72 protein-coding genes and 1 pseudogene (1 of these 73 only partly in view) are annotated in these 54549 nt (G+C 66.6%); 44 read left to right on the plus strand and 29 right to left on the minus strand.

Translation table 11 applies throughout. The features are described from left to right. The 10 genes from QQK48_RS18070 to QQK48_RS18115 all read left to right on the plus strand — a co-directional run. Positions 1-217, plus strand: a 217-nt coding sequence (locus QQK48_RS18070; protein ID WP_284329570.1) for a hypothetical protein, incomplete at its 5' end; no start/stop codon positions are given. Between the two features lie 339 nt (positions 218-556). Beyond that, positions 557-949 carry a hypothetical protein gene (locus QQK48_RS18075; protein WP_284329571.1) on the plus strand — a complete coding sequence of 131 codons (393 nt, stop codon included), beginning with the start codon at positions 557-559 and terminating at the stop codon, positions 947-949. A gap of 209 nt (positions 950-1158) precedes the next feature. Continuing rightward, positions 1159-1935: an HTH domain-containing protein gene (locus tag QQK48_RS18080; protein WP_284329572.1), complete on the plus strand. Its 777-nt coding sequence runs from the start codon at positions 1159-1161 to the stop codon at positions 1933-1935. 202 nt (positions 1936-2137) lie between these two features. Beyond that, positions 2138-2587, plus strand: coding sequence for a hypothetical protein (locus QQK48_RS18085; protein ID WP_284329573.1), 450 nt, complete (start codon positions 2138-2140; stop codon positions 2585-2587). Between the two features lie 134 nt (positions 2588-2721). Beyond that, the gene (locus QQK48_RS18090) at positions 2722-3123 is read left to right on the plus strand and encodes a single-stranded DNA-binding protein (RefSeq protein ID WP_284329516.1); all 402 of its coding nucleotides are present in this window, start codon (positions 2722-2724) and stop codon (positions 3121-3123) included. 209 nt (positions 3124-3332) lie between these two features. Then, on the plus strand, positions 3333-3938 hold the full coding sequence (locus QQK48_RS18095) for a ParA family protein (RefSeq protein ID WP_284329574.1): 606 nt from the start codon (positions 3333-3335) through the stop codon (positions 3936-3938). Further along, positions 3898-4227, plus strand: a complete 330-nt coding sequence (locus QQK48_RS18100) for a hypothetical protein (RefSeq protein WP_284329575.1) — start codon at positions 3898-3900, stop codon at positions 4225-4227. Before QQK48_RS18095 ends, QQK48_RS18100 begins: the two co-directional genes overlap by 41 nt. Further along, positions 4224-4811, plus strand: coding sequence for a hypothetical protein (locus QQK48_RS18105; RefSeq protein WP_284329576.1), 588 nt, complete (start codon positions 4224-4226; stop codon positions 4809-4811). Before QQK48_RS18100 ends, QQK48_RS18105 begins: the two co-directional genes overlap by 4 nt. Before the next feature lie 11 nt (positions 4812-4822). Further along, positions 4823-5227: a hypothetical protein gene (locus QQK48_RS18110; protein ID WP_284329513.1), complete on the plus strand. Its 405-nt coding sequence runs from the start codon at positions 4823-4825 to the stop codon at positions 5225-5227. Then, the gene (locus tag QQK48_RS18115) at positions 5217-5345 is read left to right on the plus strand and encodes a hypothetical protein (protein WP_284329512.1); all 129 of its coding nucleotides are present in this window, start codon (positions 5217-5219) and stop codon (positions 5343-5345) included. The genes QQK48_RS18110 and QQK48_RS18115 overlap by 11 nt, the downstream gene beginning before the upstream one ends. Positions 5346-5720: 375 nt before the next feature. Here the strand turns inward: QQK48_RS18115 and QQK48_RS18120 are convergent, their stop codons facing one another. Next, complete coding sequence (locus tag QQK48_RS18120; RefSeq protein WP_284329552.1) at positions 5721-6452, minus strand: homing endonuclease associated repeat-containing protein; 732 nt, start codon at positions 6450-6452, stop codon at positions 5721-5723. A gap of 653 nt (positions 6453-7105) precedes the next feature. On the opposite strand from QQK48_RS18120, the gene QQK48_RS18125 reads away from it, so the two are divergent. From QQK48_RS18125 to QQK48_RS18195, 15 genes are all read left to right on the plus strand, one after another. After that, positions 7106-7522: a hypothetical protein gene (locus tag QQK48_RS18125; protein ID WP_284329509.1), complete on the plus strand. Its 417-nt coding sequence runs from the start codon at positions 7106-7108 to the stop codon at positions 7520-7522. Between the two features lie 886 nt (positions 7523-8408). Next, positions 8409-9734, plus strand: a complete 1326-nt coding sequence (locus QQK48_RS18130; RefSeq protein ID WP_284329508.1) for a ParB/RepB/Spo0J family partition protein — start codon at positions 8409-8411, stop codon at positions 9732-9734. 255 nt (positions 9735-9989) lie between these two features. Next, complete coding sequence (locus QQK48_RS18135; protein WP_284329507.1) at positions 9990-10238, plus strand: hypothetical protein; 249 nt, start codon at positions 9990-9992, stop codon at positions 10236-10238. Positions 10239-10243: 5 nt separating this feature from the next. Further along, entirely contained in the window at positions 10244-10438 is a 195-nt protein-coding gene (locus QQK48_RS18140) for a hypothetical protein (RefSeq protein ID WP_284329577.1), read from the plus strand. 18 nt (positions 10439-10456) lie between these two features. Continuing rightward, the gene (locus tag QQK48_RS18145; protein ID WP_284329578.1) at positions 10457-11389 is read left to right on the plus strand and encodes a hypothetical protein; all 933 of its coding nucleotides are present in this window, start codon (positions 10457-10459) and stop codon (positions 11387-11389) included. Positions 11390-11625: 236 nt separating this feature from the next. Further along, positions 11626-12090 (plus strand): hypothetical protein, encoded by a 465-nt coding sequence (locus QQK48_RS18150; RefSeq protein ID WP_284329505.1) that lies wholly within the window; start codon positions 11626-11628, stop codon positions 12088-12090. 51 nt (positions 12091-12141) lie between these two features. Next, entirely contained in the window at positions 12142-12558 is a 417-nt protein-coding gene (locus QQK48_RS18155; protein WP_284329504.1) for a hypothetical protein, read from the plus strand. A gap of 712 nt (positions 12559-13270) precedes the next feature. Then, positions 13271-13618, plus strand: coding sequence for a hypothetical protein (locus tag QQK48_RS18160; protein ID WP_284329503.1), 348 nt, complete (start codon positions 13271-13273; stop codon positions 13616-13618). A gap of 104 nt (positions 13619-13722) precedes the next feature. After that, entirely contained in the window at positions 13723-13992 is a 270-nt protein-coding gene (locus QQK48_RS18165; protein ID WP_284329502.1) for a hypothetical protein, read from the plus strand. Positions 13993-14011: 19 nt separating this feature from the next. Further along, positions 14012-14350 (plus strand): hypothetical protein, encoded by a 339-nt coding sequence (locus QQK48_RS18170; RefSeq protein WP_284329501.1) that lies wholly within the window; start codon positions 14012-14014, stop codon positions 14348-14350. Further along, positions 14350-14691, plus strand: coding sequence for a hypothetical protein (locus tag QQK48_RS18175; protein ID WP_284329500.1), 342 nt, complete (start codon positions 14350-14352; stop codon positions 14689-14691). The genes QQK48_RS18170 and QQK48_RS18175 overlap by 1 nt, the downstream gene beginning before the upstream one ends. A 676-nt stretch (positions 14692-15367) precedes the next feature. After that, positions 15368-15556, plus strand: coding sequence for a glutaredoxin family protein (locus QQK48_RS18180; RefSeq protein WP_348523824.1), 189 nt, complete (start codon positions 15368-15370; stop codon positions 15554-15556). Between the two features lie 69 nt (positions 15557-15625). After that, positions 15626-16162, plus strand: a complete 537-nt coding sequence (locus tag QQK48_RS18185) for a hypothetical protein (protein WP_284329499.1) — start codon at positions 15626-15628, stop codon at positions 16160-16162. A 27-nt stretch (positions 16163-16189) separates the two neighbouring features. Further along, entirely contained in the window at positions 16190-16447 is a 258-nt protein-coding gene (locus tag QQK48_RS18190) for a hypothetical protein (RefSeq protein ID WP_284329579.1), read from the plus strand. Positions 16448-17440: 993 nt separating this feature from the next. After that, positions 17441-17581 carry a hypothetical protein gene (locus tag QQK48_RS18195; RefSeq protein ID WP_284329497.1) on the plus strand — a complete coding sequence of 47 codons (141 nt, stop codon included), beginning with the start codon at positions 17441-17443 and terminating at the stop codon, positions 17579-17581. A gap of 37 nt (positions 17582-17618) precedes the next feature. Here QQK48_RS18195 and QQK48_RS18200 read toward each other — a convergent pair whose 3' ends face one another. From QQK48_RS18200 to QQK48_RS18230, 7 genes are read right to left on the minus strand one after another with little or no spacing between them, the layout of a single operon-like run. Further along, positions 17619-18272 carry a DUF5979 domain-containing protein gene (locus tag QQK48_RS18200; RefSeq protein ID WP_284329580.1) on the minus strand — a complete coding sequence of 218 codons (654 nt, stop codon included), beginning with the start codon at positions 18270-18272 and terminating at the stop codon, positions 17619-17621. Beyond that, entirely contained in the window at positions 18238-18984 is a 747-nt protein-coding gene (locus QQK48_RS18205) for a DUF5979 domain-containing protein (RefSeq protein ID WP_284329581.1), read from the minus strand. The genes QQK48_RS18200 and QQK48_RS18205 overlap by 35 nt, the downstream gene beginning before the upstream one ends. Then, entirely contained in the window at positions 18981-20804 is a 1824-nt protein-coding gene (locus QQK48_RS18210; protein ID WP_284329582.1) for a DUF5979 domain-containing protein, read from the minus strand. The genes QQK48_RS18205 and QQK48_RS18210 overlap by 4 nt, the downstream gene beginning before the upstream one ends. Beyond that, the gene (locus tag QQK48_RS18215; protein WP_284329491.1) at positions 20801-22204 is read right to left on the minus strand and encodes a DUF6923 family protein; all 1404 of its coding nucleotides are present in this window, start codon (positions 22202-22204) and stop codon (positions 20801-20803) included. Before QQK48_RS18215 ends, QQK48_RS18210 begins: the two co-directional genes overlap by 4 nt. Positions 22205-22257: 53 nt before the next feature. After that, positions 22258-23301 (minus strand): hypothetical protein, encoded by a 1044-nt coding sequence (locus QQK48_RS18220; RefSeq protein ID WP_284329583.1) that lies wholly within the window; start codon positions 23299-23301, stop codon positions 22258-22260. Between the two features lie 38 nt (positions 23302-23339). Continuing rightward, positions 23340-23471, minus strand: coding sequence for a hypothetical protein (locus QQK48_RS18225; RefSeq protein ID WP_284329489.1), 132 nt, complete (start codon positions 23469-23471; stop codon positions 23340-23342). Then, a complete protein-coding gene (locus tag QQK48_RS18230; protein ID WP_284329488.1) occupies positions 23464-23832 on the minus strand; it encodes a hypothetical protein in 369 nt (122 codons plus the stop codon). Before QQK48_RS18230 ends, QQK48_RS18225 begins: the two co-directional genes overlap by 8 nt. A gap of 281 nt (positions 23833-24113) precedes the next feature. Between QQK48_RS18230 and mobF the strand changes: the two are divergent. The 4 genes and pseudogenes from mobF to QQK48_RS18250 all read left to right on the plus strand — a co-directional run. Next, a pseudogene (gene mobF, locus QQK48_RS18235) lies at positions 24114-25286 on the plus strand (MobF family relaxase); the annotation flags it as partial. A gap of 537 nt (positions 25287-25823) precedes the next feature. Then, positions 25824-26111 (plus strand): AAA family ATPase, encoded by a 288-nt coding sequence (locus QQK48_RS18240; RefSeq protein ID WP_284329606.1) that lies wholly within the window; start codon positions 25824-25826, stop codon positions 26109-26111. Beyond that, the gene (locus QQK48_RS18245; protein ID WP_284329584.1) at positions 26053-26913 is read left to right on the plus strand and encodes an AAA family ATPase; all 861 of its coding nucleotides are present in this window, start codon (positions 26053-26055) and stop codon (positions 26911-26913) included. Before QQK48_RS18240 ends, QQK48_RS18245 begins: the two co-directional genes overlap by 59 nt. Continuing rightward, a complete protein-coding gene (locus QQK48_RS18250; protein WP_284329585.1) occupies positions 26873-27721 on the plus strand; it encodes a hypothetical protein in 849 nt (282 codons plus the stop codon). Before QQK48_RS18245 ends, QQK48_RS18250 begins: the two co-directional genes overlap by 41 nt. Before the next feature lie 19 nt (positions 27722-27740). On the opposite strand, the gene QQK48_RS18255 is transcribed toward QQK48_RS18250, so the two are convergent. From QQK48_RS18255 to QQK48_RS18325, 15 genes are all read right to left on the minus strand, one after another. Further along, on the minus strand, positions 27741-27959 hold the full coding sequence (locus QQK48_RS18255; RefSeq protein WP_284329586.1) for a hypothetical protein: 219 nt from the start codon (positions 27957-27959) through the stop codon (positions 27741-27743). Then, positions 27960-28361: a hypothetical protein gene (locus QQK48_RS18260; protein WP_284329587.1), complete on the minus strand. Its 402-nt coding sequence runs from the start codon at positions 28359-28361 to the stop codon at positions 27960-27962. A gap of 123 nt (positions 28362-28484) precedes the next feature. After that, a complete protein-coding gene (locus tag QQK48_RS18265; RefSeq protein WP_284329534.1) occupies positions 28485-28838 on the minus strand; it encodes a DUF4913 domain-containing protein in 354 nt (117 codons plus the stop codon). After that, the gene (locus tag QQK48_RS18270; RefSeq protein WP_284329588.1) at positions 28825-30630 is read right to left on the minus strand and encodes a type IV secretory system conjugative DNA transfer family protein; all 1806 of its coding nucleotides are present in this window, start codon (positions 30628-30630) and stop codon (positions 28825-28827) included. The genes QQK48_RS18265 and QQK48_RS18270 overlap by 14 nt, the downstream gene beginning before the upstream one ends. 30 nt (positions 30631-30660) lie before the next feature. After that, complete coding sequence (locus QQK48_RS18275) at positions 30661-31977, minus strand: P-loop NTPase family protein (RefSeq protein ID WP_284329589.1); 1317 nt, start codon at positions 31975-31977, stop codon at positions 30661-30663. A gap of 127 nt (positions 31978-32104) precedes the next feature. Next, positions 32105-32488: an SCO6880 family protein gene (locus QQK48_RS18280; RefSeq protein WP_284329590.1), complete on the minus strand. Its 384-nt coding sequence runs from the start codon at positions 32486-32488 to the stop codon at positions 32105-32107. Then, on the minus strand, positions 32481-33515 hold the full coding sequence (locus QQK48_RS18285) for an SCO6880 family protein (protein WP_284329591.1): 1035 nt from the start codon (positions 33513-33515) through the stop codon (positions 32481-32483). Before QQK48_RS18285 ends, QQK48_RS18280 begins: the two co-directional genes overlap by 8 nt. A gap of 68 nt (positions 33516-33583) precedes the next feature. Beyond that, complete coding sequence (locus QQK48_RS18290) at positions 33584-35314, minus strand: TrbL/VirB6 family protein (RefSeq protein ID WP_284329530.1); 1731 nt, start codon at positions 35312-35314, stop codon at positions 33584-33586. A 5-nt stretch (positions 35315-35319) separates the two neighbouring features. Beyond that, on the minus strand, positions 35320-35808 hold the full coding sequence (locus QQK48_RS18295; RefSeq protein WP_488798436.1) for a DUF8175 domain-containg protein: 489 nt from the start codon (positions 35806-35808) through the stop codon (positions 35320-35322). Further along, entirely contained in the window at positions 35777-36082 is a 306-nt protein-coding gene (locus QQK48_RS18300; protein ID WP_284329564.1) for a hypothetical protein, read from the minus strand. Before QQK48_RS18300 ends, QQK48_RS18295 begins: the two co-directional genes overlap by 32 nt. Beyond that, positions 36079-36273 carry a hypothetical protein gene (locus tag QQK48_RS18305; RefSeq protein ID WP_284329527.1) on the minus strand — a complete coding sequence of 65 codons (195 nt, stop codon included), beginning with the start codon at positions 36271-36273 and terminating at the stop codon, positions 36079-36081. The genes QQK48_RS18300 and QQK48_RS18305 overlap by 4 nt, the downstream gene beginning before the upstream one ends. A 105-nt stretch (positions 36274-36378) precedes the next feature. After that, on the minus strand, positions 36379-36939 hold the full coding sequence (locus tag QQK48_RS18310; protein WP_284329592.1) for a hypothetical protein: 561 nt from the start codon (positions 36937-36939) through the stop codon (positions 36379-36381). Further along, positions 36936-37367, minus strand: a complete 432-nt coding sequence (locus tag QQK48_RS18315; RefSeq protein ID WP_284329525.1) for a hypothetical protein — start codon at positions 37365-37367, stop codon at positions 36936-36938. The genes QQK48_RS18310 and QQK48_RS18315 overlap by 4 nt, the downstream gene beginning before the upstream one ends. Further along, complete coding sequence (locus tag QQK48_RS18320; protein ID WP_348523827.1) at positions 37364-37825, minus strand: M23 family metallopeptidase; 462 nt, start codon at positions 37823-37825, stop codon at positions 37364-37366. Before QQK48_RS18320 ends, QQK48_RS18315 begins: the two co-directional genes overlap by 4 nt. Next, positions 37734-37994, minus strand: a complete 261-nt coding sequence (locus QQK48_RS18325; RefSeq protein WP_284329594.1) for a hypothetical protein — start codon at positions 37992-37994, stop codon at positions 37734-37736. Before QQK48_RS18325 ends, QQK48_RS18320 begins: the two co-directional genes overlap by 92 nt. Positions 37995-38386: 392 nt before the next feature. On the opposite strand from QQK48_RS18325, the gene QQK48_RS22430 reads away from it, so the two are divergent. Next, positions 38387-38851, plus strand: coding sequence for a helix-turn-helix domain-containing protein (locus tag QQK48_RS22430; RefSeq protein ID WP_431308449.1), 465 nt, complete (start codon positions 38387-38389; stop codon positions 38849-38851). Between the two features lie 122 nt (positions 38852-38973). Here the strand turns inward: QQK48_RS22430 and QQK48_RS18330 are convergent, their stop codons facing one another. The 4 genes from QQK48_RS18330 to QQK48_RS18345 are packed head-to-tail and all read right to left on the minus strand — an operon-like array spanning position 38974 to position 42863. Further along, a complete protein-coding gene (locus QQK48_RS18330) occupies positions 38974-39450 on the minus strand; it encodes a hypothetical protein (protein ID WP_284329595.1) in 477 nt (158 codons plus the stop codon). After that, the gene (locus QQK48_RS18335) at positions 39407-41593 is read right to left on the minus strand and encodes a hypothetical protein (protein ID WP_284329596.1); all 2187 of its coding nucleotides are present in this window, start codon (positions 41591-41593) and stop codon (positions 39407-39409) included. Before QQK48_RS18335 ends, QQK48_RS18330 begins: the two co-directional genes overlap by 44 nt. A gap of 28 nt (positions 41594-41621) precedes the next feature. Then, positions 41622-41906 (minus strand): hypothetical protein, encoded by a 285-nt coding sequence (locus QQK48_RS18340; RefSeq protein WP_284329597.1) that lies wholly within the window; start codon positions 41904-41906, stop codon positions 41622-41624. Positions 41907-41921: 15 nt separating this feature from the next. Continuing rightward, on the minus strand, positions 41922-42863 hold the full coding sequence (locus QQK48_RS18345; protein ID WP_284329557.1) for a hypothetical protein: 942 nt from the start codon (positions 42861-42863) through the stop codon (positions 41922-41924). Between the two features lie 431 nt (positions 42864-43294). Between QQK48_RS18345 and QQK48_RS18350 the strand changes: the two genes are divergently transcribed. Both QQK48_RS18350 and QQK48_RS18355 read left to right on the plus strand, forming a co-directional pair. After that, entirely contained in the window at positions 43295-43618 is a 324-nt protein-coding gene (locus QQK48_RS18350; RefSeq protein WP_284329556.1) for a helix-turn-helix domain-containing protein, read from the plus strand. Between the two features lie 54 nt (positions 43619-43672). Continuing rightward, positions 43673-44413, plus strand: a complete 741-nt coding sequence (locus QQK48_RS18355; protein ID WP_284329520.1) for a hypothetical protein — start codon at positions 43673-43675, stop codon at positions 44411-44413. A gap of 109 nt (positions 44414-44522) precedes the next feature. On the opposite strand, the gene QQK48_RS18360 is transcribed toward QQK48_RS18355, so the two are convergent. Next, positions 44523-44774 carry a hypothetical protein gene (locus QQK48_RS18360; RefSeq protein ID WP_284329598.1) on the minus strand — a complete coding sequence of 84 codons (252 nt, stop codon included), beginning with the start codon at positions 44772-44774 and terminating at the stop codon, positions 44523-44525. Between QQK48_RS18360 and QQK48_RS18365 the strand changes: the two genes are divergently transcribed. From QQK48_RS18365 to QQK48_RS18400, 8 genes are all read left to right on the plus strand, one after another. Beyond that, positions 44761-45093 (plus strand): hypothetical protein, encoded by a 333-nt coding sequence (locus QQK48_RS18365; protein WP_284329599.1) that lies wholly within the window; start codon positions 44761-44763, stop codon positions 45091-45093. The genes QQK48_RS18360 and QQK48_RS18365 overlap by 14 nt on opposite strands. 209 nt (positions 45094-45302) lie before the next feature. Beyond that, positions 45303-46079 (plus strand): HTH domain-containing protein, encoded by a 777-nt coding sequence (locus QQK48_RS18370; protein ID WP_284329600.1) that lies wholly within the window; start codon positions 45303-45305, stop codon positions 46077-46079. 202 nt (positions 46080-46281) lie between these two features. Continuing rightward, on the plus strand, positions 46282-46734 hold the full coding sequence (locus QQK48_RS18375; RefSeq protein ID WP_284329601.1) for a hypothetical protein: 453 nt from the start codon (positions 46282-46284) through the stop codon (positions 46732-46734). A 134-nt stretch (positions 46735-46868) separates the two neighbouring features. Further along, positions 46869-47246, plus strand: coding sequence for a single-stranded DNA-binding protein (locus tag QQK48_RS18380; protein WP_284329602.1), 378 nt, complete (start codon positions 46869-46871; stop codon positions 47244-47246). Positions 47247-47480: 234 nt separating this feature from the next. Next, positions 47481-48086, plus strand: coding sequence for a ParA family protein (locus tag QQK48_RS18385; protein ID WP_284329574.1), 606 nt, complete (start codon positions 47481-47483; stop codon positions 48084-48086). Next, a complete protein-coding gene (locus QQK48_RS18390) occupies positions 48046-48960 on the plus strand; it encodes a hypothetical protein (RefSeq protein ID WP_284329603.1) in 915 nt (304 codons plus the stop codon). The genes QQK48_RS18385 and QQK48_RS18390 overlap by 41 nt, the downstream gene beginning before the upstream one ends. Before the next feature lie 11 nt (positions 48961-48971). After that, positions 48972-49376 carry a hypothetical protein gene (locus QQK48_RS18395; RefSeq protein ID WP_284329513.1) on the plus strand — a complete coding sequence of 135 codons (405 nt, stop codon included), beginning with the start codon at positions 48972-48974 and terminating at the stop codon, positions 49374-49376. Beyond that, complete coding sequence (locus QQK48_RS18400) at positions 49366-49494, plus strand: hypothetical protein (RefSeq protein WP_284329512.1); 129 nt, start codon at positions 49366-49368, stop codon at positions 49492-49494. Before QQK48_RS18395 ends, QQK48_RS18400 begins: the two co-directional genes overlap by 11 nt. A gap of 505 nt (positions 49495-49999) precedes the next feature. Here QQK48_RS18400 and QQK48_RS22435 read toward each other — a convergent pair. After that, entirely contained in the window at positions 50000-50599 is a 600-nt protein-coding gene (locus tag QQK48_RS22435) for a homing endonuclease associated repeat-containing protein (RefSeq protein WP_431308451.1), read from the minus strand. A 653-nt stretch (positions 50600-51252) separates the two neighbouring features. On the opposite strand from QQK48_RS22435, the gene QQK48_RS18405 reads away from it, so the two are divergent. From QQK48_RS18405 to QQK48_RS18420, 4 genes are all read left to right on the plus strand, one after another. After that, positions 51253-51669, plus strand: coding sequence for a hypothetical protein (locus QQK48_RS18405; RefSeq protein WP_284329509.1), 417 nt, complete (start codon positions 51253-51255; stop codon positions 51667-51669). 883 nt (positions 51670-52552) lie between these two features. After that, on the plus strand, positions 52553-53878 hold the full coding sequence (locus tag QQK48_RS18410) for a ParB/RepB/Spo0J family partition protein (protein WP_284329508.1): 1326 nt from the start codon (positions 52553-52555) through the stop codon (positions 53876-53878). Positions 53879-54130: 252 nt separating this feature from the next. Next, the gene (locus tag QQK48_RS18415; protein WP_284329507.1) at positions 54131-54379 is read left to right on the plus strand and encodes a hypothetical protein; all 249 of its coding nucleotides are present in this window, start codon (positions 54131-54133) and stop codon (positions 54377-54379) included. Positions 54380-54384: 5 nt separating this feature from the next. Continuing rightward, positions 54385-54549, plus strand: partial view of a hypothetical protein gene (locus QQK48_RS18420; protein WP_284329604.1) — the beginning only. 210 nt of this gene lie beyond the right edge of the window; the window shows 165 of its 375 coding nt (coding positions 1-165); its start codon is at positions 54385-54387; its stop codon lies beyond the right edge, outside the window.

Below are 54549 nucleotides of genomic sequence, written 5' to 3' on the forward strand. Positions count from 1 at the left end.
CGTCGTCTCCCAGTGGGATGAGGCAAGCGAGAAGGCTCGCACGCTGGTCAAGGACGTAGGCGAGGACGTCAAGAAGCCTGCGACTGTCACTGCTGTCACCAAGCATCTCAGCGCAGGCGACACGATCGCCGATGCGCTCTCTGATGATGCGGATGCTACGGAGATCTCCGCGCATACCAAGGACCTCGAAGCCGCGATCGACGGTTCGCACCGCTGACCGCGGCGCTGTCGAAGTCTCACCAGGCCTGGAAAGACGAAAAGGCCAAGGCTGAGGCCGAGGAGGCCGGCTCGTCTACCGACGACGGCAAGGCCGCCGCGGCCTCGCCAGGCGGTTCCTCAAGTTCGTCTGGATCGTCTAAGTCCTCGAGTTCCGCGCCTGGATCATCTTCTGGCTCGTCGAGCAGGCTCCAAGGGCTCATCTTCCTCTGGCTCGTCGAGGCTCGTCTGGCTCGTCGACGCCAGAGAAGACCACGGAGCCCAAGCCCAAGCCCGCGGAGACCACTCCCCCGCGCCCAAAGACCCCGTGATGTCCTGGTCCAAGTGCGACGGAGAGTCCATGTGGCGCCTTGCCGATGGCAGCCCCACGGGAAGTGGAAAGGGTTGCGCCATTGCCTCGGACGTGCGTGCGCGCATCAAGGACAACCCTGGCAGCGGGGCGTGCTCGTTCCTCAAGTCGATCACTGCCGACAACAGGGACACGCTCATCAGCCAGGCGAACTACTACCAGCCTTGGGAACACCAAGACGGTGGTGACGCAGGCGAACGAGACTCAGGTCAAGGTCGAGTATTACGGCTGCCAGGCGTCCTAGTGGCAAATGACAACTTCTCGCGTCGCGCCTACGGCGTGGGAGAGTTTGCCGCCCCTAGGGTGCCCCTATGGATAGCCCTACCTGCACCGTGCGTGCGTGGTGGCGACCCTATGAGCCCAGTGACCTCCAACTCAAGGTGAGGTCGACCGGCGGGTAACAGCCCCCGGGAAAGCGAAAAGCCCGCTCCCGATGTTTGGCGACTGGAGGAGCGAGCCTTTTCTAACGGTTAGTTAGGAGTAGTCCCATAGTAGGCCCCCACACGGGGTTTAGTCGAACACACCCAAAAACAGGTGATCTACCTGCATCTTCACGCACTTTGTGGCGTGTCCTCGACGACCCTCTGCCCTCCTTGGCGACCGCTCAAGCGGACCCGCTAGCGGCCCTCGCCGCGCTCCCGGTGCGCTCTCACGCGGCCGCGATCCAATACGCGATCGCCCGCTCCCTCGGACAGCCGGCACCCGCGGCCGCGACCACGGCCCCACAAGCCGCTCCCAGCCTTCCTGCGTGGCATCTGTGCAACGACGCACAGCAAGCCCGCTGGCGCGTCCTCAAACGCCGCGCAGCACGCTCCTATCACCGCTCCCGCCCCATCCGGGGCCTCAAAGCCTCCGACCGTGGCCACGAGGCCGCCGTGAGCCGCGCAGTGACGCTCGAGGACGACCTCACCAGGCCCGCGACCCGCGCCGGGTGGATCGAGGCGCTCGAAGAGTCAGCCTTCATCGACAGCCTCGATGCCTCTCAGACGTCCAGGAAGGGCCGCTCCAAGCGCGACATGGTCCTCGAGCCGGCCAGAGCCCTCGCAGCGTCAGAACGTGACCGTACGGGCACCACAAGCCCCGGCCACGCCTATCTCGCACGCCGCCTCGGCGTCAGCGGAAGGACCGTCACACGCTACCTACGCGCCCTTGAGGCGGCCGGTTTCGTCATGGCCCTGTCTGCGGGCCGTTCAGCAGGCTACGGAGGCTCTGACGAGGGCGCTTTGCGCGTCGTCTACCTCCTGGTGGTGCCCCGCGACCCCTCGAAGCCTGCGCACGCGGCCGTGCACCGCTCGCCGCACTTTCACACAGTTCATGCGGTCGGTTGTGGAGAAGGTTGTCACCCCCTCCTGGCCACCAGGAGTAGGTAAAACCCACGCACGCGCGCACGAGGTTTCAAGCATGATGGAGCCGCTTCGCGGCCCAGAATCTATTCCGAGCGGCCTATTCGGCCGCTGGTCACGTGCCAATCACCCTAGATACACGCGCACAGTTCGGCTTGGGCCCAGGAGATTGTCCCGGACAAGCCGTGACAAGGTCGCGCTCGAGGTCACCCAACTGCGACCTGAGTTGATGCGCGTCAAAGGGCTGACGTTCAAAGCGCTGCGGGCCGCGATTCGTGAGTTCGTCGACGCCGGCTACGACGCCACCGACATCGTTCACATGCTCGACTGGACTCCCAGGAACGAAGCCCGCCCACACTCAGGGCTCTACGGCATCGTGCACGGCACCGCATGGATCGCTCGAGTATTCGACCCCTGGCGCGATAGCCACGGCACTCCCCTGGCGTCACCTGGCGCTCGTCGACGCGCAGCCGAACACCGTCGGCGCAACGCGGCCGCCGAGCGCGCCGCACAGCGCGAGCACGAACGGATCCAGCTCCTCCACGAACGGGCAACAGCCCCCGCGGGCTACGGCCGCGACTACTACCTCGCCTGCGCGCGGCTGGCGCGTTCAAAGGAGCCCGGTCGTGAGTGCCCAAGCGTTAGGACATACGTCCCTACGGGCTCGCCGTATGTCTGATTTGCCCTGGAATCGCCTGCGAGTCATGTCACACCGGTTAACACCCGTAACACCCCGATCCCTACCGTGAAAGTGCACAATCTTTCGCCACGGCACGGATGCCAACGGCACTTCATGGAACGGATTCCACCACAATGAACACCTTCACCGTCCCCACCGAGGGAACCTTCCCAATCATGGGCTGGGTCGCCACCGCGCCCGTCCTCGACGACGACACCGTGACCTTCGACCTCGTCGTGACACCCCGCATCAAGAACGCTAGCGACGACGGATGGACGCCTGCACCAGCCGAGTGGTTCACCGTCAACGCCTACGACAGCCTCGCGTTCCACCTTGCACAGTCCGTGCGCGTTGGAGAGCCCCTGTTGGTCTTTGGCTCAGTGGGCAGCCCCTCCCCCGCCTCCGGGACACAGCGCACGCGGCACCGCCTCCACGCCACCGCCGCGGGACACAACCTCGCCATCGGGCCAGCCATGTTCGGCGCCGGCCGAGACGAACTCGTGGATCATGACACCTATGACGTCACGCCCGTGTGAACGCGTGACGCCACAGGTGCATCCACATAGGCAGACCGACGTGACGCCACACGTTCGGCTCTACGTTTCCCCATCTATGACGTATGGCTAGCGTTATGGCATGGCGTAACGTGTGAACTATGGTACGGTAGTAAACGTTAGACAGGGCGTGGCGCAACGCACGCTCTCACATACGGCTACTAGTGTGGTTTCACACAGGAGGAATGGTTATGGCTATTGCACGCAGTGTGGTTGTTGCTCAGGGCAAGGGTGGCGTCGGTAAGACGTCCGTTGCCTGCAACGTGGCGGGCCTCGCCGCGGCGTCCGGGCTGAGGGTTCTGCTCGTGGACCTGGATCCCCAGGGCAACGTGGCTCGCGACCTCGGCATGGAGCGGGGGAGTGGCAACGACCTCCTGATGGCACTCATGGCCGGGGCCACGCCACCGATCGTTAAGGACGTGCGTGGAGGGCTTGACGTGGTCCCCGGCGGGCCAGACATCGCCGACCTCACCGCCATGGCAATGTCCCGCGCGATGCGCGGCGAGCCGGGTCTGTCCAAGAACCTCAACCAGTCGCTCGCGTCCATCGCGGGTAACTACGACCTCATCCTGATCGACACCCCGCCGGGGGAGAAGATGCTCGTCGAGGCCGCGTTCGGCTGTGCCGCCGCGGTGGTCATCCCGACCAGGTCGGACGACGCCAGCATTGACGGCCTCGAGCGAGTCGCTGAGCGGTTCATTGCCGCACGCGACACCAACCCCGACCTTGAGGCTCGCCGGAGTGCTGCTGTTCGGCATGGGATCACGCTCCCGCCGCCTCGAGCGATCAGTGCGTGACACCATCGCCCAGGTCGTTGGTGCCGCCGCTCCCATCTTCGACACGCCTATCCGGCACCTCGAATCCGCGGCCGTCGACGCCCGCCGTCACGGCCGTCTCGTCCACGAACTCGAGGACGCCGTCTCGGAGGACCGCAGCGCACGCCTCGCAGCGCTGCGCGCAGGCGAGAAGCCCGGCGAAGGACTGTTCGTCAGCAACGCCACCAGCCTCGCCAACGACTACCAAGACTTCACCCGCGAACTGCTCAAGCGCATCGCTGAGCTCGAAAGCAAGGAGATCCCCGCATGAGCCCCGAACGCCAAGCCCCCCAGCGTGCCAGCCTCGAAGGCGCATTCTCAGGCAAGGACCGCGGCCAGGCTCTCTCGGGTCTCCTGACGCCCAAGGCCCCTCAGCCGGCGGATGCAGCCACACCCGCACCGTCGGAACCGGTGCCCGTGAAGCCGAGCGCCGAGCCCAAGCAGGCTAAGCCCGCTACAACACCCAAGAAGGCGGCCACACCCGTCTCCCAGAGCGTCGACAACGAGACGATCGTGAACGTCGGTATCTACCTCGAGCCCGACCTCCTCGAGCGGCTGACCGCGATCCGCAAGGAACGCGACACGACCTACGCCGACCTCCTGGTGGAAGCATTCGACGCCGTCGACGTCGAGAGCCTCACCGAGCACTTCGCAGGTACGACCGCGCCGAGCCTCGTCCCTGGACAGATGCCCCGGGCTGTCAAGGTCAAGCGATCCGGCTCCGGCATCCAGCGTCAGTTCCGCCTCACCGTTGCGCAGCGCGACTACCTCGACGCGATCGCCGACAAGGTCGGCGCCCCGTCGAGGTCAGCCCTCGCCGCTACGGTGCTCGCAAAGCACGTCGACCGCACCTAGGAGCCACACGTATGGTCAACACCGATAGCGGCCCCACGGAGTCCGCCAATCCCGTGGAAGCGGCGATCACCGCGCTCACGGCCGCGGCCCGTCAGACCCGTGTCAGGGGCGCAGGCACCGAGCACGAGAAGGTCGAGCCCGTCGACTTCGCCGAGATCGCGTGCCACGTCTTGACGACGGTGGCCGCGAACATCGGGGGAGTGGAGGACCTGCTTGCAGGACGCTCCGGCTCGTGGGAAGCCGACTACGTGCGCAACATCGTGAACTCCACCGCGGGCGCCGAGCCCGGCACCCTCCTGCCGTACCGCACCGAGCCAGTCCAGATCGCATTCGACGAGGAAGAGGAGTTTGAGATCTTCGGGCTTACTGACCTCTACTCCGAGCAGGTCGACGAGCCTCGAGGCCGTGACGTTTGACGAGAACGCCACCGAGGAGCAGACCAACGCGGCCTACCGGGCGCTGACCCGCATGGCCGAGCCTGTGGGAAGCGGACCTTCTCGCCTACCGCGACAACTACCTCGAGGCAGCGCGTAGTTTCGTGGCCGCCCGCGGTGCCACGTGCGACGTCGTGCTCGTCGGACGGGACCGGTGGAATGAACTCGGCGATGAGGTCAAGTCTCACGCCCACGACCACGCCCGCCTGCCCATGACCGGCGCCGCCCCAGACTTCTCAAATGGCACGCCCGCGGACGCGCTACGCCGCTCTGGCAACACCTACGCCGATCGTGCAAGATGATCGCAAGCCCTGAGGCTCCCCCCAGGAGCCGGCGCGTCGGGTTAGCCCCCTTTCCTGACGCCGCGGGTTCGACTCCCGCACAGGGCACCGTGCCGGCATGGTGGTTTGGTCGCCACCACACCGGTCACTCACCTGAGGCCGCCGACACCAATTCCTTTCTGGCTCCGGCGGCCTCAGGCCTTTCTCCGCGCCGTCCGCCACGAACGACTCGAGATCGCACGCCTCCGGCTCGCATGCTCGGCCCGCAACCGTGCCACATACTGCGCGTGCAGATCAGGCACCACGAGCATCGGCAAAGCCCGGTTCACAACCTCGTGCCACAACCCCACCTTCTCGATCGTCGCGACAGAGGGACAATCCTCGCGCCCCGCAGCCCACTCCCGATACTGCGAGCCCGACGTCGACCCCGTCTCAGCGATGAACTCCGCCACCACATCGGCGCACAACTCCAGCGTCCACTTGTCATGCCTACGTAGAGGCTGCACAGTGCCCACTCCCGCGGACTCGAGCGCGGCATTCCATGAGCCGAAACGTCGAATGATCGTCTGGCTCGACGGGGCAGAGGCACCCGGCCGCGTCGCGAGATTTCGATAGCGGGCCTCACGCACATCACCATCAAGAACCACCGCCGCCTTACGCAGCGCTTCACGCGCCTGCGCGTCAGTCCACGCCCGTGTCTTGCGCCGCTCAGGCGCGGGTGTGTGCGCGCTGTGACGAGCAAACGCCACCAAATCCGGACCCAACACCCTCGCCAGCGTCTCGACGTCGGTCCTCGCATGCCGGGCGAGAGCCTTCATGGTGATCCCCGGCTGCGCTTCCAGCACGCGACAAGCGCGCGCCAGCGCATCAAGAGATCTCGAGCGAGCATCCCGATCGGTGTACTGGAACGTCAGCATGGCCCTCATGGTGGCGGGACGACACGACGATGTCGACGGGCCACGCCTGCCCCCAACCAAGTACCGTCCGGCAACGCTGCCACCGCGGAGTGTGTGGCATCTATTGACAGCACGAATGTGCGGGCTTAGGTTGCAAATGCGTGCAAAGGGGCATCGCGCATGTGTTGGGGATCTAGTCCAATCTGGGGGGACATGATGACACAAACGGCCAAGCCGGCGAACTCGGCCAAATTGAGAGTGGCCGCCATTTCGGTCATGGCGGGAATTCTCGTCGGCATGACAGGCACTGCGGCAACCGCGGCCGTGGTGTACGGGGCCTGGGAAACGGTGTGGAACGTCGGCGCATACGACTACAAGGCCCGACCTTCCGCTAACAGCAATGGCACGAAGCCATCAGGCGGACTCACCGTGTCGTCGTCGCCTACGGCTCCCGCGGGGTGGCAGGGGGCGTCGGCTCGCCTCTGGCGCGGCAACGCCCTTTGTGGCTCGGCGAGCCGGGTCCTTACAACACAGAGCGTCACAATCATTTCGCGAACCGTGGCGAAGGATTGTGGGTCGGGAGAGTACCGCGGGTCCGGCTTTGGGTACGCGTACTACAGCGGTGACTATCGTTCACACCAATCGGCCCGAAGCCCGATTGTGATTTGGTGAAGGTGATGAAAATGCGACACATCTCGCTCTCTCCTCAAATGATTCTCATCGCCGGGGTCGGCCTCGTCGGTGGAGTGGGAATCGGCGTTGCACTTGGCGTCTCAGGTCTAGGTACCTCTGCGCCGCCTGGCGCGGCTCCTGTCGCTGAAACTCACCAGCCCACTGTCAGCAACGACGACACCCGGCTCGGAGAAGTCATCCTCGACGAGAAGGAGCCCGAGTTCATTCAGGCCTGGGGTGAAGACGGAACCCTCGGGTTCGTCAAATCAGCAGACCTCGAGCCTGTAAAGGTGTCCAGCCCTGAGGATGCTGCGCGTGCCAACGACGTGGCGGACAAAGTGTTCTCGATCCCGCTGTATGACGAGGACGGGAAGACTGTCATCGGCGAGTTCCTTGTGAACGACGGCGCGTCGACTATCGAGAAGTAGCGACCCCGGCGTTCCCCCCGCCCTCCGGCAGAGAGGTTGTGCCCGGTCGACGTGGCACCGCCGCGCAGCCGCCTGCTTGCGAGCCGGTGTGTGTCGGCGGGGTACAACCGTCACCCAGAGTCCCGCTGTCCACTTGTGGGCGGGTGGAGCCCCTTGCGTGCCTCAGGCCGTCCACAAGAGGGCAGGGGGCACACGCCCCACCCACCCCCGCGCCGCCGGCGCTAGCCGGCGAGCGCGCTACCAAAAGGAGCGACCGCAAGCGGTCGCGCAGTCACCCTCCCGCCGACCGGACGCCCTGCGGGCGTCCAACGGCATCCCCGGGTCTTCTGGCCATCATCACGGTCAGTGCCTGCCAATACGTTCTGTCTTTGAAGTTCACCAGGATGGAGTGCCGTGGCTAGAGCCCGACCTGGTGGGCGTGCCCCTTCGGGTCGGGCTCTAGTCGCTTTGCGACCCAAGCCCCGCTGTTTCCATCCGTGCGCGCGCGGCGCTTCGGATGGGCGGGTCTTGGCCCTTCGGGTCACGATCCCTCACGCATACCCCAGCCTGCGGCTGGTGGCCCACCAGACAAGCCTGGTGGGGAGCGCTGCGCGCTCGTGGACGCGTCCGCTGCGCGGCCGCGACAGTGTGGGGTGTTCAAGCATCGGCTGAGGGACCATTCTTGCCCTCTGCGCGCTGCGCACAACCGTCGCCTGCGCTGCCGGCCTGACCGGTCCGGCGAGATTCCTTTCCCCGCTGCGCTCGGCCGTGAATCTTCCTCCCGGTGGGCCCCTTCGGGGTTGCTGCTTTCGCGCTCCGAGGGCATCTGGTCCCCTATCAGCCGATGCGGTGACCAACCGTCACGCACACCGCGCGCGGGCCGCACCGGGTGAGAAAGGAACCACCCATGCACGCCATGACGCTTGCCACCGTCGCGCTCAACGAGGTTCACCCGAACCCCGCAAACCCGCGCTACGACCTCGGCAACCGCGACACCCTCACCGCATCCATCAAGGACCGCGGAATCATCCAGCCCCTCGTCGTCACCCCCGACCCCGAAGGCGGCTACACCATCATCGCCGGACACCGCCGCCACGCCTCCGCCACCGACGCCGGGCTTACCGAAATCCTCGTCAACATCGTGCCCGACGCGGACGCCGCCACCATCGCGGCCGCAATGGTCCACGAGAACACCCAGCGTGCAGGCTTCACCGATGCCGAACTCGCACGCGGCATCCAGGGCATGCTCGACACCGGCGCAACCGCCGCCGCGATCGCCAAGGGACTCGGCGCCAAGCGCGACACCATCAAGAACCTCGCCGCCGCCCACGCCGCACCCGAGGACACCCGCGCCTACCTCCATGCCGGAGAAATCTCGCTCGATCAGGCCCTCGCCCTTGCCGACCTCGAATCCAAGGACGCCGACCTGTACGCCACCACCCTCGCCGCGGTCGAGGACGGCCAGAACCCCGACTGGGTGCTCAGGAAGGCCCGCGAGGCAATCGCGAAGGCCGAAGCCGTCGCCCAGGCCGAGAAGATCGCCGCCGACACCGGCGTGACCATCATCACCGAACGGCCCTCCGGCTGGGACGGTAAGTCCAAGCACCTCAAGTCCGACGAGGAAATCGCCCAGCACCACGGCCAGCCCTGCTACGGCATCTACCCCACCGTCACCAACGACGGCGAGGCCGTCGTCCAGCACTGGTGCACCAAGACTCGCGCCCACGACCCCAAGGCCGAGACCGTCGAGGTGTCTGAGGACGACAAGGCCGAGCGACGCCGCGTGATCGCCAACAACAAGGCATGGGACACCGCCAACGGTGTCCGTCGCGCCTGGCTCACCGAGTCGCTTCACCCCCGCACCACCATCCCCAAGAAGCACATCCCCACGCTCCTGGCCCTCAACATCGCCACCCCCTACAGCGAAGAGCACGTGCGCGAAGCCGTCCGCATCGTCGCCGCCGTCAAGAACGGCGCATGGCCCGGCGCAGAAGCCCACGCCAAGGCCACCGTCAACGACGGAGCGACCCTGCGGACCCACCTCCTGGCCACCATCGCCCGCCACGAGGACCGCGTGTCCAAGACCGTGTGGCGCGAGAACCGCACCGGCTTCGCCGCACACCTCACGCTCCTGGCAGACCTCGGCTACACCCTCACCCCGCCCGAAGCCCACTACGTCACCACCCACAACAACGGCGACCACACCGCCACCCAGACCTACACCACCGACTAGCCACCACGGTCGCGGGCCGGAACACCCGGCCCGCGACCCCGGCAAACGACTCGGGCCGCGTGGGTACCTTGCGCGCATGACCCACCACAGCGCGCAGCCTTGACCAGACCGGCATCGAGCCGGCCCCGGCCAACGCGCCTCGCGGCGCGACCGTCGACGACGTCGACTTCGACTGCCACCTCTAACCGCGAAAGCCGCACGCCTTTCTGTGCGCGACGCCTGTTGGTGAACGCATCTAACCTCTAGGTTCAACTCATGGCTATTCACCAGTCACCCGACGTGGACCGCATCATCTCCGACGTCCGCCGCACCGCTGCCGGCCTGCCCTTCGACGAGCGCGCACGCCTCATCCGAGGCGTCACGCACGCCGTCCGCGAAGCCATCAAGACCGACGTGTCTACAGGCGGCGCCCCAAAGGGGCGCGCATGGGAACTTGACCAACTCGCCCCCATTAATGACGCGGCCGAGAACCATTACTTCACGGCCCTCGACGAACGGCGATAGCGACCATGACCGGCTCCTCCTCCCTCGTCTGGGACCCGCTGCTCGCCGAGACTCGGCTCGCGACCGAACTCACCATCACCGGGCTGCGCCACCTCGCGCAAGCACCCACGAAGGCGGACATTTGGATAGGGAGCGTTTCGGACGTCAAAGCCCCCTCAACCTTGGCCTCCACACCTTTACATCAGGCTTCGAGCGACTAGGGAAAGTCGCGATCCTCCTTGACGGGCGACTTCGCGACGGCGAGTTTCGGCCCGTTAGGGGCTACAACCACGGCGTCGCGCAGGCTGTACGCAGCCGTCCGCGACCTCGCCGCTGGCAACGGCGACCAGTGGCCGTCCATTGACCCCGGCACCTTTCACGGCGACGCCGTCGAGTTCCTGACCGCATATGCGGGTGGGGGAGGGCGCTACGCCTATATGGACACGCTCGCCAGCGGTGAAGTCAAACCCGACCCCCACACCCAATGGACTGCGCTTTGCGACCGCGCGCCAGCCTTGAGCAGACCTGACGAGTTCATGATCTGGATCTACGACCAGGTGCCGAACGTGATCTACACGAGCGAGGACGACGAGATTCAGTCGATACTTTCAGGCTGGCTCGACGGTGTTCGAGGCTCGTATCTGAAAGGTTCGACGGCGACCACTCTCGCGCTCTACGACCTGGTGTACCCCATCACACGCCACATTTCAGCCCTGTCGCGGCGAGCCTTTTACGAACACGACACGCCAGGCATTCCCTACCTCGCCGAAGTGATCGACCACGTTTTCCTTCCCTCGCATGAGGACTTCCTCGGCATGACCCTGATGAATTTTGGCGACCCAGAAGTCGTGAAGGAGATCGTTCTCGACCGGCACGAAGAGCCCAACTTCGACGACCTGGACGACGACGAAGAAGGAGACAGCGAGGACCTGGTGGGCGTGCCCCTGGCGGGGTCGGGCTCTAGTCGCTTCGCGACCCAAGCCCCGCTGGCTCCATCCGTGCGCGCACGGCGCTTCGGATGGGCGGGTCTTGGCCCTTCGGGTGACGATCCCTCACGCGTGCACCAGCCTGCGGCTGGTGGCCCACCCGACAGGCGGGTGGGGAGCGCTGCGCGCTCGTCGACGCGTCCGCTGCGCGGCCGCGACAGTGTGGGGTGTTCAAGCATCGGCTGAGGGACCATTCTTGCCCTCTGCGCGCTGCGCACAACCGTCGCCTGCGCTGCCGGCCTGACCGGTCCGGCGAGGTTCCCTGCGGTCGCTGCGCTCCCTGGTGAACCTTCCTCCCGGTTGGCCCCTTCGGGGTTGCTGCTTTCGCGCTCCGAGGGCATCTGGTCCCCTATCAGCCGATGCGGTGACCAACCGTCACGCACACCGCGCGCGGGCCGCACCGGGTGAGAAAGGAACCACCCATGAGCGCCTTCATCGTCGCTAAGACCCACATCGACGCCCTCGTGACCGCGGGCGTGAAGAACCGCACCCACGGGCCTCTCTATGTCCACCACGGCGGCATCGCGCTCGACGTGCGCCACGCAAACGCCGACCTCATCGGCCAAGCCCTCACCGACGCCGTTCACGCATCCGTAAACCACCGCTACCGCGACGCCGTCAACCCGCCCGCCTACACGTTCCGCATGCTCGACACCGACGTGCTGCCCCCCGTCGTGATTCTGTCCCTCATCGCCTGCTACCGCTACCAGGCATGCGAAATCGACGGCTGGGACACCACGCTCGCCGCGACCTACCTCAACGTCATCGAAGCCGCCAGCATCCGCGAACTTCCCGGCTACGACGAAGCCCCCTGGGAACTCACCGACGAGGGATACCAGGCACTCGGCCCCAAGCGCATCGTCTCCGCACGCGGCCGCCGCTCCTAAACCCCGCGCGGCGGGCCACACAGTGGCCCGCCGCCCCGAAAGGAACCCCAAATGCTCACCACCCAAGAACGAACCGAAGCACTCTACGAGGCCGCCACCGCCGTAGGCGACGCCAAGCGCCACGAACTCGCCACGGCGGCAGGTGCTCTCATCGCCCACGCCCTGAGCATGTGCCCCGACGCCCACCGCGTCTACCTCATCGACACAGGCGAGAGCGACCGCGACGCCTACGGAATGATCGTCGACGAAATCGAGTGCCCTCACCACGTCATCGCCACCTCGGCATGCGCCGTGGCCCGCGCCCTCGACCTCGGAGAAAGCGAAAAACTCGACCCCCTGGCCCACGCAAGCCACCTCAGCGCCGACCACCTCGCATGGATGATCGAAGCCCTGCGAATGCGAGCACACACCTACACCCAGCGCTACAGCCTCGCGACACGCGACCTCGACCACATCGACAGCCTGTAACCCAAGCGCCCGGCCACCCACCAGTGGCCGGGCCGCCGGTCGGGCGGGTGTGGGTGTCTGGCGTCGAGCCAGACGCCCACAGCCCACACGGGGTGTGGGCGGGTCGTGACCGCGCAGGCGCATCGAGCGCCGGCGGTCACGAGCCTCGCACAAGTGCGAGCAGGGCCGGACGGAGCCGGCCCGAGGGTGGGGGAGTAGCACCATGAGTGCCCCTGACCACCTGTGCACGCGCTCCGGCTGGGGCCGGGCCTTCGCGCGCACCCAGGATGGACAGCAGGACCCAACCGCCCGGTTGCACCCCGCACGACACAGCCAGAACGTGCATGCAGCCTGCGCTGCTCACGCCTGGCCCACGTCGACCGGGCACAACCTGGACCCGTGGGGGAGAGCAACGGCGGCGGCCGCCGAGGCGGCCTGGTGCCGGCATCCGCCGGCACAAACGCTGGCCGCTAGCGCGGCCCTGAATTGGTCGACCTCGCATCCGGCGAGGGACCATTCTTGCGCCCTCCGGGCTGCGCGCAACCGCACCTGCGGTGCGGCCGTCTCGTCCGGCGAGGTTGCTTCGCTCCGCTCGCAACCTTCCTCCGTCGACGGCCCTACGGGTTGCACTTCGCCCTCCGCGGCGCATCTGGTCCCCTATCGCCGGATGCGGGGATTGACCAGCGCTCAACACCACAAAGCGCATCCCCCCACCGCGAGAAAGGACACCACCATGCCCAACCACACCTTTGCCGCCGCGAGCCCCGTCAACCTCTACGACGAGAACAACGAATGCCGCCACTGCGGCGAGCACGTCGCCGACCCCCACCAGCCCGAATGCGTCGCCGGACTCGGCCTCACCACCACCAGCGAGACGCCGCTGTTCTGGTGCGAACACAGCGGTCGCATCGTGTGCTTCGAGCACCTTGGCCACTACGGCCGGACCGCCGTCAAGCACGACCCCCGCGCCAACGAATGGCCCACGCCCCTCAACCACTGGCGCCCCGTCCTGACGGTCGACCGCCGCGACTGGCACGAGGAGATCGGGGCGCCCATGAAGTGCGAGTCTTGCCCCCGCTGACCCGCACCGGGCCTCGCTGGCACCAGCCAGCGGGGCCTTTCCTTTTCCCGAAACGCAGGCTAATATTGGTGGACACAATCCATATTGTGTGAGACAATATTCATATGGGAATCGAGTGGACCGCTAGCGCCGACAAGCACGGCATCCCCCGCGAGGAAGCGCAGTGGGCCATGCTCCACGCCGATCACGTCGAGACCGAGTTCGGAGAACCGCGCATCCCCGGCCAGGGAGCCCCCACGCTCTACATCGGCCCCAGCAGGTTCGGAACACTCGAGGTACTGGTCACGACCACCCCGCCACGCACCGTCCTGGTGTTCCACGTCATGCCGCTTCGGGCAGTCACCGCCCGAGCCGTCGGGTACACGCAGAAGTAGAAGAGGAAGGAACCCCGCCATGAGCGACACCACCGACCGCGACGCCGCCCTCGACGCGTTCGCCGCTGACCCCACCAAGTGGGGTCAGTCCCGCGGCACACTCACCGGCGCCGATGCCGCCGCTCACGGCCGAGCTCTGCTCGAATCCGCCGGCGTCGACGTCGAAGCCATCGAGCGATCGGCCGGACGGCCGCGCCTGGACCGCGCCACCAACAAGCCCGGCCAGCGCAGCCCCCGCGTCAACGTCGCCGTCACCGACGCACAAGACCGCGCACTTGCCCGCCTCGTCGGCCCCGGCCGAAAGAAGAGCGACATCGTGCGCGACGCCATCGATGAGTACCTCGCCGCACACGCCTGATGTTTGACTCTTTCCTCGCCAACGCCGTGCTCATGGTCGGATGGGCGACCGTCGTCGCCGGCGTCGTCATCCTCGCCAAGAACCCGCGCTCACACGTCGACGACGTGCTCCGCGACAGAGCAAAGCGCATCCAATCGCTCCGAGCCGTAAGCGTCGGCTTCGCGCTGGCCGTCGCAGGCATGACGCTGGTGTGCGCCTCGAACTGGATCGCAGGTGTCCCCGGACTCGCGAACCGCCTCGTGTTCACCGCGGCCGTCGTGTTCGCTTGGGGATGGGCCGCGCGCGCTGCAAGAGCCAACGCGCAGCGCATCCAAGAACTCGAGGTTGATGAAGGCTACTAGCGACGGGCGGGTGTGGGTGTCTGGCGTCGAGCCAGACGCCCACAGCCCACACGGGGTGTGGGCGGGTCGTGACCGCGCAGGCGCATCGAGCGCCGGCGGTCACGAGCCTCGCACAAGTGCGAGCAGGGCCGGACGGAGCCGGCCCGAGGGTGGGGGAGTAGCACCATGAGTGCCCCCTGACCACCTGTGCACGCGCTCCGGCTGGGGCCGGGCCTTCGCGCGCACCCAGGATGGACAGCAGGACCCAACCGCCCGGTTGCACCCCGCACGACACAGCCAGAACGTGCATGCAGCCTGCGCTGCTCACGCCTGGCCCACGTCGACCGGGCACAACCTGGACCCGTGGGGGAGAGCAACGGCGGCGGCCGCCTGGGCGGCCTGGTGCCGGCATCCGCCGGCACAAACGCTGGCCGCTAGCGCGGCCCTGAATTGGTCGACCTCGCATCCGGCGAGGGACCATTCTTGCGCCCTCCGGGCTGCGCGCAACCGCACCTGCGGTGCGGCCGTCTCGTCCGGCGAGGTTGCTTCGCTCCGCTCGCAACCTTCCTCCGTCGACGGCCCTACGGGTTGCACTTCGCCCTCCGCGGCGCATCTGGTCCCCTATCGCCGGATGCGGGGATTGACCAGCGCTCAACACCACAAAGCGCATCCCCCCACCGCGAGAAAGGACACCACCATGAAGATCACCGTCTACTCGACAGGACCCACGTGCCTGCGGTGCCACATGACCAAGCGAGCGCTCAAGGAGGCAAGCCTCCCGTTCGCTGAGGTGGACGTCCGCGACGACGCCAAGGCCGCATCATTCGTCAAGAACGAGCCTGGGCCACGCCGAGGCGCCCGTTGTTGTCGTCGAGATCTCCGGTGAGGTCGACCACTGGTCGGGCCACAACCCCGACAAGATCAAGGCCCTCGCTACCCGCGGAGAGCAGGAGCGATGACCTACAGCGCGGAACTCGTCACCATCACCTCCCAGGCCACGGTCGGACCCGAAGACGCCCTGTGGCTCACCGTTCCCTTGACCGGGCTCTTTGCCTTCGCGTACTGGTACTTCACGCCTACCCAACCTGGAGGTCGACGCGCACCACAGACGTCTCGCCGGTCGCGCTCTTGGGGCGCCACGACCGCGCTGCTGCTTCTGGCGTTGACCGTGAGCGCCTGGACGGTAGGCGCCTGGCAGTACCTCTCGGACGGAGTCGACCAGATCACCTACGTGGAACTCGCCGGCACCGTAGCCTCCACTGAGACCGAGAACCGCAGCACCACCTTCCGGCTCGAGGAGTACCCGGACCTCCTCCTTGAAGTCGGACACTGGCGTGGGGGAGACCGATATCGCCAAACCGCCGGCACGAACGTCACCACCTACTGCGTGACGACAGACCCCGACCCCCGTGACACGACACTGGAATGCCAAGCGGACGCCCCGCAAATGAGTGGGGAGATCGACACCGAGCGTCGGCCGCTTCGCGGGTAAGAGCATCCGACGGATAATCAACGGACCATGAACGACGATCTCCACCAACAAGCGGGCGACCCCGATTTAAGAGCGACCGGGGCTCCCCAGTTGGAGTATTACGCCGCGGCGCGCAACGGCAGCACGGCCATCCTCGAAACCGCCACCCGCGACGTCGTCGCGTGGGTGGTGCACGACCGCGACAAGCCTGCGCGCGCGATCGCGAGGATGGGTGTCCCCGCCAGAGGACACCATCCCCTCACTCATCGTCCACGTAGCACGCCACCGGGGAAGCCGCTAGGCTGACCCTGGAAGCGCGATGTTCGTGCATCCTCCCTGGTAGAACCCGACATAACGGCTATTATCGGCGCACCGACCGAGCGCGGATCACCGAGACTTCGGCGGCTTGGGCGGCTTGGGCGGCTGAGGCTGCCTGCTGAGCCTCCCGGAGAAGGCGCGGGGGTCGGGATGACTTGGGTACCGGCGGTGGTTGCTTCGACTGTGGCGGCTTCTTATCGTCTGCCATGTTTGCTCCTCGTGCGGTCTGACCTAAATCGTCTGGGCAAGAATAAGGGCGACCAGAGACGTGCCCCACAGGACAAAGCCGAGCCTTGAGGAAGTTGGCCCGCAGGTTGTTGCGTGACTCCTCCGCCGTCATGAATTCAAGCCTTGCGGTCGAGCACAATGTCTGAGGCCTCAACCGGCGAAGCGTCCCAGATGTCGTGCCGCATCGCCGCGACAGTGTGTTCGTATCGGTTCCCCTGCCACAGCGCTGCGATGCCGAACCCCACGGCGTTGGCTGAGAGCGTCATTGAGATCATCGCCCATCCAGGGTGCATCGCATCCAGGTTCGTCTGGCTAATTGTTAGGCCAGCCGCCGCAATCAAGATGCTTGCTCGAGTGAGAGCGGCACTCGCCGAGGAAACGATGTTCGCGCGTTGCCGGTCTGTCTCGGCATGGAGCAGCGCGAGATGGTGCGCCCGGCCCTCGTACGGGGAGGGGGTTCTCTCCGACTACCCTTGGGGCGGAATCTCATGCCGTCGCCTTATCGGCGCCGTGAAGCGCGTACATGGCCCTATTCATAGTGGAGTCCGTCCACACCTGTCGACCACGGCGCGAAGAGTGCCCGGTATGTCCAACTAGAGCCTCGTGATGTCGAGCGCTCCGCCCATACCTATCTCTATGCTCTGGGCATGAGTGCACCAATAAGCAATCCCGAGCTCGCTGCCTACTTGGCGGAGCCTTCTTACTAAGACGTTCGCGGTCTACCGAGACGCCGAGCCCGAATCCGCATCCGAGGTGGAGCCCGGTAGCGACGCGTTCCACACACGTTCGTGGGCCCGTGGCCGCATCGATGCGCTGTTGCAAATCCTCGCGCTGCTGGACAAGGACAGGGCAGACCAAGCCCGCACGGAGTGGAATCGCGTCCTCGGGGCGTAAGGCTTGGCGGAGTACGAACACGGTGCTGGAGATGTATTCAGAGCCTGCCGTTGCGTCGACGTGATGCGAGCAGCGTTCCAGCGACCGCAATCGCTCCGGCAACCGCAAGGCTGACAACCCATCCAGCCGGACCCGTCGCGGCGAGCCCGCGCTGTGTCGTGGGTTCCCGCGGCTCGTCGTCCGCGAACGGGATGAATGAAGCGAAGTCGGCATCGCCGCCACGCTCGCCGATCGTCGCCAGGACCGTGATCCCCGAGGCGTCGGTCACGAGGCATTCACTTCCGATCGGGAGCACCTGCGCAGACACTTCCTCGTCGACCGCCAAGAGGAACCGCATCGGCTTGTCCTGGTCAAAACCGGTTGCAAAGATTTCACGGCCCGCCGCCGTGCACGTCGCGGTCACGGCCTCGCGTTCCCATGCTTGCGTAACGTCACCGGTGACGGCGCGACGAATTCTGAGGTCCGCGCCCTTGACGCTCGTCACCACCGCGACCTCGGCTGCAGCCGGCTCGCTGACGACAATTGTCGACCGTGACGCGGACACCTGAGCCAGATCGTCACCGTGCACGTCTACGCCGCATGTGGAGCCCACGGGCAATCCTTCGAGGGCGGCAGTAGCGCCGTCGACGGCCGCCGTCTCCTCGAGCGTGCCGACGTCATCGCCCCACGGAGCGGTGCACTGCGCGGCCACGTCGACGGTTGTCGGCGCCCACGAGGCAAGCCGAGCGTTCCCCACAGACGTCGTGTCGAGCAGCAGGCTCTCCGGCCTCATACGTGTTCGAGATCTCGACGTCCACCACGGAGGTGTTCGAGATCTCGACGACGTCCGCCGTCGTCGCCGTGCGCGCCTGACGGTAGTCACCCGTCTGGAGCGCGCAGCTTGTGTCCACGGGAAGCCCAGACGACAGTGCGGCCGTGGCAACGCTTGGCGTCAATGTCTCGTCGAGGACCTCGCCAAACCGATCCGAACGGCAGATGACGTCGACGGGGAATGTGGAGGGCACCCACGCCGCCCCGGCCGCCGGCCCCTCCACCGCGGCGCTCAACCGCACCTTGCCAGCGTCGAAGCGTGCCGAGACATTCACTCCGGTGTCGCCACGCACCTCGAGCAGCGATGCCGGAGTGAACGTCAGCGCATCCGCACCGCTGTCAGGCTGCGAGATCTCGCAGCTCGCGCCCGTGGGAAGACCCGTCACCGCATGCGACGTCCCCGCGGCCGCGGTGAACGTCTTGACTCCCACCAGGCCCGAGTCCGTCGAGCACTTCACTGTGGTGGGGAACGTCGATGGCGCCCAGGCGGTCCGGGCGCCACTACCCAACGTGCCCTGTGTGACCCGCAAGGTGTTCTTGTTGAACGTGTAGGCCGCGGTCACGATCGAGGGTGCCTCGCGCGTGATCGTCACGGACTGAGCGTCGAGGGACACCGCGGCGGCCAAAGGTTCGGCGACTGCAGAGACTTCACACTCAGTCCCCATGGGCAGACCGCCGGCGGCCCGGCCGCAGCGCCGGATCCCACGGACACTGTGCCATCGATGAAAGTCCCGTAGTCGGGATGGGAGCAAGTGGCCTCGAGGACGAACTGCGATGGCACCCATGCCTCAGCCGCGGCGGTGCCGCGGACGGCAGCGGCGACGTCGAGAGTTCCGGCCTTGAACGTGTTCCGAACAGTCACGGATGACGTGCCGCGAACCTCAACCGATTCGCTGGGTCCGTAGGTGAGCGCATCGGCCCCGGCGTCGTCCTGGTGGACAGCGCAGCGTGCTCCCAACGGGAGCCCGGCGATCGTGAACGTCGAACCCGCCGCCTGGACGAAGTCTCGTGAGTACACCTCGCCAAGCCCATCGCGTGAACACACCACCGACGTGGTGAAGGCGTCGGGCACCCACGCCTCGCCGGCGCCGGAGCCGACGACTGCCGTCGTCACTCGCAGCGCGTTGGCCGAGTACACGGACACCAGCTCGACGGTGGCTCCGCCGGCAGTGATTGTCTGCGCGTCCACGAGCGAGATCTCGTCGGCCTGATCTGCTTGCCCCGTGACGTCACACACCGACCCCACGCGAATCCCATCGACGGCGCGCGCGCCATCGGCCGGCACCGTGAGGATCTGGTCGACCACGACCCCATCCACAGGGTGCGTGCAGACCACTTGCGCCTTGATCGAGTCAGGCACCCATGTCTCACCGGCACCCTCACCCTGAACGCTGCTTTGGACAGTCAGCGAGCCCTGCGCATACGTCAGGACCGCGACCAACTGCACCGGCGCCGAAGTGTCCAGCGAGACTGACGCCGCGGATAGATCGGTGGAGTCCTGGCCGTAATCCCCGACCGTTCCCTCACAGGAAGTCCCAGGCGGGAGCCCGGCGAATGCGTAGCCGGTCCCACCCGGAACCACCGTCACCGCCTGGTCGACGAGCACTCCGGCATCGGTGTGCCGGCACACGACGTCGACGACTACCTCAGCAGGTACACGACCCGTCGACGCCGCATTGCCATCCACGTCAACGCGGACGTCGACGCCCGCAGAATCGAAGTCCGTCACCACCGCGACCTCAGGCACAACCCCGACGATTGCCGTCGACGGCGTTACCGTCGACGTGCCTGCGATGCCCGCATCAGGCACCACGGTGCACGTGTACCCCAGGGGCAGCCCAGCCGCGATCGACCAATCTCCATCCACGGCAAGCGTCACAGGCCGCCTCACCGAGTGCGACGCATCGGGCGAGACACACATGACCTCTGTCTCAACCATGGCGGGTAGCCATGACGCACCGGCCGCGTCTCCCGTCGACGAGTGAGCGACCTCGAGGGAACCAAACGACACCGCGAACGCCGCACCGCACGAGGCAATCTCGCCGCTGCAGTTCACGACGTCGGCACCCGCAACGCGGCTTGTCACATCCTGGTCGCCCACGTAGTTCGCGCCGACGACAAGCTCGTGGCGGATCGTCGCTGACTCCCCCGCCGCCAGCGTGCCGCGCCACACGATCTGCTGTGCGCTCTCGTCATAGTCCGCGGTTCCGCGTGAAGCCGCCACCATTCCCATGGTGGCGTCGTCGAGCGCGCCCGAGACGTCGACGACAGCCGAGCGGTGCCACAGCGAATCCTTCCCGGTGTTCGTCAGAGTCGTCTCTACTGTCACCGTCTCGCCCGGCGCCGCTGACTCGACGTCGTCGACGATCCGCATCGCAGCCTCAAGGGAAGCCGTGTCATGCGAAGGCGTCACGAGGTAGTCCTCGACCTCGCCTCCCAGCACCGCGCCTGTGGGCTGAGGATCGTCAATGTCGCCCGCGAAGATCCGCAGACGTAGGTAGGTGTCTGTGGGGTCCTCCCCGCCGGCGGAGTGTAGGCGGGCAGGGTCAGCGACACCGTTCCGCTGTGGCTGATCGTCGTGGTGACGCGGTCACTGTCGTTGATGAACGATCCGCTCGAGTTGGTGTCGAACCACGCAGCCACGGTCGCGGGCTCATCGCCGCGCACCTGAACTGGGAAGTCGATCGTCAGCGGTGAACCGTCGACGGGATACTCGAGTGGAATGGTGAGGGCGTCCTCGTCCGCAGCGCCGTGGATGTCGTCGCCGTCCGCCTTGATGCCGGGAAGTGCGTCGTCGCCGTCAGCGTCGACCAGGTCACCGAGTGTGTAGTCAGCAGTGAACGACTCGGGGTCGTAGCCGGTGATCGAGTGGCGCGCACCATCGGCGGCAACGGTTGTCCCGTAGGAGTCGGGAGCATCACCGAAGTCAGTGGTGAGAGGCACGGTGCAGCGGGCGCCATCGTTCTGTGAAGACGTGGGGCCGGTGGCCACGAGCGTGGTCGCGCCAGTGATGACGTTCACCCGCCAGATCTCGCCCGTCGCGTTCTGACCGCCGTAGACGTTGCCTTCACCGTCGGCGTACATCGCGCCGTAGGTGCCGTAGGTCATGGCGAGGTTCTCGTGACGAGCCACGAGGCCCTGCTCGATGTTCGAGGGGTCGAGCGACATTGCAGTTGTCGTGCCGTCCGCCATGCGGACCAGAGCCCACACCAGGCCCGTGTAGGGCTCGTAGGCCCAATCCGAAATGTTGAAGGTGCCGGCGGGAACCGGAACGTCGTACACGTCCGCCAGGGAGTGCATGAAGGTTGGGCTCGTGCGGTCGACGTCGACGACCATCACGACGTAGGCCTCGTCCACGAGTCCCAGCATCCACAACTGTTGCGCGTCGTCGACGTCACCGATGACCCATGCGGGGCCGTCGTACTTCGAGCCGATGCCAATCGGAGTTCCGTACCTCTTGGTGACACCGTTGCTGCCCATCGACGCGATCACGGGGGACGCTTCGCGCAACGCACCCCACAGCAGCCCGTCAGCCTCGTTGTAGCCGACCGCGTTGAGGTTTGATGGCTCGTCGCTGGTCGCGACTCGTGAGGCTACTCCCGAGGCTAGGTCGAGCGCGTAAGCCTCGGTCGGGCCGTTCTGCAGAATCCAGCCCTCACCCGTGCACGCCCACGGCACCTGATCGGCTGCGCGGCTCGGGGTGGTCGCGGCCGAGGTAAGGCCTGCCGCGGTGATGACCGCGGCGAGAGCGAGCGCGGCCGCGCGATGAAGACGCGAGCGATGGCGACGGGTGATAGGTGCGGAGTGCTGCATGGTGAATCCCCCGCCTGGGACGAAAGTTTGTGAATGCTGACCCCTTGTCGACGTCACGCGACGTCGACACGGGGTGTCTTGCACCAGCGCCCGGTGGGTGAGGTGCAGCGTGGGGCAGTTACGGCGCGAGGTCGACGCGTGGCGCGCCCGGCGCCGGGGTCGGAGGGGCTACGCCCACCGACGGCTGCGCGACGGGCGCGGCGGCCTGAGCCGCCTTCCACATCGCGTCCATTTGCGGCAAGCGCCCGTCGAGCGCTCGCTCGACGCCTCTCACGGTTTCGGCGATCACGTCGCGCGGAACGCCACGTTCCACGCCCGAGCGACCGAGAACCCCAAGAGTGGAGTTGTCCCGCACGTGGCTGATGAGGCCGCGCACGACGGGAGCCTGACTTGCCGTTCGCGCAGGTCGCGGTTACCGCGATCTCTGCGAATGCCGGTCGGTATTCGACCGGGGCTAGTCGCAGTGCCTCGACGACGACGGCCTCCGCAGTGTCCGAGTGGCACGCGCGTGCCACGATGGCAACGCGCGCGGCAACGTCAGACGTTGCCAGATGCCCAAGGGTCGACAGACGTGCTGGTGTGACCTTGGGATACTCGGCAACCGCCGCATCGAACGTGCGTCGTGCGACTTCCACGCGAAATGAGGGTGCGGTGCTGTCGAGAGCGCGAGCATCCTTGGTAGTCAGCACCGCATAGCCAGGCTCGGGTGCGAGTCTCAGTTCGGCCACAGCCCCCGGCGGTCGCTGCGCACCGGTGATGAAGGCCGCCTGGGTCGCCACATCGGGCAGCCGTTCGGGACGGTATGACTCACTCGGGGCGTCCCAGGCTTGCCAGGTGTCGCCCGCATCGACATACCCGTGAAGGGACTTGCCGCCGAGAGCCGCCGCGGTCTCGCGCGCTGTCGCCGCTGCAGAGCGGCCGTACCCGACGATGACCGCGAACTGCTCTGGTGTCCTCGTGATGCGCCGAGTTGCTTTCGCGATCTCCTCGCTGGTCGCGCCGGGACGGACTAGTGTCACCCCGCGGGGCCCGTCATCGTTAGCCACGATCACGGCCATCTGTCCTTCGACGGGTCGCTGTCCAATGGCATCGGGCAACGTCGCTATGAAGGGTGCGAGGTTCAAACGGTGCTCGCTCATCGGGCTTCCACGCTGATGACGGGGGTGATGAACACCGGGTCGGGCTCTTGATCGCTCCACGCAGCGATCGACGCCGCGACCACGTTCTCGAGCATCGAATCGAGCGCGAACAACGTCTCGTCAGGCATCCGAGACCACGCTCCCCTCGTAAGCCGGGGCGGGCTCGTCGACGGAGTGCTCCACTGCGGGCGCCGCGATGGGCGCCGAGCGCGCTGCGCGAATCATCCCCTGGACGTCTCGCACGGAGCGATTAAGAAGCATCGCGATCTCGCCTGCAGACAGATGGTCGTCGCGCAGCTGCATGACGACGTCCGCGAGGCGCGTCCGCGCGGACTCCTCCGCGGCCGCCAACGCGGCCTGCGCACCTGCCAACGCTTCACGTGCGCTGATTACAGGAGCCTCGACGTCAAGTGCGGCCTCGACGGAGGCTTGGATTCGCGCGTCGCGCTCTGCGCGATCGGCGTTGAGTTTGGCCAGCCTACGTCGCACTTCTGCGCGTGCTGCTGGACCTGGCTTGGTAGAGCGAGGCATTGGTTCAACCGTTCGTCTGTGAGTCAGTTACCTCCCATTGCCCTAAGTCCTACCTCTCTCACAGGCCCGACCATACCCCTCCTTTGAGTGAGCCGTCCACACTCCCGTGGAAAACCCAGCCAAACCGCCAAAGCCGAAGGCAGAACTGAACACACCTCTTGCACCACGGTGCGGTTTTTCCACAAGTACCGGCTAGGGTGGGCGCATGATGACCGTTCACAAGCCTTTACGCGGGTGACGGCTATCGGTATCTGACTGATCAGATTTCGAGCGCAGACCAGAAGCGCGAGCGTGGGCAAGCGCTCGGCGACTACTACCTCGAGACGGGTAACCCTGCGGGCCAGTGGTGGGGTCGTGGCGCTGAGGCGCTGCGCGTCTCTGGCGCGGTGACCGAGGCGCAGATGCTCGCTTTGTTTGGCGAGGGCCGGCACCCCGACGCAGACAGGATCGAGGCGCAACTCACGGCTCAGGGGTACTCCCCTGACCAGGCGCTCGCCAGCACGCAACTGGGTCACGCCATGCCAGTGTTCAAGGCCGCGGCGGACGACTTCACGCCCTACGTTGATGCCGCGTTCACTGACTTTCACACCGCCTACGACCGTGTTCCCAGTGCCAGCGAGGCGTCCCGCCTGCGGCGTGATGCCGCGTTCGAGTACCTCCGCATCCAGCCCGAAGCGGGCGTCATCACGACTACCGACGTGAACCGCTTCCTCGCCGAGCAAGGCGGGAGCGCCAAGCAGGCAGTGTCAGGATTCGACCTGGTGTTCACACCAGTCAAGAGCGTTTCCGTGCTGTGGGGCTTGGCCGATGAGGACACGTCCAAGACGATCGCCCGCATTCACGACGAGGCCTGGCAGGCGTCCATGACTGCGATGCAGGAAGACGCTTGCGTGACCCGCACGGGCCACGGAGGTGTGCTCCAGATCGACGGCGACGGGTTCGCGACCGCCGCGTTCGACCACCACACATCACGGCACGGTGACCCAAACCTGCACACGCACGTCGTGGTCGCGAACCGGGTCCAGGACGCCCAGGGGACGTGGCGCACGCTCGACGCGCGCGCCATCTACGCTTATGGCGTCGCCGCTTCCGAGCGCTACCAGCTCGAGATGGAGTCGCGCCTGACCCGTGAACTTGGCGTGACGTTCGAGGACGTCTACACCGCACGCGGTGGCCAGGCCGTACGCGAAATCGTGGGCATCGACAAGGGTGTGCGGGAGGCGTTCTCGTCCCGCACACGCGACATTGGCGCGCATCTTGACGCGCTCGTGGCCGAGTACACGACCACTTATGGTCGGGCGCCGAGTAAGGCCACGATGCGTCGTCTTGCTCAGCAGGCGACCCTCGCGACCCGCCCGGCGAAGGAGTCTGGGGAGACTCTTGGTGAGCAGCGCGAGCAGTGGGCTGGGCGCGCACGCGAACTGTTGGGGCGTCGCTCCGCGGTGCGCAAGATGACCGCCGGCGTGGTTGCTGGGCCGCGCAAACCGGCCCCGTTCACCCTCACGGTGGACCAGGTCGACGGGCTAGCGCGCGCAGTCGTTGAGGACCTGGGGCAGAAGCGTGCGCGTTGGAACAGCGCCAACGTCACCGCGACCACTGAGCGCCTGCTGCGCGACTACCTCTCCCCCAACGCGGACCTCAAGTCCCGCATGGAGCACTTTGCCGGCGGTAGCGCGGCCGGAACGTTGGCCGACCTCGAGGACCTTGACGCCACGATTCGTGAGGTCGTGGCCGCGACCGAACATCACTCCATCGACCTGTCGATGCCGGACCTACTGAACACGCCCGACGTGTTGAGGCGGCGCGATCGCACCGTGGTCTTTGGCCCGGCCCACGCGAAGTGGCGCACAAGTGAAGCCGTCCTCGCGCGCGAGACGCGACTTCTCGAGGCCGCCGAAACTGCGTGGGGTCCCGTGTTCGATGCCGCCAACGTGGACCTGCTGTCACGGATGCGCACACGTCCCCTCGACGAAGGACAGCTCGCCGTGGCGCGACGCTTCATCGCGTCGGGCCGTCTCGTCGACGCGGCTATTGGTCCTGCCGGCGCAGGCAAGACCACCGCCATGAAGGTGTTCGCCGATGCCGTGAACATCGGCGGCGGCCGCGTCGTTGCGCTCGCCCCATCGGCCGCGGCCGCGAAGGTACTGAGCGGCGAGCCTCGAGGTGCGCGCCGAGACTGTGGCGAAGTTCGTCGACGCCTACACGCGGGGTCGCATCCCCGAGGCCCTACGGCTTGACGCATCGACAGTCGTTCTGATCGACGAGGCTGGCATGACCGACTCCGCCGACATTGACGCGGTCATCACCCACGCCCGCGAGGCGGGGGCGTCCGTGCGCCTCATCGGCGACCCCGCACAGCTCGACGCCGTGACCGGCGCGGGCTCGCTACGCCTGTTCGATCGCGCCGTAGGAGCGGTGCACATGGATCAGATCTGGCGCTTCCACTCGGCCGAGGAAGCCGACGCCACTATGTGTCTACGCTCCGGCAGCACCAGCGCTGCGGACTTCTACATCGACAACGGTCGCCTCCACACCGGTACTGTCGACTCCGTCACGGAATCGATGGTCGAAGCCTGGAAGGCTGATCTGTCACGCGGTGACACCTCCGTGATGATCGCCGCTACCCGCGACCAGGTCACCACTCTGGCCCGCGCCGCACAGGCCTGGCGCATCTCCACTGGGGCGGTCAAGATGACCACCACGAGCCTCGCAGACGGCTCTGTCGTCGGTATCGGCGACCTGGTCGTGACCCGCCGGAACGACCGCGAGAACACCTACGGTCGCGGTGACTTCGTGCGCAACGGCGACACCTGGACCGTCACCGCAGTAGACAAGACCGGTGCGCTCACGCTGTCCCGAGAGGGCACCCACGACCAGGTGCAGGTCGACGCAGAGTACGCCGCCCAGCACGTCGACCTGGGATACGCCGTCACCGTCCACGGTTCCCAGGGCCGCACCGTCGACCACGCCCACCTCCTCATCAACGACACCACAGGACGTGACCAGCCTGTACGTGGGGCTCACGCGCGGCCGCGCTGACAACCACATCTATGTCGCCAACATCGCCGCCGGTGACGCGGACGGCCACCACGCCGTCGCGCCGACCATTTCGGCCGCGTCGATCCTCAAGAACGCGATCGACAACAACACCGACCAGACCTCCGCGCACGCCACCTTGTGGGACGAGTACGCGGCAGAGAACAAGCTCGACGTGTGGCTTGAACGCCACCGCGCCGTCCGCGATCTCCACTCCCCCAGTGCGGCTGCAGGCGACGCCATCGTTCGCTCCGCGATCGGCGACGACGCCCCTGCGGTGCTAGGCGCGGAGACGTACGAGGCCGCCGTCGAGTACGCGCGCACCCGCGAACCGCGATCCGCCGAGGCAGAACTTCGCGCCCTCGCGCACGCCCACACGAGCCGCGAGGACTTCACCGAAGCGTGCCGCCAGGGCGTCGACGACGCGCGCTACGCGCCCGGCATCACCACCGGCAAGGCGGACGTCGATGCCTGGCTCGGCCGCGCGGAGAGCCGCATCCGGGACCTCATGCAAGACGCATCGGCCGCGGACTACCCGGAGGGCACCGAAGCCGCGGCCATGCGCCACGAGTGGGGTGTGCGCCCCCTCGTGGATCCCGGCGCCGAGGCGGCCGCGGAGCACGGCCGCAAGCGCGCCGTGCTCGAGGGGCTTCTCCGAGAGCGGGGCCTTGACGGTGACCGACTCGCGCAAGCGCTCGCCCGCTACGACGCGGACCCCGCCGGGGTGACCGCGGCGGCGCAGGTGCGTCCGTCGACTTCCCCTGCGCCTGCGCCGAGTCCCACGCTCCAGCGCGATTCTCCCGCGCTGTAGCGCGGGCGAAGGCGGTCTGTCAGCCGGCCGACTGCTGTGACTCGCTGGAATCGCGGTCGATCAACCTGTGGCTGCCGGACTTGGTTGCGACCCGCTCACCGGGCTTACGTCCGTGCTTGACCTTGAAGGTGCGGATCAACTCGACTACGAGTTCTTCTTCGCGTGCGCTGATGGGCTCGCCTTGGCCGTCTTCGATCCGGTCGGCGAGTTTGCTTCGCCACTGTCGCGTGGTGCTCATCTACGCACCTCCCTCCTCGTCATTGTCGGTTGCCGCTGGCTCACTGTCCACGGCACGAAGCACCGTTTCCTCCAAGAACCCGACAATCATTTCTCCGTCTTCCTCGCTACCTGAGTCAATGAGCACCCCAAGCGCTCGGATGCCTAGCAGACGATCAGCGACCGCATCAGCACGGGCCATCTCTATCGCCCACCCCGCTCGACTCCACCAGGCTTCGCGGGCGCCTGTGTCGCGGGCGACCTGCGACGCTTTGCCGGCGGCAAAGTACGCGATGACGGCGCCGACAAGTGCAAACAGTCCCGCGGCAGGCGGTCCGGTAAGGAATGGGTGCCAGAAGTCCTTCTCGGGGGTCCACGGCCCGATCAGGGCGCTGGCCCCCCAGCCGATGCTCGCACCCCCCACGCTCGCGACTAGTAGCCAACCGCGCTTGATTTCTACCGCCCAGAAGGGAGCACGAGGTGTTTCCTCTACCGAGGCGTGCTCAGATGCCCGTGACATGCCCCAACTATGGCGTACGAGGCTGCCTCAGGCGTCGTCGGGCTCGGCCAACTCGAGCACGCTCGTGGGGTCGGAGGTCATCCAGTGTGCGATCGTCTCGTCGATGGCGTGGTCGTGGTCGAGGAGTGGACTCGGGGCTGGCGTGTGAACCCCTGTCTTGCATTTCTGCATGGAGCGCATCGTGTTGATCCGCTCCATCGTCGGCCAGAGCCAGTGCAGGTGCCACGCGATCGGCGCGGTATCCGGGATTCGCATCGTGTATGCGCTGTCGTAGGCATCTTTGAGTGCGGTGAGGTGCCACAGCACGTCGGGGTGACGCCACCAGCACGGCTTGAGTGAGGTGTCGGAGTAGCGCAGGTGCGTCGCGTCAAGCCACTCCACCCACTGGACCAGGTCGCCTAGGAGCCTCTGCGCGCAGCGCGGGGGGCAACTTGTCCCAGTCCAGGCGCCGGGGCACGGGCGGGGAGTCGCTTTCGACCGGTGCGCTCTCGGCGGCCAGGTTGTCCGCGATCGCCATTAGTTCATCGTCCATGCCTGCACCTTGCTTTCGAAGTCCTCTTGGGAGCGACGAATCTCTTTGGCGTCGGGCCGCTCCCAGAAGGGTTGTGTGGTGATGAGGGCCGGTGGCTGGTTGAGGTAGAACAGCAGCGCCTTGCCGGTGGGCAGTTCGCGGATTTGGTCTACGCGGAGGTTGTCTTCCCACTCGGTGCTGAATGACCGTGATCCGCGATACGTGCCTCCGGTGGAAGACGTGGTGCGTACGACCTGGCGCTTGCCGGCAAGGTCCGAGAGTTGCTTGAGAAGGTCGCTCTCCTTCACTCCTCCGAGCAGCACGACGGCGGCGGCACCGTTGAACATGGTGCGCGCGCCGCTGGCACCCCAGCGCGCCTCGAGCCTGTGCGAAGGACTGGGTGATCGTCCACACGATCATGCCGCGGCCTCCCGAGTCCGTCATGAGGGCAGGCAGCGAAGGAATCGGGGCGATGTTGGGAGCCTCGTCGAGCACGAGCGTCACCGGTGTCTCGAAGCGGCCCGTGGTGCTCTGCTGCGACCGAATCCGCGCGTGACGCTCGATCGTGGCCACGAGCGCTGTCGTCAGCGGCGCAGCAGACCCCTCCCCCATGGTCGACATGAGGTAGAGGGTGTCCGATGAGTCAAGGAACGCGTCGACGTCGAACATGCGCGGCGAGGGAAGAACGGCCTCAACCGTCTTTCCAGTCCTCAGCGCCGACAACGCGTTCCCCAGCGTCATCTGGACCGACTGAATCGTGGGACCTGCCTGCCCGCGCGTGTAAGTCTCGAGTTCGCTTGCCCAACCGGGCGCTGCATCGTGGTGCGACTCGAGAATGCTGTACGGGTCTCGCATGCGGGTGTCGTGCGCCCACGCCACGACGTCCGCGATCGTTCGTCCGTCGAGCGCGGCCGCGTGGAGGTAGGCCCCGAGAACGGCAGAGGCGGCTTGCTCGAAGAACGCGGCGTTCGTGGCACCCTCGCCCATCGGTGCGGCCTTGACCATGGCGCGTGCCCGCTCGTCGGCCTCGTTGGGGTCTTGGCAGCCTGCGACGATGTCCCATGAAGCCGGTGTGGGCCATCCCGACATGCCCTCGGGGTCGAAGACGTGTACCGAGCCCTTGTGTGATCGCGACAGGTGGGTGAGGCGCAGGACCTCGGCCTTGGTTGAAGTGGTCACCACGGCACCGGGGGCGTCGATGACGGCGCCGATGACTCGTGTGGTGGTCTTGCCGGAGCGGGGCGGGGCAATCATGAGGCCCGCGTCCTCGCTGCGAATCGAGACCGGCTTGTTGCCCTCGAAGCCGATGACCTGCCGGTGAGTGTCGTTCGGGGACGTCGCCTTGGTCACCTTGCGTGCCGACGCGAGGCCCTTGTGTGTCGTGGCGCGCCGTGAGTGCATGCCTAGCGCCACGGTGACAGCGGCGCCCGCTGCCCAGATGCCGGCGGCGATCGCCCACCCCCAAGCGCCGGGCCACTGAATCGTGCCGTCGACGAGCGCGTCCACCGCATCTAGCGGATGGCCGGGCACGTCCTGGTCGATGCTGGCGGCCGCGGTGCCCCAGTGGAGTCCTGCGTAGAGGCCGGTGCCGCATGTGAGTGCGACGCCGCCGAGTGTGAGCAGAGAGGCGAATTGGGGGTCGAGGGGGCGTCGGTCGCTCATGCGGGTTCCTTGATCCAGGCGGCGTTGGTGTCATACACGGCGAGCCTCGTCGACGGTGAGGTCGACGTGGACGGGGATGCCCGGACGTCCCTGGACCTTGATGAGAAACTGTCCGACGCCGGGTGGGGTTGTGTTGGCGCCGGCTTGGTTCCAGGCGGGCGGGGCACCCCACGAGGTGAGGGTGTCGGCCTCGGCGGCCGACAAGGACATGATCGAGCGCAGGAGCGGGATCTCTGACTGTGGGAGACCTGCACAGGCGACGAGCCCGGCGCGCTCCACAAAGCCACGGGCCTTGGCCCGATCCTCGGAGTTGGGAAGCGCCTCGAGGTCGTTCATTGTGTGGGTAATCATTGCCAGGCCCACGCCGATGGTGCGGTTCAGGCGTGTCAGCGCGTCGACGCGGTCGACCATGCCGGAACTGGCCCGCAGAGCACGCCACATCTCGTCCATCACCACGAAGTAGTGGCGACGTTGTCCGATGCCGGCATCAGCGAGTGCGCCTGCTACCGCGACTGACGCGAATGCGGTCGACCAGCACGCCATCAGCGCTGCTGCTGACAGTTCACGATCCGATTCGTCGATGCCAGAGATGTCGAATGCCACCGGCCGGTCGAGATGCATGGGTTCGTCGGTCGGGTGGGCGAACATCTCGCCCAGGCGGCCCTTGCCTGTCAGTGCGATCAAGGACGCTTCGAGGTGTTCGGTGATCGTCTGGTACCGGGCAGTATCGCCGCGATCGAGGGCGACCGCTCGCACTGACTCTGGCGCCGAACGGATCACGGCGAGGACGTCGGCGAGCACGGGGACGTCGGGGTTATGAGCGTCGATGAAGCGCAGCGCTTGGTCAAGGATCGTTTCTTCACGATCCGTGATGGGCGCATGGCGCACCAGTTCAATGAGCGCGGACACCATCGTGAGGCGACGTCCGTGGGACTCCGCCTCAAGTTCTTGCGCTGCCTTGGTGTGGCCGGCGTCGCGCAGTTGCTTCGCGGCCTCGCGCGCCTCGCCTGGGTCCATGACGTTCAGGTGGCCGCGTCCGCGGCCGAGACGGATCACTTGGCCGCCAAGGGCGCGGACGACGTTCACATAGTCGGGCTTCAAGTCGCCGGCGACGATGGGGTTCACCCCGTAGCCTGCGAGACCGGTCACCATGCGCTTGACGAGGCTGGACTTGCCGCGGCCGGGCAGACCCATCACGAAGATGGAGGGGTTCGAGATGAGGCGAGCGCGGTTGAACCACGACACCGGGTCACAGCACACCGTGGCGCCGGTGCCGAGGTGACGTCCGATGGGCACTCCCACCATCGGGGCGCCGGCACCCACGACGAACGGCCATAGGCCGCACACCTGTACTGATGTGCCGCGCCACGTCTGAGGCACGGGGATCCGCGCGGCCGCTCCACCAGCAGGTCCGCGCCATCCACGCGCAGGGGCGCGCAGCGCCGGGGGTGGGCTGGCTTCTTCGCTGAGCGCTTCACAGTGCGCTCCTGATCGACGCCGTGAGTTCCGCGCGTCGCGCCGGAATGATGCCCAAGGGCAGTCCGATCGCGAACGCCGCGTCTTGCGCCCCGTAGGCCGGGCGAAGTCGGATGCGCGCCGCCTTGGAGGCCGAGTCGATGGCAGCCGCAACGTCGGCATCCGCGGCGCCGCCGGTCCCGACAGTCGTTGCAGTCACGAGCATGGCGAAGTTCATCAGAGCCGCACCGGCCGCTTCCTCGGCCGCGGTGGTGGCCGCCTGGAGCATCTCGAGCGAGTCACGCGCCGCGACTTGCTGGCGCTGCGTAGCGCGCTGGTTGGCGGTGCGAATGTCCTGCTCGACCATCCCGGCCGCGCGACCAGGGTCGATCGGTTCAAACATCAAAGTGACGCGCTTGCGCGCGATGCCGCGCTGAGGGGCGAGGAGCCTTCTCTAGGCCTCGAGCCGAGATGAGGCCGTGGGGCGCACCGGTCATGACCCAGGTTCGGCTTGTCGCGTCGTCATGCCTGTAGGAGTCCCAGGAGGCTTCGGCCGCGGTGGGGCCAACGTCTGAAAACTCGAGCGGGACGTGGTCGCCAGCCATGCGCGCCTCGTCAATCAGCGACGCCACAGCGGGGTCATACGCGGTGCGAATCACCTCACACAACCGGGCCGCGTCGAGTGGCGCAGCGACGCCCGCTCCCGTGGAGGCAAGCGTGCCCGTCAGTTCGGGGAGACGAGAGGCCAACTCGCGTCCCACCCGATCTGCCTTCTTCGTACTCGACACAAAGGTGAGTGCGAGGTAGGCGCGGACCACAGACGATCCCGCGGGGTAGTTCTCGACCGTGTCCGCGAGGACCTGGCGGGCGAACTGGGGTGCGTCACCTGAAATGTTCGCCGCTACCTCCCTGCCGAGCCGACCACCCGTGTCGGGCGCGGTTTCCACCGTGACCGAGGCACCCACCAGGCCGGGCTCCCCCGCCAGGTGGGAGAGCCACCATCCCCACGAGCCAACCCATTGGTCGATCTGCTCATCGTCGACGAGAGCGGCACCGTCTGGCTCCGTCTCGATGACGAGCGTGTGAAGCCCGCCCGGCGGCGAGTAGATCAGAGCGAACGGTCGACCGAGCGAGTCCACGTGCTCGCTGAGCCGCAAGGGTGCGGCAACACCGGGCGCCTGTGTGCGCCCCCAGCCAGTCGCGGCCAGCGGGCCGGACCTGTAGACGTTCCTCTTGGTTGCCTTCGTCTTTGCCCACATGATGCGCTCCCACACCCTTTCAATAATCGATACGTGGTCGGCGTTCTTCGTGACGACCAGGCCCGCGGCGATCGCGCTCACACCCATAGCGGCCAGACCCGCTAGTAGTCCCGCGATCGCGACCGTGAGGAACGTCGCGATTAGCGCCGCGAACAGGAGTGCCGTGCTCAACCAACCGAGGCCCAGGAGCCCCTTCGTGCTAGGTCGACGCCAGTTGCCATAGTTGCGTGTGCCAGCACTCACGACTGTGCTCCGTCCGCGGTGTTTTCGGCGACGTCAGAGGCGCCCTTGGCGATCGCCTGGGAAACCTGCATCCCGGCTTGCGCGCCCGCAGCGATCACAAGCGATGCGCCACCTGTGGCGGGTGCCGCGGCCGCTCCCGCGGCGGTGGCTCCGCCGCCTGCCGCCGCGGCGCCACCTGCTCCCGCGGCTCCGGCGCCTGCCGCTCCACCGGCCGCGCCGCTTGCCACTGGTGCAGCGCCCGAGGCCGGGGGCGTGCCTCCGCCGGGAGGTGCGCCGGGCGCAGTCGTGCCAGGTGCACCGGGAGCCCCACCGGCGCCGGTCGAGGAGTGCGTGCCGCCGTCGGCTCCGATTGCGCCTGGCGCCCCAGCGGTACCGGTGCCAGGAGCGCCGGGCGAACCGGGCGAACCGGGGCCTCCTGGTGCACCCTGGGATGCCGCGGGGGTGGGTGACCCGCCACCGGAGTTGCCCGAAGGGCTCTGTTGTGGAGTACGGGAGGCTTGTCCCGCTCCACGCATTCCGTACGCCATTGTTTGGGCGCCGGAGGCGACTGCCATTCCAGCGCCCATCGCCACACCTCCTCCGCCTGCTGAAATCACAGCGCCCACCGCGGGAGTGATGAACCGCATGAGTGCGGGCATCGCGATCAATGCCAGGACCATGAGTACGACCCCTGCTGCGAGGGTCAGTAGCGGGTCGTCTCGGTCAGGAAAGATGCCAGACGCGCCATCGCCTACGAGTTTGAACGCCGTGGCGTAGATGATCGCGGCCACGGGCTTGTAGAGGATCAGCGCGATGACCCACGCCACAGAACGGTTGAACCAGGTCCTCCCCATCCCCGTGTTCGTAAACGATGCGGTGAGGGGCAGCACGCCGGTCAGGACGACGAGCATTGCTCCTCGAGCGACCAGAAGCACGATCTGTAGGAGAGTGGCGCAGACCGCCAGCAGGCCCATGATGATGACCAGGAGCATGCCCAGTCCGCCGCCCATGGTCGCGGGGCCACCGATCACGAGAAGACTGGTGAGGCCTTCGCCGAAGCATGAAGCGTCCGCGGCGTTGCACTCGAGTGAGCGCGAAAGGATCCACACTGAGAACTTGTCGGTGGCTGCGATCAGCAAGCCGATCATCGTGGTGCCCACCGCGGTCACGGTGATGAGGGTGAGGATGGAGCGCAGGAGGTCCTTCGCGGGCTCCATCCTTTGGTCGATGATGATTCGGATGGCCCCCACCATCACTGACAGGAGGACGAGGACTAGCAGCCAGCCCCACAGGCTCGACTGGATGAAAGCCGCTGCGCCCGCGACTCCACGTGGTCCCCTGCCGACGACTGCGCGTGCGATCGGGCCCGCTGCACCCAGAAGGCCCACTGCCACGAGCACGGCACCCATGCGCCCGATCGCCATAGCGCCATCGCCAGCCCGAGAACTCCTCATCATGAGCATTGCGAGGCAGATCAGGGCCAGCACCGCGAGGACGGCACCGCCCCATGCCACCCAGTCCAGGACGGGATAGGTGCTACTCACCCCTGCCGCGTCCATCACGCCAGGGGTCTTCGCCCCGGGACTTGACGACAGCACGGGCACACCGATGTGTACCCACGCTGTGCCGACCGAGCCCACGGCGACACCAAGTGCTTCCTGAGTCATTTCGGCGATCTCGGCGAACACCGAGCCCGTCAGGGCATCGGCGACGGGGCCGGTCAGCCAGCCAAGTCCTGGGATATCCATGACGCCTACTGCGCGTTCGTGGTGGGTGTGAACAGCACGTAGCCGTCGAGGGACGAGATCGCGCCGGAGGTCACCTTGGACGTGTCGGCTTCAATCTTCCAGTCGCCGTCGCTCCACACGAGCGGCAGCATCCCCGCTTGCTGGGTGATGGTGCCCTGGTACGAGCTCTCGATCGCGACGTCAATCCAGGCGCGTTCGCCGTCGTACTGCAGCACCCGCACACCCAATGGGTTCGCGCGAAAGTCTGTGAGGATTTCCTTCCTCTGCACCATGTCGGTCTCAGTGCCCGGAGCGTTCGCGTCGGGACCGGGTCCCGCGGCGTATTCGTTGTAGGCGTAGAAGGCGTCGTCGACCAAAGCCGATCCCTGGATTGAGTACGCCATCGCTGCTAGCACGGCGCCCTCGGGGCTGTGCTGGAAGCAGTAGTAGAAGCCAGACGGGTCCTGAGCGCCCGGCCCGTACTCAGGCGAGCCTCCATAGCGGGAAGGTGCCAACGTGCAACTCGGAGACGTCGAACGGCTCGAGGACTGTTCCCGTCATCTCCACGCCGCCCAGGCCGCACACCGAATCGGACTCGGTTTCTTCCTCGGTGAGCACGGTCGGTGCCGTCGAGGGTGAAGGGGAAGCGCCAGGCGACGACTCCGACGAGGCGACAGCGTTCGGTGTCGCCGGTGCCTGGGTCACGATTCCTTCGCTCTGACCGGAGCAGCCAGCCAGGGCCACCGCGGCCGCGGTAGCCCCAGCCAGCACGAGCGAGCGTGTGCTCATGCGATGAAGCCGACGATGGACGATGCGGCACCGATGATGATGACCGCAATGAGGGTCTTGCCGATGGCGCCCACGCCCTCCTGGGTGGCGCCGGGACGCTGGTTAATCATCAGCATGACCGCCGCCGCGATGAGGGCGAACACGGCCGCGATGAGGCCGCCCCACTTCATCCATGCGAGCAGGGTGTCCACGAATTCGAAGCCCGGGGGCGCGACGCGGCCGGGTCAGGAAGAGCAGGGCTGGTCGTCGACTCGATGAACTTCATGGTGAGTGCGTTCATGGGTTTTCTCCTTGTGTCAGGTGTTCCAGCAGAAGCCGCAGGCTCGCGCGGCTGGTTGCGTCCCGTCACGGCGCCGAGGCGCCATTCGGGCACATAGGGGATGGGCCACACGTCGGGTGCGGCGCCGGTGGCGTGCCGCCTCAGATCGCGCAGGCTCCTTCGGGAGTCGGCCCGGCTGGTCGGCGTTGAGTACCGCGGCCTCGAGGTGGACGAAGGGCAGCTCGCCGGCGGCGTACTGGCGCAGCGCCGCCATGAGACGTGTGAGGCCCTGATAGTTGGTCCGAGCAACGAGGGCCACGCGTGCGATCGACCCATCGGTGGGTCGAGGCCAGCAGTGGTGCGCGTCCTGGCCGCCGAGCGCGGCGAGCGTGCTCTCGCCTGCCCCGCCATGAGCGCCGACCCACCAGACCGCACGTCCCGGGGCGACGTCGCGCACCTCGAGGCGGTCGATCGCCTCAGGTGGCACCACGCCCGCCTGCAGCGACACCTCACGGCGTGCACGGACGGCCACAGGTGGCGTCGTGATGATCGCCGTGGCGCGCTTGGAGATCCACGGATTGTTCGCGGCGTCGCTCATGCGTGGCTCCATGCGCTCGGGTTGAGCAGTTGCAGCCCCTCAGCGGCGCTCGTCGGCGCCTCGACCCGGCACGTCGAGCACGAGGCCGCCGTGATGGCACACGGGGTGTTGCACTGTCGGCACGGCCCCTTGACGGGCATCAAGTCGTCGTCGACGTCGACGTAAGGCTCACCCAGTGTGTGCTCCACGACGATGCCCGCGGGTGTGACGGCGAGGTGCCATTCGCCGTCAGGGTCGGTCACGTTGAGTGCCACCGCTCGACCTAGTTGGATCGCGACCTGGACGGTGCGGGTGAGGACACCTGCACGAGTTCGCTCAAGGTTGTACGCCTTCAGGTTCTCCGCGGCCGTCGACGTCCACACGACCGCCCTGGCGTTGTCGTTCACCTGCGCGGTGACCGTTGGCCACTTGGCAACGAGAATCCTCATGCCGGGTCACCGTCCAAGCGGCCGGCGAGGAACGGCACCGGGTCGATGGCCTTGTCCCCCACCCAGACCTCGAAGTGGAGGTGGCATCCGGTCGAGTTGCCGGTAGACCCGCTGATCGCGATCTGCTGTCCCGCGGCCACTTCATCCCCGACGTCGACGAAGATCCCGGCTCGCGTCATGTGTAAGTACCGAGTGCGAACGCCGTTGCCGTGGTCAATCGACACCATGCCCAGCCTGCCGGACATGCCAGCGAAGGTCACCGTTCCGTCGTGGGCCGCGTAGATCGCTTCACCACAGGAGCCGGCCGAGTAGTCCGTGCCCAGGTGCGCGCGCCAAATGTGCAGGGTTGGGTGGAAACGAGAAGGGCTAAACGACGATGTGACGCGCGCTGTCGGGATGGTCGGGTGCGCCCATCCGCTGAGCGACACCTGCGACGTGGTGCACGTCTCGTCGACCACAGCCGTCGACGACGTCGACGGTGAAGGGGAAGGTTGCGCGACGCACACGTTGGCCGCGTCTGCATCCGAGTTCGCCAATGACTGCGAGGCCGAGCACCAGAAAGATCGGGGCGACGAACACCGCGACAACGCCCGCAGCGGCGAGCCCGCCGCGACCGCCCTCAGCCATGGTGTGCGCTCCGCGCCGCCACGATGTGACGACTATCCCCCGTGTACTTCATTGCCCGTAACTCCTGCTCTCTCGTGATCTGCCCTCGGTGCTCTCATCCGGTGGGGTGGCCCGCTACTGGTTGCAGCGGGCCACCGCCGGTGTGTGAGAGATAGGACTCAGGGCAATGAGTCCCGCATCCCGCGCTGGGGCGGGTGCGTCTGTGGAGGGTCACCACGGCGACGTGGGACCACGGACCGCGGCGCACATGCTGCACGCGACCCAGACTCGAAGTGTGGATTAGGCGTTCCGGCGCACACAGAATGCGCCACTACGGCCCCATTCATATGTGGACGCAAGACAAGTTCCCTCAGCGAAACTAGGCGGGCCCAAGTGCCCGACTACCTGCTGTAATGTTACTAAACGAATGCGTTTATGGACATTTCTCAAATGTCCAATCTTTAGCATCACGCGCATTTCCCGCATCATTCATATTTTCCGTTTCATTCGCGACAGGAGTCACTAGTGATGAAGGACGAGGCCCGCTCGTGAGTGCAGGACTAGATGAGTTGTTCCGTGATCGCGCAGCGCTTCTGCCCCTGGCCGAAGTCGCCGAGATGCTTTGCATCGAGAAGAGCCGCGTGGGCGTGTGGGTTCGTGAGGGGAAGGTGCCAGCCGTGCGGCTTCCCGGTGGCGGCCAGTGGCGCATCATCCGCGATGACCTCAAGGCACAGGCTCGAGGCCAGCGGCGGCCGCAAGCCCGCCTAGATCCGTACACACGAGAGGGGGCAAGCCCATGCGGGCTCGCCCCCTCTCGGCGTTCATCCCTTACCTGCGACGGGAGTTGGAACGCAGCATGGCAGCGCCCCCGACGATGAGGAGACCCGCGGCCGCGGCCGCGAGCAGCCATCCGACTGTGACTCCCGTGCGCGACAGCCACGGCGGTGGCGGCGGCGAGGCCGTCGTCGTTTCTTCCTCGAGGCCGTACTCGTCAGCAAACTCACCGTCGAAGTAGGCGCGCAGGCTCCTCGGGCTGAGAGTTCAACCTGAACGACCACACCCACACGTAGACCCCAGGCTTCTCTGCCACTCCGAGCTCGACGTACAGGCGCTCGCCAGCGCCCTTGGACGCGACCACCTGAGTGGACGCGACCGGCTCAACGCCCTTCGGCACGTCAGCAGTCGGCTTGGCGGGTGCCTCGTCGCCTGCGTAGTACAGGTCAACGTCCCACGTCACCGGGACGGGATCTCCGTCGGCGCCGGTGAGCCACTCGTCGTCCACGAGCGCGTCACCCTCGGCCGCGGACGTGAGGAACGTGTCCGACAGAGTGTCGCCCACGATGACTTCACGGTTCGGAACCCTTGAAACGCCCGCGGGCTGGAACGCCTTGGCCGTCGTCGTTTCGTTGAGCAGGCCGTATTCATCGGCCCAGTCACCCGCGAAGTAGGCGCGCAACTCCTCGGGCTGCGTTTCCACGTGGAAAGCCCAGACCCACACGTAGTAGCCGGCCTTCGTCGCGGTGCCCAGGCTCCACGGTCAGGACCTCACCGGCCCCGCCCTTGCCCGTCACCTGGGTCTGGCCCACCTGCAGCGCACCCTTGGGGGCAGCGCCAGGAAGCACCAGCGGCGGAGTCCACACGGTAGACGTCGCCACCGCTGACGGTGCCGGGGGCTCCGGCGGTGTGGTGCCGTGGAAGTAGAGCGTGACGTCCCACGTCACCGGCAACGGGGTGCCGGTGGTGTCCGTCAGCCACTCGTCGACGACGAGCGGGCCGCCAGGCTGCGTCGCCGTGGTGAACGTGTCAGCCAACACGTCACCGACCGCAACCTCAGGCTCCACGACCTGCGAGACACCCGCGGGCTGGAACGCCTTCGACGTCGTCGTTTCATCGGTGAGGCCATACTGGTCAGCCCAGTCACCCGCGAAGTACGCGCGCAACTCCTCGGGCTGCGTTTCCACATGGAAAGCCCAGACCCACACGTAGTAGCCGGCCTTCGTCGCGGTCCCCGGCTCCACGGTCAGGACCTCACCGGCCCCGCCGGTACCGGTCACCTGAGTCTCCGCGACCAGGTCGCCCATCTCGACGGGCTCCACGCTCGAGTCAGACTCGACCGCGCTGCCAACGTCCTCAGGGGACAGCGACACGCTCGGCGCCGGATTCGGTGACTCCCCCGCCTTCACGGGGTCGACCGGCGGTGTGGTGCCGTGGAAGTAGAGCGTGACGTCCCACGTCACCGGCAACGGGGTGCCGGTGGTGTCCGTCAGCCACTCGTCGACGACGAGCGGGCCGCCAGGCTGCGTCGCCGTGGTGAACGTGTCAGCCAACACGTCACCGACCGCAACCTCAGGCTCCACGACCTGCGAGACACCCGCGGGCTGGAAAGCACGCGAGGTGATCGTTTCATCAGTGAGGCCATACTGGTCAGCCCAGTCACCCGCGAAATAGGGCTGCCAGCGCGCAGGCTGCGAGGAAACGTTGAACTCCCACACCCACACGTAATAGCCAGCCTTCGTTGCCGTGCCCAACTCCACGGTCAGGACCTCACCGGCCCCGCCCGTACCCGTTACCTGGGTCTGGCCCACCACTACAGGTGTGGGCGTTGCAGGCTCGAGGGGGACTGCCGGCACACTCTCCGGCGGCGCCGACCCATCCACGTCGGGAGCCGGTTCACCGGCCGACTCGTCATCGCCGGCGTCGACGTCGATCGTCGGGTCGACCGGCGGTGTGGTGCCGTGGAAGTAGAGCGTGACGTCCCACGTCACCGGCAACGGGGTGCCGGTGGTGTCCGTCAGCCACTCGTCGACGACGAGCGGGCCGCCAGGCTGCGTCGCCGTGGTGAACGTGTCAGCCAACACGTCACCGACCGCAACCTCAGGCTCCACGACCTGCGAGACACCCGCGGGCTGGAAAGCACGCGAGGTGATCGTTTCATCAGTGAGGCCATACTGGTCAGCCCAGTCACCCGCGAAATAGGGCTGCCAGCGCGCAGGCTGCGAGGAAACGTTGAACTCCCACACCCACACGTAATAGCCAGCCTTCGCGGCCGCGCCAAGATCGACCGACAACAGTTCACCAGAGCCACCGCTGCCCGTGACCTTCGCACTGCGCACACGTTCAGCGCTCGACGGCACCGAGTTCTGCCGTGCAGGCGGTTCCATGCCGGCGTAGTACACCGTCACGTCCCACGTCGCCGGCACAGGGGTTCCACCAGGAGTAGTGAGCCACGAGTTCGTCACCAGCGCTCCCCCGGAACGCGTCGACGTCGTGAACGTGTCCACCAGGCGATCGCCGACCGACACGATGGGCTCAAGCACCTTCGACGTGCCGCCGGGCTGGAACGCCCGCGCCCGCGCAGTCTCATCGGCCAGGCCGTAACGATCAGCCCAGTCGCTCCCCTCAGCAAGATAGGGACGGTTCACCGCGGGCTGTGACTCGCGATCAAACGACCACACCCACACGTAGTAGCCGGCCTTCGTCGCGGTCCCGATCTGAGCCGTGAGCCGCTGGCCGCTGCCGTTGGTCCCCGTGACGCGTGCCGTGCCCACCAATTCTGCCCGGGCCGGCGGGCTCGCCGACGTCGAGGACGGCGCCGTGACGCCGTGATAGTAAACGCTCACGTCCCACGTCACAGGCACCGGTGAACCACTACGCCGAAGCCACGAGTTCGTCACCAGCGCTCCCCCGGAACGCGTCGACGTCGTGAACGTGTCCACCAGGCTCGTCACCCACGGCGACCACCGAACGCTGCACGCTCGACGTGCCGCCAGGCTGGAACGCCTGTGCCACCGAAGTCTCGGCCGGGATGCCATAGTCATCCGCCCAGTCCCCAGTGAAGTATTTGCGATACGCGGACGGTTGCTCGCTCGCATCGAAGCGCCACACCCACACGTAGTAGCCGGCCTTCGTCGCGGTCCCGATGGTCGCGGTCAACCGCTCCCCCGACCCTCAGTGCCGGTAATCGTTCGTGTGCCGACCAGGCTCCGCTCCACTCGGGACCGTGCCCCGCTGCGACGGCTCCGAACGGCCGTGGAAGTACAGACTCGCCTCCCACCGCGCCGGAACGTACGGGAAGCCAGCCTCTTCAAGAATCGGCCACGTCTGAGAACCCGACGCCTGAGTGGTGAACGTGTCCGTCAACGTGTCGCCAACGTCAACCCGAGCCGCCTGCACACGCGAAACGCCCTCAGGCTGGAAAGGAACAAACACGGCCGTCGCCGGGTCTGAGTAGGTGAGGTCAGTGTTGGCGCCCGAGATCACAACATCCTGAGGGCTGGCCGTACCGACCGGCGCCGAACTTGCCGGTGCTGCGTCGTGATAGCGAATCGTGAACGAGACATCACCGGTGCCCGTCGCGGTCCACGCGTGCACGCCTGACCGAGCGGAGGTCGTTGTAGTTCCATACGCGAACCGGCCTCCCGACTCATCAAAGGTTGCCGGTCCTTCGATGCGGACTGTGTACGAGATCCCCGATAGGTGGTCCCCCCACGCGTCCTTCACCCCTACGCCTGAGAGGGTTCCTCGCATCGGGCTCGAGTTCGTCACGGGGTTGGCCTTGAGTGCCGATGTCGTGTTGTTCCACTGAGAAAGCCCCCTGAACTTGCTCACAAGGTTCTTGGAGGCCTGAGGGAAATCGGAATGGTTCCACACGCGTGAGGCCAACGACGCGTTATCCCCGCTCCCGGAGAACTCATCTGCCCACAACAGGTACTGCACAGCGGCCGCACCCGTGGGAGTGTCCCAACCGTTATTGCCAAGCCACAGCAGGTAGCGCAGCCGCGCCGAGCCTGTTCGACGACCACGAGTACGAAGCGCCTGTCTCGAGATCAGCGCCAGCCTCGATACACCACACCTTGCCCGTAGTTCCCGACGGACGATTGCCCACCACATTCGGATTCAGGCCGCCCAACCACTTCTGACGCCACGCTGCGCTATCGCCGTAGGACCAGAACTCAGACAACACAACGCCGGCACCAGAGCCGCGTTGCTGTCCCGAGCCGTTCGTCCACCCGTTGGTTGTTTCGTATGCCTGAGCGGGCTGCGGTGTGGCCGTTACTGCGGCGGCTCCCACCAGCAAGGCAACCAGGAGTGCCGCCCAAGGCTCTGTGCACTGATCTCACGTTGACCTCCGTGCGATAGAGACTGAAAAAAGTTTGATGTAGTTTCTCACTACATCAGAGCGAGTAACCGTGTTAGAGTCTATTCGTGATTCTGAATGAACCGCTACCCTGGACACATGCCTGGGGCGATGGAAGGACTACCGAAAGTGCCGCCGTGGACCCCTGCAGGCTGGACACCTGTCGACAAGAGCCGGCCTTGATGTGTTGCGCGCCGTTGCCCTGCGTGGCCCACAAGGCGCGACCGTCAACGAGGTCATGGAAGACATCAACGCGAGCCGGAGCCGTGCCTACTCGGCGCTTGAAGGGCTCACCACGGATGGGCTGGTCAAATCGGATCCACCACAGGGTCAGCGTCGACCTCGAGTTCCGATTCGGTACGTCGCCAGCCACGACGCCATCGAAAGCGCTGTGCGTGATCTCGGCCGCTGGGCTCACGGCGTCGTCGAGGATGCCGACGGCGGCGAGCATGGTGGCCAGTCCGACGCGTGTGGCGCCGTCGAGGCGTCTCAAGCGCTTAACTCTTAGTCACATCAACCGATCTGTCCCCTCCTGCGGCGTCCAAAGGAAGGGAGCATCGCCGTGACCTCAAACAACTCTGAAACAAGCCCGGCTCCTAAGCCCAGGCTCACCCGCCGAAGGGTTGCCTTGGTCGCCGCCGCGGCCACGGGCGTCCTGGCATTTGCGGGTGGTGGGGTCGCGTGGGGCGCGCACCGGGCTGCCGAGGCTGACGCGGCGGCCGCGCTCGACGCGTGTACTGCGGCGGCGAGTGACCTTGCGACGCTCGCTGGCCGCGCCGCCGAGGCGGCGAAGGCCGGCGCCGACACCACGGTGGACGCCGCGGAACTCGAGAGCACGCTCGCGATTGCGCGTGGCTTGCTCGAGGAAGCCTGCGACGGCGGTGGCTCTGCCTCCGCCCGTACAACCGCGCTCGAAGGCGCGGCGCAGGCGAGGCTCGACGCTGCGAGCACGCTTGAGGGCGCGACCGACGAGTTCGAGACCGCGACTGCCGCGTGGGTGCACGACGACGCGCGCACCACGTGGGAAGACGTCGTCTCCCAGTGGGATGAGGCAAGCGAGAAGGCTCGCACGCTGGTCAAGGACGTAGGCGAGGACGTCAAGAAGCCTGCGACTGTCACTGCTGTCACCAAGCATCTCAGCGCAGGCGACACGATCGCCGATGCGCTCTCTGATGATGCGGATGCTACGGAGATCTCCGCGCATACCAAGGACCTCGAAGCCGCGATCGACGAGCCTCGCACCGCTGACCGCGGCGCTGTCGAAGTCTCACCAGGCCTGGAAAGACGAAAAGGCCAAGGCTGAGGCCGAGGAGGCCGGCTCGTCTACCGACGACGGCAAGGCCGCCGCGGCCTCGCCAGGCGGTTCCTCAAGTTCGTCTGGATCGTCTAAGTCCTCGAGTTCCGCGCCTGGATCATCTTCTGGCTCGTCGAGCAGGCTCCAAGGGCTCATCTTCCTCTGGCTCGTCGAGCTCGTCTGGCTCGTCGACGCCAGAGAAGACCACGGAGCCCAAGCCCAAGCCCGCGGAGACCACTCCCCCGCGCCCAAAGACCCCGTGATGTCCTGGTCCAAGTGCGACGGAGAGTCCATGTGGCAGCCTTGCCGATGGCAGCCCCACGGGAAGTGGAAAGGGTTGCGCCATTGCCTCGGACGTGCGTGCGCGCATCAAGGACAACCCTGGCAGCGGGGCGTGCTCGTTCCTCAAGTCGATCACTGCCGACAACAGGGACACGCTCATCAGCCAGGCGAACTACTACCAGAAGCCTTGGGAACACCAAGACGGTGGTGACGCAGGCGAACGAGACTCAGGTCAAGGTCGAGTATTACGGCTGCCAGGCGTCCTAGTGGCAAATGACAACTTCTCGCGTCGCGCCTACGGCGTGGGAGAGTTTGCCGCCCCTAGGGTGCCCCTATGGATAGCCCTACCTGCACCGTGCGTGCGTGGTGGCGACCCTATGAGCCCAGTGACCTCCAACTCAAGGTGAGGTCGACCGGCGGGTAACAGCCCCCGGGAAAGCGAAAAGCCCGCTCCCGATGTTTGGCGACTGGAGGAGCGAGCCTTTTCTAACGGTTAGTTAGGAGTAGTCCCATAGTAGGCCCCCACACGGGGTTTAGTCGAACACACCCAAAAACAGGTGATCTACCTGCATCTTCACGCACTTTGTGGCGTGTCCTCGACGACCCTCTGCCCTCCTTGGCGACCGCTCAAGCGGACCCGCTAGCGGCCCTCGCCGCGCTCCCGGTGCGCTCTCACGCGGCCGCGATCCAATACGCGATCGCCCGCTCCCTCGGACAGCCGGCACCCGCGGCCGCGACCACGGCCCCACAAGCCGCTCCCAGCCTTCCTGCGTGGCATCTGTGCAACGACGCACAGCAAGCCCGCTGGCGCGTCCTCAAACGCCGCGCAGCACGCTCCTATCACCGCTCCCGCCCCATCCGGGGCCTCAAAGCCTCCGACCGTGGCCACGAGGCCGCCGTGAGCCGCGCAGTGACGCTCGAGGACGACCTCACCAGGCCCGCGACCCGCGCCGGGTGGATCGAGGCGCTCGAAGAGTCAGCCTTCATCGACAGCCTCGATGCCTCTCAGACGTCCAGGAAGGGCCGCTCCAAGCGCGACATGGTCCTCGAGCCGGCCAGAGCCCTCGCAGCGTCAGAACGTGACCGTACGGGCACCACAAGCCCCGGCCACGCCTATCTCGCACGCCGCCTCGGCGTCAGCGGAAGGACCGTCACACGCTACCTACGCGCCCTTGAGGCGGCCGGTTTCGTCATGGCCCTGTCTGCGGGCCGTTCAGCAGGCTACGGAGGCTCTGACGAGGGCGCTTTGCGCGTCGTCTACCTCCTGGTGGTGCCCCGCGACCCCTCGAAGGCTGCGCACGCGGCCGTGCACCGCTCGCCGCACTTTCACACAGTTCATGCGGTCGGTTGTGGAGAAGGTTGTCACCCCCTCCTGGCCACCAGGAGTAGGTAAAACCCACGCACGCGCGCACGAGGTTTCAAGCATGATGGAGCCGCTTCGCGGCCCAGAATCTATTCCGAGCGGCCTATTCGGCCGCTGGTCACGTGCCAATCACCCTAGATACACGCGCACAGTTCGGCTTGGGCCCAGGAGATTGTCCCGGACAAGCCGTGACAAGGTCGCGCTCGAGGTCACCCAACTGCGACCTGAGTTGATGCGCGTCAAAGGGCTGACGTTCAAAGCGCTGCGGGCCGCGATTCGTGAGTTCGTCGACGCCGGCTACGACGCCACCGACATCGTTCACATGCTCGACTGGACTCCCAGGAACGAAGCCCGCCCACACTCAGGGCTCTACGGCATCGTGCACGGCACCGCATGGATCGCTCGAGTATTCGACCCCTGGCGCGATAGCCACGGCACTCCCCTGGCGTCACCTGGCGCTCGTCGACGCGCAGCCGAACACCGTCGGCGCAACGCGGCCGCCGAGCGCGCCGCACAGCGCGAGCACGAACGGATCCAGGCTCCTCCACGAACGGGCAACAGCCCCCGCGGGCTACGGCCGCGACTACTACCTCAAGCCTGCGCGCGGCTGGCGCGTTCAAAGGAGCCCGGTCGTGAGTGCCCAAGCGTTAGGACATACGTCCCTACGGGCTCGCCGTATGTCTGATTTGCCCTGGAATCGCCTGCGAGTCATGTCACACCGGTTAACACCCGTAACACCCCGATCCCTACCGTGAAAGTGCACAATCTTTCGCCACGGCACGGATGCCAACGGCACTTCATGGAACGGATTCCACCACAATGAACACCTTCACCGTCCCCACCGAGGGAACCTTCCCAATCATGGGCTGGGTCGCCACCGCGCCCGTCCTCGACGACGACACCGTGACCTTCGACCTCGTCGTGACACCCCGCATCAAGAACGCTAGCGACGACGGATGGACGCCTGCACCAGCCGAGTGGTTCACCGTCAACGCCTACGACAGCCTCGCGTTCCACCTTGCACAGTCCGTGCGCGTTGGAGAGCCCCTGTTGGTCTTTGGCTCAGTGGGCAGCCCCTCCCCCGCCTCCGGGACACAGCGCACGCGGCACCAGGCTCCACGCCACCGCCGCGGGACACAACCTCGCCATCGGGCCAGCCATGTTCGGCGCCGGCCGAGACGAACTCGTGGATCATGACACCTATGACGTCACGCCCGTGTGAACGCGTGACGCCACAGGTGCATCCACATAGGCAGACCGACGTGACGCCACACGTTCGGCTCTACGTTTCCCCATCTATGACGTATGGCTAGCGTTATGGCATGGCGTAACGTGTGAACTATGGTACGGTAGTAAACGTTAGACAGGGCGTGGCGCAACGCACGCTCTCACATACGGCTACTAGTGTGGTTTCACACAGGAGGAATGGTTATGGCTATTGCACGCAGTGTGGTTGTTGCTCAGGGCAAGGGTGGCGTCGGTAAGACGTCCGTTGCCTGCAACGTGGCGGGCCTCGCCGCGGCGTCCGGGCTGAGGGTTCTGCTCGTGGACCTGGATCCCCAGGGCAACGTGGCTCGCGACCTCGGCATGGAGCGGGGGAGTGGCAACGACCTCCTGATGGCACTCATGGCCGGGGCCACGCCACCGATCGTTAAGGACGTGCGTGGAGGGCTTGACGTGGTCCCCGGCGGGCCAGACATCGCCGACCTCACCGCCATGGCAATGTCCCGCGCGATGCGCGGCGAGCCGGGTCTGTCCAAGAACCTCAACCAGTCGCTCGCGTCCATCGCGGGTAACTACGACCTCATCCTGATCGACACCCCGCCGGGGGAGAAGATGCTCGTCGAGGCCGCGTTCGGCTGTGCCGCCGCGGTGGTCATCCCGACCAGGTCGGACGACGCCAGCATTGACGGCCTCGAGCGAGTCGCTGAGCGGTTCATTGCCGCACGCGACACCAACCCCGACCTTGAGGCTCGCCGGAGTGCTGCTGTTCGGCATGGGATCACGCTCCCGCCGCCTCGAGCGATCAGTGCGTGACACCATCGCCCAGGTCGTTGGTGCCGCCGCTCCCATCTTCGACACGCCTATCCGGCACCTCGAATCCGCGGCCGTCGACGCCCGCCGTCACGGCCGTCTCGTCCACGAACTCGAGGACGCCGTCTCGGAGGACCGCAGCGCACGCCTCGCAGCGCTGCGCGCAGGCGAGAAGCCCGGCGAAGGACTGTTCGTCAGCAACGCCACCAGCCTCGCCAACGACTACCAAGACTTCACCCGCGAACTGCTCAAGCGCATCGCTGAGGCTCGAAAGCAAGGAGATCCCCGCATGAGCCCCGAACGCCAAGCCCCCCAGCGTGCCAGCCTCGAAGGCGCATTCTCAGGCAAGGACCGCGGCCAGGCTCTCTCGGGTCTCCTGACGCCCAAGGCCCCTCAGCCGGCGGATGCAGCCACACCCGCACCGTCGGAACCGGTGCCCGTGAAGCCGAGCGCCGAGCCCAAGCAGGCTAAGCCCGCTACAACACCCAAGAAGGCGGCCACACCCGTCTCCCAGAGCGTCGACAACGAGACGATCGTGAACGTCGGTATCTACCTCGAGCCCGACCTCCTCGAGCGGCTGACCGCGATCCGCAAGGAACGCGACACGACCTACGCCGACCTCCTGGTGGAAGCATTCGACGCCGTCGACGTCGAGAGCCTCACCGAGCACTTCGCAGGTACGACCGCGCCGAGCCTCGTCCCTGGACAGATGCCCCGGGCTGTCAAGGTCAAGCGATCCGGCTCCGGCATCCAGCGTCAGTTCCGCCTCACCGTTGCGCAGCGCGACTACCTCGACGCGATCGCCGACAAGGTCGGCGCCCCGTCGAGGTCAGCCCTCGCCGCTACGGTGCTCGCAAAGCACGTCGACCGCACCTAGGAGCCACACGTATGGTCAACACCGATAGCGGCCCCACGGAGTCCGCCAATCCCGTGGAAGCGGCGATCACCGCGCTCACGGCCGCGGCCCGTCAGACCCGTGTCAGGGGCGCAGGCACCGAGCACGAGAAGGTCGAGCCCGTCGACTTCGCCGAGATCGCGTGCCACGTCTTGACGACGGTGGCCGCGAACATCGGGGGAGTGGAGGACCTGCTTGCAGGACGCTCCGGCTCGTGGGAAGCCGACTACGTGCGCAACATCGTGAACTCCACCGCGGGCGCCGAGCCCGGCACCCTCCTGCCGTACCGCACCGAGCCAGTCCAGATCGCATTCGACGAGGAAGAGGAGTTTGAGATCTTCGGGCTTACTGACCTCTACTCCGAGCAGGTCGACGAGCCTCGAGGCCGTGACGTTTGACGAGAACGCCACCGAGGAGCAGACCAACGCGGCCTACCGGGCGCTGACCCGCATGGCCGAGCCTGTGGGAAGCGGACCTTCTCGCCTACCGCGACAACTACCTCGAGGCAGCGCGTAGTTTCGTGGCCGCCCGCGGTGCCACGTGCGACGTCGTGCTCGTCGGACGGGACCGGTGGAATGAACTCGGCGATGAGGTCAAGTCTCACGCCCACGACCACGCCCGCCTGCCCATGACCGGCGCCGCCCCAGACTTCTCAAATGGCACGCCCGCGGACGCGCTACGCCGCTCTGGCAACACCTACGCCGATCGTGCAAGATGATCGCAAGCCCTGAGGCTCCCCCAGGAGCCGGCGCGTCGGGTTAGCCCCCTTTCCTGACGCCGCGGGTTCGACTCCCGCACAGGGCACCGTGCCGGCATGGTGGTTTGGTCGCCACCACACCGGTCACTCACCTGAGGCCGCCGACACCAATTCCTTTCTGGCTCCGGCGGCCTCAGGCCTTTCTCCGCGCCGTCCGCCACGAACGACTCGAGATCGCACGCCTCCGGCTCGCATGCTCGGCCCGCAACCGTGCCACATACTGCGCGTGCAGATCAGGCACCACGAGCATCGGCAAAGCCCGGTTCACAACCTCGTGCCACAACCCCACCTTCTCGATCGTCGCGACAGAGGGACAATCCTCGCGCCCCGCAGCCCACTCCCGATACTGCGAGCCCGACGTCGACCCCGTCTCAGCGATGAACTCCGCCACCACATCGGCGCACAACTCCAGCGTCCACTTGTCATAGTACGTAGAGGCTGCACAGTGCCCACTCCCGCGGACTCGAGCGCGGCATTCCATGAGCCGAAACGTCGAATGATCGTCTGGCTCGACGGGGCAGAGGCACCCGGCCGCGTCGCGAGATTTCGATAGCGGGCCTCACGCACATCACCATCAAGAACCACCGCCGCCTTACGCAGCGCTTCACGCAGGCGCGCGTCAGTCCACGCCCGTGTCTTGCGCCGCTCAGGCGCGGGTGTGTGCGCGCTGTGACGAGCAAACGCCACCAAATCCGGACCCAACACCCTCGCCAGCGTCTCGACGTCGGTCCTCGCATGCCGGGCGAGAGCCTTCATGGTGATCCCCGGCTGCGCTTCCAGCACGCGACAAGCGCGCGCCAGCGCATCAAGAGATCTCGAGCGAGCATCCCGATCGGTGTACTGGAACGTCAGCATGGCCCTCATGGTGGCGGGACGACACGACGATGTCGACGGGCCACGCCTGCCCCCAACCAAGTACCGTCCGGCAACGCTGCCACCGCGGAGTGTGTGGCATCTATTGACAGCACGAATGTGCGGGCTTAGGTTGCAAATGCGTGCAAAGGGGCATCGCGCATGTGTTGGGGATCTAGTCCAATCTGGGGGGACATGATGACACAAACGGCCAAGCCGGCGAACTCGGCCAAATTGAGAGTGGCCGCCATTTCGGTCATGGCGGGAATTCTCGTCGGCATGACAGGCACTGCGGCAACCGCGGCCGTGGTGTACGGGGCCTGGGAAACGGTGTGGAACGTCGGCGCATACGACTACAAGGCCCGACCTTCCGCTAACAGCAATGGCACGAAGCCATCAGGCGGACTCACCGTGTCGTCGTCGCCTACGGCTCCCGCGGGGTGGCAGGGGGCGTCGGCTCGCCTCTGGCGCGGCAACGCCCTTTGTGGCTCGGCGAGCCGGGTCCTTACAACACAGAGCGTCACAATCATTTCGCGAACCGTGGCGAAGGATTGTGGGTCGGGAGAGTACCGCGGGTCCGGCTTTGGGTACGCGTACTACAGCGGTGACTATCGTTCACACCAATCGGCCCGAAGCCCGATTGTGATTTGGTGAAGGTGATGAAAATGCGACACATCTCGCTCTCTCCTCAAATGATTCTCATCGCCGGGGTCGGCCTCGTCGGTGGAGTGGGAATCGGCGTTGCACTTGGCGTCTCAGGTCTAGGTACCTCTGCGCCGCCTGGCGCGGCTCCTGTCGCTGAAACTCACCAGCCCACTGTCAGCAACGACGACACCCGGCTCGGAGAAGTCATCCTCGACGAGAAGGAGCCCGAGTTCATTCAGGCCTGGGGTGAAGACGGAACCCTCGGGTTCGTCAAATCAGCAGACCTCGAGCCTGTAAAGGTGTCCAGCCCTGAGGATGCTGCGCGTGCCAACGACGTGGCGGACAAAGTGTTCTCGATCCCGCTGTATGACGAGGACGGGAAGACTGTCATCGGCGAGTTCCTTGTGAACGACGGCGCGTCGACTATCGAGAAGTAGCGACCCCGGCGTTCCCCCCGCCCTCCGGCAGAGAGGTTGTGCCCGGTCGACGTGGCACCGCCGCGCAGCCGCCTTGCGAGCCGGTGTGTGTCGGCGGGGTACAACCGTCACCCAGAGTCCCGCTGTCCACTTGTGGGCGGGTGGAGCCCCTTGCGTAGGCTCAGGCCGTCCACAAGAGGGCAGGGGGCACACGCCCCAACCCACCCCCGCGCCGCCGGCGCTAGCCGGCGAGCGCGCTACCAAAAGGAGCGACCGCAAGCGGTCGCGCAGTCACCCTCCCGCCGACCGGACGCCCTGCGGGCGTCCAACGGCATCCCCGGGTCTTCTGGCCATCATCACGGTCAGTGCCTGCCAATACGTTCTGTCTTTGAAGTTCACCAGGATGGAGTGCCGTGGCTAGAGCCCGACCTGGTGGGCGTGCCCCTTCGGGTCGGGCTCTAGTCGCTTTGCGACCCAAGCCCCGCTGTTTCCATCCGTGCGCGCGCGGCGCTTCGGATGGGCGGGTCTTGGCCCTTCGGGTCACGATCCCTCACGCATACCCCAGCCTGCGGCTGGTGGCCCACCAGACAAGGTGGGGGAGCGCTGCGCGCTCGTGGACGCGTCCGCTGCGCGGCCGCGACAGTGTGGGGTGTTCAAGCATCGGCTGAGGGACCATTCTTGCCCTCTGCGCGCTGCGCACAACCGTCGCTGCGCTGCCGGCCTGACCGGTCCGGCGAGATTCCCTTTCCCTCGCTGCGCTCGGCCGTGAATCTTCCTCCCGGTGGGCCCCTTCGGGGTTGCTGCTTTCGCGCTCCGAGGGCATCTGGTCCCCTATCAGCCGATGCGGTGACCAACCGTCACGCACACCGCGCGCGGGCCGCACCGGGTGAGAAAGGAACCACCCATGCACGCCATGACGCTTGCCACCGTCGCGCTCAACGAGGTTCACCCGAACCCCGCAAACCCGCGCTACGACCTCGGCAACCGCGACACCCTCACCGCATCCATCAAGGACCGCGGAATCATCCAGCCCCTCGTCGTCACCCCCGACCCCGAAGGCGGCTACACCATCATCGCCGGACACCGCCGCCACGCCTCCGCCACCGACGCCGGGCTTACCGAAATCCTCGTCAACATCGTGCCCGACGCGGACGCCGCCACCATCGCGGCCGCAATGGTCCACGAGAACACCCAGCGTGCAGGCTTCACCGATGCCGAACTCGCACGCGGCATCCAGGGCATGCTCGACACCGGCGCAACCGCCGCCGCGATCGCCAAGGGACTCGGCGCCAAGCGCGACACCATCAAGAACCTCGCCGCCGCCCACGCCGCACCCGAGGACACCCGCGCCTACCTCCATGCCGGAGAAATCTCGCTCGATCAGGCCCTCGCCCTTGCCGACCTCGAATCCAAGGACGCCGACCTGTACGCCACCACCCTCGCCGCGGTCGAGGACGGCCAGAACCCCGACTGGGTGCTCAGGAAGGCCCGCGAGGCAATCGCGAAGGCCGAAGCCGTCGCCCAGGCCGAGAAGATCGCCGCCGACACCGGCGTGACCATCATCACCGAACGGCCCTCCGGCTGGGACGGTAAGTCCAAGCACCTCAAGTCCGACGAGGAAATCGCCCAGCACCACGGCCAGCCCTGCTACGGCATCTACCCCACCGTCACCAACGACGGCGAGGCCGTCGTCCAGCACTGGTGCACCAAGACTCGCGCCCACGACCCCAAGGCCGAGACCGTCGAGGTGTCTGAGGACGACAAGGCCGAGCGACGCCGCGTGATCGCCAACAACAAGGCATGGGACACCGCCAACGGTGTCCGTCGCGCCTGGCTCACCGAGTCGCTTCACCCCCGCACCACCATCCCCAAGAAGCACATCCCCACGCTCCTGGCCCTCAACATCGCCACCCCCTACAGCGAAGAGCACGTGCGCGAAGCCGTCCGCATCGTCGCCGCCGTCAAGAACGGCGCATGGCCCGGCGCAGAAGCCCACGCCAAGGCCACCGTCAACGACGGAGCGACCCTGCGGACCCACCTCCTGGCCACCATCGCCCGCCACGAGGACCGCGTGTCCAAGACCGTGTGGCGCGAGAACCGCACCGGCTTCGCCGCACACCTCACGCTCCTGGCAGACCTCGGCTACACCCTCACCCCGCCCGAAGCCCACTACGTCACCACCCACAACAACGGCGACCACACCGCCACCCAGACCTACACCACCGACTAGCCACCACGGTCGCGGGCCGGAACACCCGGCCCGCGACCCCGGCAAACGACTCGGGCCGCGTGGGTACCTTGCGCGCATGACCCACCACAGCGCGCAGCGACCAGACCGGCATCGAGCCGGCCCCGGCCAACGCGCCTCGCGGCGCGACCGTCGACGACGTCGACTTCGACTGCCACCTCTAACCGCGAAAGCCGCACGCCTTTCTGTGCGCGACGCCTGTTGGTGAACGCATCTAACCTCTAGGTTCAACTCATGGCTATTCACCAGTCACCCGACGTGGACCGCATCATCTCCGACGTCCGCCGCACCGCTGCCGGCCTGCCCTTCGACGAGCGCGCACGCCTCATCCGAGGCGTCACGCACGCCGTCCGCGAAGCCATCAAGACCGACGTGTCTACAGGCGGCGCCCCAAAGGGGCGCGCATGGGAACTTGACCAACTCGCCCCCATTAATGACGCGGCCGAGAACCATTACTTCACGGCCCTCGACGAACGGCGATAGCGACCATGACCGGCTCCTCCTCCCTCGTCTGGGACCCGCTGCTCGCCGAGACTCAGGCTCGCGACCGAACTCACCATCACCGGGCTGCGCCACCTCGCGCAAGCACCCACGAAGGCGGACATTTGGATAGGGAGCGTTTCGGACGTCAAAGCCCCCTCAACCTTGGCCTC

This window comes from Demequina litorisediminis (assembly GCF_030161615.1).
Taxonomy (GTDB): Bacteria; Actinomycetota; Actinomycetes; order Actinomycetales; family Demequinaceae; genus Demequina; species Demequina litorisediminis.

What these genes read in the sequence shown, in the direction of transcription:
- QQK48_RS18155 (WP_284329504.1), top strand. Translation starts at nt 12,142, where the DNA reads ATGCTCACCACCCAAGAACGAACCGAAGCACTCTACGAGGCCGCCACC.
- QQK48_RS18255 (WP_284329586.1), bottom strand. Translation starts at nt 27,959, where the DNA reads ATGAGCACCACGCGACAGTGGCGAAGCAAACTCGCCGACCGGATCGAA.
- QQK48_RS18170 (WP_284329501.1), top strand. Translation starts at nt 14,012, where the DNA reads ATGAGCGACACCACCGACCGCGACGCCGCCCTCGACGCGTTCGCCGCT.
- QQK48_RS18105 (WP_284329576.1), top strand. Translation starts at nt 4,224, where the DNA reads ATGAGCCCCGAACGCCAAGCCCCCCAGCGTGCCAGCCTCGAAGGCGCA.
- QQK48_RS18345 (WP_284329557.1), bottom strand. Translation starts at nt 42,863, where the DNA reads ATGTGGTGGGCAATCGTCCGTCGGGAACTACGGGCAAGGTGTGGTGTA.
- QQK48_RS18160 (WP_284329503.1), top strand. Translation starts at nt 13,271, where the DNA reads ATGCCCAACCACACCTTTGCCGCCGCGAGCCCCGTCAACCTCTACGAC.
- QQK48_RS18375 (WP_284329601.1), top strand. Translation starts at nt 46,282, where the DNA reads ATGCGCGTCAAAGGGCTGACGTTCAAAGCGCTGCGGGCCGCGATTCGT.
- QQK48_RS18130 (WP_284329508.1), top strand. Translation starts at nt 8,409, where the DNA reads ATGCACGCCATGACGCTTGCCACCGTCGCGCTCAACGAGGTTCACCCG.
- QQK48_RS18140 (WP_284329577.1), top strand. Translation starts at nt 10,244, where the DNA reads ATGACCGGCTCCTCCTCCCTCGTCTGGGACCCGCTGCTCGCCGAGACT.
- QQK48_RS18325 (WP_284329594.1), bottom strand. Translation starts at nt 37,994, where the DNA reads ATGGCTGAGGGCGGTCGCGGCGGGCTCGCCGCTGCGGGCGTTGTCGCG.
- QQK48_RS18405 (WP_284329509.1), top strand. Translation starts at nt 51,253, where the DNA reads ATGCGACACATCTCGCTCTCTCCTCAAATGATTCTCATCGCCGGGGTC.
- QQK48_RS18185 (WP_284329499.1), top strand. Translation starts at nt 15,626, where the DNA reads ATGACCTACAGCGCGGAACTCGTCACCATCACCTCCCAGGCCACGGTC.
- QQK48_RS18360 (WP_284329598.1), bottom strand. Translation starts at nt 44,774, where the DNA reads ATGCGCGCACGCACGTCCGAGGCAATGGCGCAACCCTTTCCACTTCCC.
- QQK48_RS18095 (WP_284329574.1), top strand. Translation starts at nt 3,333, where the DNA reads ATGGCTATTGCACGCAGTGTGGTTGTTGCTCAGGGCAAGGGTGGCGTC.
- QQK48_RS18270 (WP_284329588.1), bottom strand. Translation starts at nt 30,630, where the DNA reads ATGAGCGACCGACGCCCCCTCGACCCCCAATTCGCCTCTCTGCTCACA.
- QQK48_RS18315 (WP_284329525.1), bottom strand. Translation starts at nt 37,367, where the DNA reads ATGAGGATTCTCGTTGCCAAGTGGCCAACGGTCACCGCGCAGGTGAAC.
- QQK48_RS18175 (WP_284329500.1), top strand. Translation starts at nt 14,350, where the DNA reads ATGTTTGACTCTTTCCTCGCCAACGCCGTGCTCATGGTCGGATGGGCG.
- QQK48_RS22435 (WP_431308451.1), bottom strand. Translation starts at nt 50,599, where the DNA reads ATGAGGGCCATGCTGACGTTCCAGTACACCGATCGGGATGCTCGCTCG.
- QQK48_RS18415 (WP_284329507.1), top strand. Translation starts at nt 54,131, where the DNA reads ATGGCTATTCACCAGTCACCCGACGTGGACCGCATCATCTCCGACGTC.
- QQK48_RS18280 (WP_284329590.1), bottom strand. Translation starts at nt 32,488, where the DNA reads ATGTTTGAACCGATCGACCCTGGTCGCGCGGCCGGGATGGTCGAGCAG.
- QQK48_RS18165 (WP_284329502.1), top strand. Translation starts at nt 13,723, where the DNA reads ATGGGAATCGAGTGGACCGCTAGCGCCGACAAGCACGGCATCCCCCGC.
- QQK48_RS18075 (WP_284329571.1), top strand. Translation starts at nt 557, where the DNA reads ATGTGGCGCCTTGCCGATGGCAGCCCCACGGGAAGTGGAAAGGGTTGC.
- QQK48_RS18110 (WP_284329513.1), top strand. Translation starts at nt 4,823, where the DNA reads ATGGTCAACACCGATAGCGGCCCCACGGAGTCCGCCAATCCCGTGGAA.
- QQK48_RS18180 (WP_348523824.1), top strand. Translation starts at nt 15,368, where the DNA reads ATGAAGATCACCGTCTACTCGACAGGACCCACGTGCCTGCGGTGCCAC.
- QQK48_RS22430 (WP_431308449.1), top strand. Translation starts at nt 38,387, where the DNA reads ATGTTACTAAACGAATGCGTTTATGGACATTTCTCAAATGTCCAATCT.
- QQK48_RS18120 (WP_284329552.1), bottom strand. Translation starts at nt 6,452, where the DNA reads ATGAGGGCCATGCTGACGTTCCAGTACACCGATCGGGATGCTCGCTCG.
- QQK48_RS18135 (WP_284329507.1), top strand. Translation starts at nt 9,990, where the DNA reads ATGGCTATTCACCAGTCACCCGACGTGGACCGCATCATCTCCGACGTC.
- QQK48_RS18310 (WP_284329592.1), bottom strand. Translation starts at nt 36,939, where the DNA reads ATGAGCGACGCCGCGAACAATCCGTGGATCTCCAAGCGCGCCACGGCG.
- QQK48_RS18225 (WP_284329489.1), bottom strand. Translation starts at nt 23,471, where the DNA reads ATGCCTGACGAGACGTTGTTCGCGCTCGATTCGATGCTCGAGAACGTG.
- QQK48_RS18385 (WP_284329574.1), top strand. Translation starts at nt 47,481, where the DNA reads ATGGCTATTGCACGCAGTGTGGTTGTTGCTCAGGGCAAGGGTGGCGTC.
- QQK48_RS18290 (WP_284329530.1), bottom strand. Translation starts at nt 35,314, where the DNA reads ATGGATATCCCAGGACTTGGCTGGCTGACCGGCCCCGTCGCCGATGCC.
- QQK48_RS18190 (WP_284329579.1), top strand. Translation starts at nt 16,190, where the DNA reads ATGAACGACGATCTCCACCAACAAGCGGGCGACCCCGATTTAAGAGCG.
- QQK48_RS18240 (WP_284329606.1), top strand. Translation starts at nt 25,824, where the DNA reads ATGCGCACACGTCCCCTCGACGAAGGACAGCTCGCCGTGGCGCGACGC.
- QQK48_RS18125 (WP_284329509.1), top strand. Translation starts at nt 7,106, where the DNA reads ATGCGACACATCTCGCTCTCTCCTCAAATGATTCTCATCGCCGGGGTC.
- QQK48_RS18395 (WP_284329513.1), top strand. Translation starts at nt 48,972, where the DNA reads ATGGTCAACACCGATAGCGGCCCCACGGAGTCCGCCAATCCCGTGGAA.
- QQK48_RS18380 (WP_284329602.1), top strand. Translation starts at nt 46,869, where the DNA reads ATGAACACCTTCACCGTCCCCACCGAGGGAACCTTCCCAATCATGGGC.
- QQK48_RS18090 (WP_284329516.1), top strand. Translation starts at nt 2,722, where the DNA reads ATGAACACCTTCACCGTCCCCACCGAGGGAACCTTCCCAATCATGGGC.
- QQK48_RS18215 (WP_284329491.1), bottom strand. Translation starts at nt 22,204, where the DNA reads ATGCAGCACTCCGCACCTATCACCCGTCGCCATCGCTCGCGTCTTCAT.
- QQK48_RS18100 (WP_284329575.1), top strand. Translation starts at nt 3,898, where the DNA reads ATGGGATCACGCTCCCGCCGCCTCGAGCGATCAGTGCGTGACACCATC.
- QQK48_RS18150 (WP_284329505.1), top strand. Translation starts at nt 11,626, where the DNA reads ATGAGCGCCTTCATCGTCGCTAAGACCCACATCGACGCCCTCGTGACC.
- QQK48_RS18390 (WP_284329603.1), top strand. Translation starts at nt 48,046, where the DNA reads ATGGGATCACGCTCCCGCCGCCTCGAGCGATCAGTGCGTGACACCATC.
- QQK48_RS18300 (WP_284329564.1), bottom strand. Translation starts at nt 36,082, where the DNA reads ATGAGCACACGCTCGCTCGTGCTGGCTGGGGCTACCGCGGCCGCGGTG.
- QQK48_RS18410 (WP_284329508.1), top strand. Translation starts at nt 52,553, where the DNA reads ATGCACGCCATGACGCTTGCCACCGTCGCGCTCAACGAGGTTCACCCG.
- QQK48_RS18085 (WP_284329573.1), top strand. Translation starts at nt 2,138, where the DNA reads ATGCGCGTCAAAGGGCTGACGTTCAAAGCGCTGCGGGCCGCGATTCGT.